At 68.9% G+C, this 45,273-nt stretch carries 33 protein-coding genes and 4 pseudogenes; 21 read left to right on the plus strand and 16 right to left on the minus strand.

Features of this window, described 5'->3' with window-relative positions:
- From A3IC_RS0142840 to xylA, 3 genes are all read right to left on the minus strand, one after another.
- Window positions 1–401 (minus strand): VOC family protein (locus A3IC_RS0142840; protein ID WP_020556229.1); only part of this gene is annotated, 401 nt, incomplete at its 3' end.
- Between the two features lie 654 nt (window positions 402–1,055).
- The gene (gene xylB, locus A3IC_RS0142845) at window positions 1,056–2,492 is read right to left on the minus strand and encodes a xylulokinase (RefSeq protein ID WP_020556230.1); all 1,437 of its coding nucleotides are present in this window, start codon (window positions 2,490–2,492) and stop codon (window positions 1,056–1,058) included.
- Between the two features lies 1 nt (window position 2,493).
- Window positions 2,494–3,651: a xylose isomerase gene (gene xylA, locus A3IC_RS0142850; protein WP_020556231.1), complete on the minus strand. Its 1,158-nt coding sequence runs from the start codon at window positions 3,649–3,651 to the stop codon at window positions 2,494–2,496.
- A 124-nt stretch (window positions 3,652–3,775) separates the two neighbouring features.
- Here xylA and A3IC_RS0142855 point away from each other — a divergent pair, with 124 nt between their 5' ends.
- On the plus strand, window positions 3,776–4,972 hold the full coding sequence (locus A3IC_RS0142855; RefSeq protein ID WP_020556232.1) for an ROK family transcriptional regulator: 1,197 nt from the start codon (window positions 3,776–3,778) through the stop codon (window positions 4,970–4,972).
- 774 nt (window positions 4,973–5,746) lie between these two features.
- Here A3IC_RS0142855 and A3IC_RS66100 read toward each other — a convergent pair.
- A complete protein-coding gene (locus tag A3IC_RS66100; RefSeq protein WP_079027054.1) occupies window positions 5,747–5,956 on the minus strand; it encodes a transposase in 210 nt (69 codons plus the stop codon).
- A gap of 352 nt (window positions 5,957–6,308) precedes the next feature.
- Between A3IC_RS66100 and A3IC_RS0142865 the strand changes: the two genes are divergently transcribed.
- A complete protein-coding gene (locus A3IC_RS0142865) occupies window positions 6,309–8,243 on the plus strand; it encodes a DUF8034 domain-containing protein (protein ID WP_020556234.1) in 1,935 nt (644 codons plus the stop codon).
- Window positions 8,244–10,073: 1,830 nt separating this feature from the next.
- Here A3IC_RS0142865 and A3IC_RS0142880 read toward each other — a convergent pair.
- Window positions 10,074–10,727: a GntR family transcriptional regulator gene (locus A3IC_RS0142880; RefSeq protein WP_245599819.1), complete on the minus strand. Its 654-nt coding sequence runs from the start codon at window positions 10,725–10,727 to the stop codon at window positions 10,074–10,076.
- 155 nt (window positions 10,728–10,882) lie between these two features.
- Between A3IC_RS0142880 and A3IC_RS0142885 the strand changes: the two genes are divergently transcribed.
- The 9 genes and pseudogenes from A3IC_RS0142885 to A3IC_RS73245 form a co-directional block, all read left to right on the plus strand.
- A complete protein-coding gene (locus tag A3IC_RS0142885) occupies window positions 10,883–12,142 on the plus strand; it encodes an ABC transporter substrate-binding protein (RefSeq protein ID WP_026219389.1) in 1,260 nt (419 codons plus the stop codon).
- On the plus strand, window positions 12,139–13,026 hold the full coding sequence (locus A3IC_RS0142890) for a carbohydrate ABC transporter permease (protein WP_052174056.1): 888 nt from the start codon (window positions 12,139–12,141) through the stop codon (window positions 13,024–13,026). The genes A3IC_RS0142885 and A3IC_RS0142890 overlap by 4 nt, the downstream gene beginning before the upstream one ends.
- 19 nt (window positions 13,027–13,045) lie before the next feature.
- On the plus strand, window positions 13,046–13,951 hold the full coding sequence (locus tag A3IC_RS0142895; RefSeq protein ID WP_020556240.1) for a carbohydrate ABC transporter permease: 906 nt from the start codon (window positions 13,046–13,048) through the stop codon (window positions 13,949–13,951).
- 74 nt (window positions 13,952–14,025) lie between these two features.
- Window positions 14,026–14,811, plus strand: a complete 786-nt coding sequence (locus tag A3IC_RS0142900) for an RraA family protein (protein WP_020556241.1) — start codon at window positions 14,026–14,028, stop codon at window positions 14,809–14,811.
- A gap of 40 nt (window positions 14,812–14,851) precedes the next feature.
- On the plus strand, window positions 14,852–15,178 hold the full coding sequence (locus A3IC_RS0142905; RefSeq protein WP_020556242.1) for an L-rhamnose mutarotase: 327 nt from the start codon (window positions 14,852–14,854) through the stop codon (window positions 15,176–15,178).
- Between the two features lie 180 nt (window positions 15,179–15,358).
- Complete coding sequence (locus A3IC_RS0142910) at window positions 15,359–15,553, plus strand: hypothetical protein (RefSeq protein WP_026219391.1); 195 nt, start codon at window positions 15,359–15,361, stop codon at window positions 15,551–15,553.
- Window positions 15,550–16,308 carry an SDR family NAD(P)-dependent oxidoreductase gene (locus A3IC_RS0142915; RefSeq protein ID WP_026219392.1) on the plus strand — a complete coding sequence of 253 codons (759 nt, stop codon included), beginning with the start codon at window positions 15,550–15,552 and terminating at the stop codon, window positions 16,306–16,308. The genes A3IC_RS0142910 and A3IC_RS0142915 overlap by 4 nt, the downstream gene beginning before the upstream one ends.
- Window positions 16,309–16,488: 180 nt before the next feature.
- Window positions 16,489–17,340 carry a fumarylacetoacetate hydrolase family protein gene (locus tag A3IC_RS0142920; RefSeq protein WP_020556245.1) on the plus strand — a complete coding sequence of 284 codons (852 nt, stop codon included), beginning with the start codon at window positions 16,489–16,491 and terminating at the stop codon, window positions 17,338–17,340.
- A 733-nt stretch (window positions 17,341–18,073) separates the two neighbouring features.
- Window positions 18,074–18,376: pseudogene (locus tag A3IC_RS73245) on the plus strand (IS5 family transposase); the annotation flags it as partial.
- Window positions 18,377–18,404: 28 nt separating this feature from the next.
- On the opposite strand, the gene A3IC_RS0142930 reads toward A3IC_RS73245, so the two are convergent.
- Together A3IC_RS0142930 and A3IC_RS59810 are read right to left on the minus strand one after the other, a co-directional pair.
- Window positions 18,405–19,319 (minus strand): amidohydrolase family protein, encoded by a 915-nt coding sequence (locus tag A3IC_RS0142930; RefSeq protein ID WP_079027055.1) that lies wholly within the window; start codon window positions 19,317–19,319, stop codon window positions 18,405–18,407.
- The gene (locus A3IC_RS59810) at window positions 19,316–20,293 is read right to left on the minus strand and encodes an aldo/keto reductase (RefSeq protein ID WP_052174057.1); all 978 of its coding nucleotides are present in this window, start codon (window positions 20,291–20,293) and stop codon (window positions 19,316–19,318) included. Before A3IC_RS59810 ends, A3IC_RS0142930 begins: the two co-directional genes overlap by 4 nt.
- Window positions 20,294–20,435: 142 nt before the next feature.
- Between A3IC_RS59810 and A3IC_RS68000 the strand changes: the two are divergent.
- Together A3IC_RS68000 and A3IC_RS63405 are read left to right on the plus strand one after the other, a co-directional pair.
- Window positions 20,436–20,515, plus strand: a pseudogene (locus tag A3IC_RS68000) (IS5/IS1182 family transposase); the annotation flags it as partial.
- 121 nt (window positions 20,516–20,636) lie between these two features.
- Window positions 20,637–23,498 (plus strand): right-handed parallel beta-helix repeat-containing protein, encoded by a 2,862-nt coding sequence (locus A3IC_RS63405; protein WP_079027056.1) that lies wholly within the window; start codon window positions 20,637–20,639, stop codon window positions 23,496–23,498.
- Between the two features lie 550 nt (window positions 23,499–24,048).
- Here A3IC_RS63405 and A3IC_RS0142945 read toward each other — a convergent pair.
- The 7 genes and pseudogenes from A3IC_RS0142945 to A3IC_RS0142980 all read right to left on the minus strand — a co-directional run.
- A pseudogene (locus A3IC_RS0142945) lies at window positions 24,049–24,323 on the minus strand (transposase); the annotation flags it as partial.
- A 346-nt stretch (window positions 24,324–24,669) separates the two neighbouring features.
- Entirely contained in the window at window positions 24,670–25,053 is a 384-nt protein-coding gene (locus A3IC_RS59820; protein WP_063744964.1) for a hypothetical protein, read from the minus strand.
- 973 nt (window positions 25,054–26,026) lie between these two features.
- Window positions 26,027–27,211, minus strand: coding sequence for a cytochrome P450 (locus tag A3IC_RS0142960; protein WP_020556253.1), 1,185 nt, complete (start codon window positions 27,209–27,211; stop codon window positions 26,027–26,029).
- A 189-nt stretch (window positions 27,212–27,400) separates the two neighbouring features.
- Complete coding sequence (locus A3IC_RS69365) at window positions 27,401–27,571, minus strand: hypothetical protein (protein WP_020556254.1); 171 nt, start codon at window positions 27,569–27,571, stop codon at window positions 27,401–27,403.
- Between the two features lie 247 nt (window positions 27,572–27,818).
- Entirely contained in the window at window positions 27,819–29,228 is a 1,410-nt protein-coding gene (locus A3IC_RS0142970; RefSeq protein WP_106669187.1) for an MFS transporter, read from the minus strand.
- A 229-nt stretch (window positions 29,229–29,457) separates the two neighbouring features.
- Window positions 29,458–31,761, minus strand: a complete 2,304-nt coding sequence (locus tag A3IC_RS59825; protein WP_020556256.1) for a S9 family peptidase — start codon at window positions 31,759–31,761, stop codon at window positions 29,458–29,460.
- Window positions 31,762–31,822: 61 nt separating this feature from the next.
- On the minus strand, window positions 31,823–32,491 hold the full coding sequence (locus A3IC_RS0142980) for a TetR/AcrR family transcriptional regulator (RefSeq protein ID WP_079027057.1): 669 nt from the start codon (window positions 32,489–32,491) through the stop codon (window positions 31,823–31,825).
- Window positions 32,492–32,760: 269 nt separating this feature from the next.
- Between A3IC_RS0142980 and A3IC_RS59830 the strand changes: the two genes are divergently transcribed.
- From A3IC_RS59830 to A3IC_RS0143005, 5 genes are all read left to right on the plus strand, one after another.
- Entirely contained in the window at window positions 32,761–34,755 is a 1,995-nt protein-coding gene (locus A3IC_RS59830) for an alpha/beta hydrolase family protein (RefSeq protein ID WP_052174058.1), read from the plus strand.
- On the plus strand, window positions 34,748–35,977 hold the full coding sequence (locus tag A3IC_RS0142990) for a metal-dependent hydrolase family protein (RefSeq protein ID WP_026219396.1): 1,230 nt from the start codon (window positions 34,748–34,750) through the stop codon (window positions 35,975–35,977). The genes A3IC_RS59830 and A3IC_RS0142990 overlap by 8 nt, the downstream gene beginning before the upstream one ends.
- Window positions 35,977–37,233 (plus strand): alpha/beta hydrolase family protein, encoded by a 1,257-nt coding sequence (locus tag A3IC_RS0142995; protein WP_020556260.1) that lies wholly within the window; start codon window positions 35,977–35,979, stop codon window positions 37,231–37,233. The genes A3IC_RS0142990 and A3IC_RS0142995 overlap by 1 nt, the downstream gene beginning before the upstream one ends.
- Window positions 37,234–37,740: 507 nt before the next feature.
- Window positions 37,741–38,973, plus strand: a complete 1,233-nt coding sequence (locus A3IC_RS0143000) for a PucR family transcriptional regulator (protein WP_020556261.1) — start codon at window positions 37,741–37,743, stop codon at window positions 38,971–38,973.
- 94 nt (window positions 38,974–39,067) lie between these two features.
- The gene (locus tag A3IC_RS0143005) at window positions 39,068–40,090 is read left to right on the plus strand and encodes an ornithine cyclodeaminase family protein (RefSeq protein WP_020556262.1); all 1,023 of its coding nucleotides are present in this window, start codon (window positions 39,068–39,070) and stop codon (window positions 40,088–40,090) included.
- 510 nt (window positions 40,091–40,600) lie between these two features.
- On the opposite strand, the gene A3IC_RS0143015 is transcribed toward A3IC_RS0143005, so the two are convergent.
- On the minus strand, window positions 40,601–40,882 hold the full coding sequence (locus tag A3IC_RS0143015) for a hypothetical protein (protein WP_040878214.1): 282 nt from the start codon (window positions 40,880–40,882) through the stop codon (window positions 40,601–40,603).
- Between the two features lie 264 nt (window positions 40,883–41,146).
- Here A3IC_RS0143015 and A3IC_RS0143020 point away from each other — a divergent pair, with 264 nt between their 5' ends.
- From A3IC_RS0143020 to A3IC_RS71910, 3 genes and pseudogenes are all read left to right on the plus strand, one after another.
- Window positions 41,147–42,445 (plus strand): NAD(P)/FAD-dependent oxidoreductase, encoded by a 1,299-nt coding sequence (locus A3IC_RS0143020; protein ID WP_020556265.1) that lies wholly within the window; start codon window positions 41,147–41,149, stop codon window positions 42,443–42,445.
- Window positions 42,446–42,527: 82 nt separating this feature from the next.
- Window positions 42,528–42,701: a hypothetical protein gene (locus A3IC_RS69370; protein WP_020556266.1), complete on the plus strand. Its 174-nt coding sequence runs from the start codon at window positions 42,528–42,530 to the stop codon at window positions 42,699–42,701.
- Between the two features lie 978 nt (window positions 42,702–43,679).
- Window positions 43,680–43,790, plus strand: a pseudogene (locus A3IC_RS71910) (recombinase family protein); the annotation flags it as partial.
- 127 nt (window positions 43,791–43,917) lie between these two features.
- On the opposite strand, the gene A3IC_RS73250 reads toward A3IC_RS71910, so the two are convergent.
- On the minus strand, window positions 43,918–44,421 hold the full coding sequence (locus A3IC_RS73250) for a hypothetical protein (protein ID WP_020556267.1): 504 nt from the start codon (window positions 44,419–44,421) through the stop codon (window positions 43,918–43,920).
- Window positions 44,422–45,273: the final 852 nt, after the last annotated feature.

Below are 45,273 nucleotides of genomic sequence, written 5' to 3' on the forward strand. Positions count from 1 at the left end.
GCCTGGCCGACCTCAATGAGGTATCCGTCGGGATCGCGGAGATAGCAGCGCAACTCGGCTTTCCGGTCGATGGGCGGGGTGAGGAATTCCGCCCCCTTGGCGCTCCAGTCCCTGTAGCAGGCCTCGATGTCGGCCACACGGATGTTGAGGAAGCTCGATGTGGTGTTGGGGTCATCGGGCGGCTGCAGCATCACATCGGGTTTGTCGGGGGTCGGGCCGCCGCCGGGATTCATGATGATCCAGCCGTTGGCGAGCTTGACGATGCACGGGTTCTCTTCCAGCACCACACTGCCGCCCAGGACGTCCGTGTGGAAGGCGCGCGACCGGGGCACGTCCCGCACGGTCAGGAAGTGCGTGAGGAGCACCCCGGTGACCGGGGCAGGCAGGTCCTCTCGCTGCATTGGCGGGTCCCCTTCACTTGCTGCCCACCGCGGACACCACGCGTGCCGTGGGCACGGCCGACGGTGCAGCCATGGGCGCGGGGCCGGTCGCACCGGCACCGCCGGCTGCGGGGGCACGGCCAGCGGTTCGGGCTCGGCTGTGGCCCAAGGGTCGGTGGATGCGGTGGTGCGGGTGACTGGGTCGGTGGACATCGGGGGGCCTCCCGACCAGGAGCGGATACGTGCCGGAAGGATGGCGAGCACCACCTTGTCCTTCGTCTGTACGAGCCTGCGACCAGCACAAACGCGCGGTCGACGCAACACCGGCCGACTCCGGAGGTGAACGTGCGGACCTCCTTGCGACGTCGCTTGCCCGGGCCGGGAACACGGACGCAGACCTTCACGTCGGCCTTGCCGAAGTCAATCCCGGCGCATCGTTCGTGGACGACGTCCATGCCCCGGCACCCCCCTTGGTGCTTCGCGTGATCGAACGGCGACCGTCCGGCGGGGACCAGGCAGGCAAGAGAGTCTGATTCACGTACTCGAGGCAACAATTCCGGGTGCCTGACGAAGAATCCCCGGCGTCCTACTCAGGATCGGGCTCCGGCAGCGCCAAGATTCCACGGCATCAGCCGGACGGCCGTAGCCCGATTTTCTCCCCTTGGGGTGTCACCGTCAGGCAATCGGATTACTCAGTAGGCCGGGACGTTCGAGATAGTGCGTACGGGCGGTTGCGAACCGGCTGCGGACCGCGGCGTCGAAGCGTTCCCCGGGGAGAACGGTGTGCCTGGTTTGCCAGGTTGGTGGAAAGTCGCCGTTCGGGTTCATGGCCCAGGCTGCTTGCCGGGCGGCACCGATTGCGACGTACTCGGCAGGTTCGGGCAGGGTGACGGGGCGTTCGAACAAGGCCGGGGCGATGGCGGTCACGGCGGGGGAGCGCGCCGCGCCTCCGGTGAGAAGCACGTGTCCGGTGGCGACGCCCGATGCGATGAGTGTGTCGAGGGCTTCTGCAAGGCCGCACAACATGCCTTCCACCGCAGCGCGGGCCAGGTGTGCGGGAGTCGCGTTGCCCCCGGTCAGGCCGTGGATCGCTCCGGTGGCGTCCGGGAGGTTGGGGGTTCGCTCGCCGGCCAGGTAGGGCACCAGCACCAAGCCGCCCGCTCCCGCCGGCGCGCACAGTGCGAGTTCGGCCAGCCGATCGTGGTTCACGTCGAGCATGTGTGCGATGGCGTCCAGCACGCCGGCGGCGTTGAGTGTGCACGCCAACGGGAGAAAGTTGCCCGTGGCGTCGGCGAATCCGGCGATTGTCCCGGTCGCGTCCGCGGTCGGGGAGTCGGTTGTGCCATACACCGTGCCCGACGTGCCCAGCGACACGATCACATCCCCAACCGCCGCACCCAGGCCGAGCGCGGCGGCCATGTTGTCACCCGTGCCCGCTGCCACCAGGATCCCTTCCGGGCTGATGCCGGCGGCCTGGTGCGGATCCAGCACCCGGGGCAGGATCGGGACGCGGCCGAACGCCAGTTGCAGGATCTCGTCGCGGTACGCGCCCTGCTGCGGCGACCAGTACCCGGTGCCCGAGGCATCCCCGCGGTCGGTCGTGAGGTCGGCGAGGTCGCCGGTGCCGCGGAGCCGCCAGGTGAGGTAGTCGTGTGGCAGGCAGACGGCCGCAACCCGCGCCGCGGCGTCGGGCTCGTGTTCGGCGAGCCAGCGCAGCTTGGTGACCGTGAACGACGCGACGGGGACGCTGCCGACAGCGTCTGCCCAGGCCTTCGGTCCGCCCAGTTCGGCGACCAGTTCGGTTGCCGCTCCGGCCGAGCGGGTGTCGTTCCAGAGCAGCGCGTCCCGGACCACTGCGCCGTCCTCATCGAGGCAGACGAGGCCGTGCTGCTGGCCCGCAACGGCCACCCCCTCGACGTCGGCGAGGCCGCCTGCCTCGTGGACCGCGCGTCCGAGCGCCTGCCACCACGCCTCGGGGCCGACCTCGGTCCCCTGCGGGTGCGACGCGCGCCCGGAACGCACGACGATTCCGCTTTCGGCGTCGCAGACCACGACCTTGCACGATTGCGTGGACGAGTCGATCCCCGCGACCAGCGGTGGGTTGCCCGCCATGTCAGCGCGCGCCGAGGATGTGCTCGACGGCCAACTGGTCGAGTCGCTCGTAGCCGAGGCCGCGTGCGGCGACACCGTCGAGGTCGAAGTCGCCGTCGCTGAGATCGGCGTACGTCTCGTCGGAGGCGAGTGTGGGGACGGCCAGTTCGCCGAGACCCGCGGCGGCGGCTGCCTCGCGGACTTCGGGGTCGGCACGGAATGCCTTCGCGCGCTCGCGCAGCAACAGGTACGTGCGCATGTTCGCGGCCGCCGACGCCCATACCCCGGAGGCGTCCTCGGTGCGCAGCGGCTTGTAGTCGAAGTGCCGCGGCCCGTCGTAGCCTGCGTGTTCCAGCAGGTCGACCAGGAAGAAGGCGCTCTTGAGGTCGCCGTGACCGAAGACCAGGTCCTGGTCGTACTTGGGCCCATGCTGGCCGTTGAGGTCGATGTGGAACAGCTTGCCCGCCCACAGTGCCTGGGCGACGCCGTGGACCACGTTCAGGCCGGCCATCTGCTCGTGGCCGACCTCGGGATTGAGCCCGACCATGTCGGGCTGTTCGAGGCTTTCGATGAACGCCAGCGCGTGACCGATCGTGGGCAGGAAGATGTCGCCACGTGGCTCGTTGGGCTTGGGCTCCAATGCGAAGCGCAGGCCGTAGCCCTGGTCGCGGACGTATCCGCACAGGATGTCGAGGGCTTCCTTGTACCGGTCCAGCGCGGCGTGCACGTCGGTCGCCGCATCGGACTCGCTGCCTTCCCGTCCGCCCCAGAACACGTAGGTACGCGCGCCGAGTTCGGCGGCCAAGTCGATGTTGCGGATGACTTTGTGCAGGGCGAATCGGCGTACGGACCGGTCGTTCGCGGTGAATGCGCCGTCCTTGAAAACGGGGTGGCTGAACAGATTCGTCGTCGCCATCGGCACAGCGAGGCCGGTCGCATCGAGCGCGGACCGGAATGCCGCGATCTTCTTGGCGCGTGTCGCTTCGTCCGCGCCGAAAGGGATCAGGTCGTCGTCGTGGAAGGTCACGCCGTGCGCGCCCAACTCCGCAAGCTTGTGCACTGCGGTCACGGGGTCGAGGGGCCCCCGGGTCGCGTCGCCGAACGGGTCGCGGGCCTGCCAGCCAACGGTCCACAGGCCGAAGGTGAACTTGTCGTCGGGCTGCGGAATCAGGTTCGGCACGTCATCTCCCAGAAATAAGTCTAATGTCTAGACTAAACAGTGACAGCTAAGCCGCACGTGCCCGCGATGTCAAGATCCGCTGCCGCAGGCAATCCGGGCTCGGCGCGATGAAAGGATCACTGCCATGACCGCGCCGCCCCGCCCCACCCACATCGACACCATGCGAGAGCGGAACCTTGCGCTCGTCCTCCAAGAGATCGCCCGTCGGCAACCGGTCACTCGCGCTCGGCTCGCAGAACTGACCGGGCTGACGAAGACCACCGTGACCGGTCAGGTGGCCGCCTTGGAAGGGCTGCGCCTGGTCACCAGCGGGGGGCCGGTGCGTGAGGGCGCACGTGGTCGCCCGGGCGCGCCGGTCTCGCTTGCGCCCGGCCCCGTGGCAGGGCTCGGCCTGGAGGTAAACGGGCACTACCTCGCAGCGTGCGTCCTGGACCTGACCGGCGGTGTGCGCCTGAGCGAGACCTACGCGTGCGACAACCGCGGCCGTGACGCTCGCGACACTCTGGCGGCGCTGGCCGCACTGGCGCGGCAGATGATCACGCGGTCCACCGAGGCCGGACTGGCCGTGGTCGGGACCGCGGTTGCGCTGCCCGGCGTCATCGCCGAGGACCGGGTCAACGCCCCGAACCTCGGCTGGGACTCGGTTCCGGCCGCGGCGCTGCTCGATGACGCCCTCCCCGTTCAGACGATCGGTCTCACGGTGGACAACGAGGCGAACCTCGGAGCATTGGGCGAACGTTGGTACGGGGTCGGCCGAGGCGCGGGCAGCTACATCTACCTGTCCGGCGAGATCGGTATCGGCGCCGGCATCGTGGTCGACGGCGAACTCTTCCGCAGTGCCCACGGCTCGGCCGGCGAACTGGGCCACGTCGTTGTCGACCCGGACGGACCCGCGTGCCGCTGCGGCGGCGCCGGTTGCCTGGAACAGGTCGCCGGCCTCGACGCTGTCCTGCGCGCGGCGGGTGTCTCCGACACTTCCGGAACGTCCGAGTCGAGGCTGTCCGAATTGCTGCGCCGTCTCGCCGACGGCGACCACGACGCGCTCCGGGCGGTCGACGCTGCCGGCCGGGGACTGGCGGTGGCGCTCGTCGGGGCGGTGAACCTTCTGGACCCGGACACGATCATCCTCGGCGGGCTGCTCGCGCGCCTCGCGTTTTGGCTCATCCCCCCGATTGAGGGTGCCGTCATCCGAGGCGGCGGCAAGCTGCGCGGCCGCACGCCCGTTCTCCGTGCGTCGACGCTGGAGGCGGGCAGCGCCGTACGAGGTGCGGCGGGGACCGTCCTCGCCGCTGTTCTCGCGGACCCGCTCAGCGTCGCCTGACCGCAACGCCGGGTCGCAACGCGCCGGATGCCGACCTGCCCGACTGATCGGCAAGGCCCTCGCTCCGCCGGATCTGCGCCGCTACGGGATTCCGCTCGGCGGTCGCGGTCCATGCGGCTTCCCCGACGCGCGCCTGAGCGGGTGCGGGCGAACCGACCCGCCGCTGCCGTGATCATGCGGGAGACGGTCGTCAGGGCGGGCGGCAGGGCCCGATGGCGAGGCAACGGAGTTTCCTGGGGACAAGCTGTCCTGGTCGCGCCGGGCCACTGCGAGGTGGGTCATCACCTCGGAAGGGTGCAGGTGGGTTTCGTTGTCGTGGGCGAGATGGCGGCGGTGCATGAGCCGGCCGACGGTCCGCTCGACGTCCCACCGGCTGGGGAGGAGCTTGAATCCCATGACGGTGGGGTCGCGTTGCACGACGTGGACGTCGATCCCGAGGGTCGCGCCGTGATCGACGGGCTTGGTGCGGTAGCCGCTGGGTGGATGCCGACGATGTGGCCGGAGACGCTCGCGGCTGTTACCCGGTCCGCGAACTGCCGGCCCAGCGGGCCCGCCATAGCCGGGCCGGCGCGGTACCGCGCTGCCGGTTGGACGACTTCCCTGCGGGCGACGGCGACCGCATGGGCCGGCCCGCGCGCCTCCCGCGCAAGCTGGAACGGGGTGCGTTGTCAGTATTCGGAATCGCCCACCACCACCGACGGGTCCGGCCGCCAGGTCGCCGGTTCATCGAGGATCCCCAGGGCCGGCCGCCACCTCCCCGGTCCCGGTTGCCGACTACCGGATCCCGACGGCCCGGCACCGGGCAGGGTCGTCGACCCATTCGCCCGGCAGGTACGGCCGCCACTGCAACTGCAACTGCAACTGCAACGGGCACGAGGCCGTGCCGGTGGCCGCATCCACACCGAAGGCGACCCGACGGTTCGCCCGTCTTCCCAGCGCGCCGCAGAAGACCCAACGAAGTGCTACTGGCTGGTGGCTGACCATTGGATCGAGCGCTACGGCGCGCGGGTCGACTCCTGTCGCTTACCCAAAGGCGAGGATGTGCGGCACGAGCGGGCCGAGCAGGCGGGTTGGGGCGGTGATGGAGCGCTCGACCGACCGTTGCCGTGGGCGACGGGTGGTTCGACGACGCGACCGTCTCCGGGAAGTGACAGTCGTCCGCCGTTGACCGGCAAGAGTGCGCTCCGAGGGCCGCGAGGGCCATCGCGCCGGCCCCCGGGGTCGCGTGCCCGGAGGCAGGCGGTCTCGTTGACATGCCGCGCGACGGGTGGGTAGCTTTCAGGCAATCTAATCGATAACCGATAGAGAATGCCTCCGCGAGACAAGGTTGCAGAACATGGGTGCCGCCATCACCAGGATCACTGCCACGACACCCCTCGCGCGGCCGCCGGTCTGGGCGATCCTGGAGCGCGAACTGTTCCGCCGGTTGGATGACGCGTGGCGGCGCTTCCAAGCGCTCTACTGCGCTGATGACGGGTCGCTGCGCTACAGCGGCGGAACTGTCGGTCGCGACGGGGCCGACGACTTCTATGAGCCCTTCTTCAACTGGCCGGTCCTGTACATGCTCGGCGGCGCGGACGACCTGCTCGAAGCCTGCAAGCACCACTGGCGCGGCGTGACCGCCCAGCTCACCGCCCGCGGCATGCTCACGGACGAGTACGAGAACGGCTACGACTGGTTCCACCAGGGCGAGTCTGCGCTCTTCTTCTATGGCATCTGCGCAGCGGACCCTTCGGACGAACATTTCCGCGCACGCGCCTTGCGGTTCGCGAATCTCTTCCTCGGGGACTCCGAGACCGGCAACTACGACCCCGATCTCCGTATGATGCGCGCACCGCACATCGGAGCGGGAGGCCCCCTGCCGGGGCTTGGTGAGAACCAGCCGTACAGCGCCGACCTCGTCGGCATGGAGCCGTACGGTCTGCCGCTTCGCGACCTGCCCGGCATCACCGGCTGGTCGGATCTCGCGGATCCGGCGAACGCGAATCTGATGCGCACAGAGATGGACGCGCGGCTGGGCGCCGGCGACGTCCCGATCAACCTCGCGGCCACCTCGCTCGCGGTCAACGCCTGGCTCTACGACCACGATTGGCGCTTCGCTGCCTTCGTGACCGACTACGTCGGCGCGTGGGCCGAGCGCACCCGCGACAACGGCGGCCTGATCCCCGACAACGTAGGCCCGACCGGACGCGTCGGCGAACTACACGGTGGGCGTTGGTACGGCGGCCACTACGGCTGGACCTGGCCGCACGGCCTGCACAGTGTCGCGGCCGCCGCGCTGATCGGGGCGATCAACGCCACCCTGGTCGGCGGCGGGCCCGCCGGCCTGGATCTGCCCCGCAAGCCGCTCGAGAAGGCGCTGGCCCTGGCTCGACGCGCGGTCATGGATCCCTCCGAAGCCACCTTGTACGACCAGTGGGCCGACCGCCTCGGCGCGGATGCCGCCGGCCCGCTGCTGCTGGTGCCCTATCGCCGTGACGACGACGGCTGGTTCGACCACGAACCCATGCAGCCGGCCTTTCCGGCTTGGCTGTGGTGGACCAGCCGCGACCCGCAAGACGCGGCGACGTTGTCCGACCTGGCTGCGGAGTCGGGATACGACTGGCGAGAGGTCCGTGCCTTCCGCGACAAGGAGGAGGCCGGGCACGAGGCCCCGTGGTGGACCTATCTGCACGGCGACAACCCCGACTATCCGGAATTGGCCCTGACCATGGCGCTGGGCCAGCTCAACCGGCAGCTCGCGCTCATGGAACGGTTCCCCACACCGCCGGTCGGCGACGACATCCACTGGTGGCAACGCCTGAATCCGGTGGTGACCGAGGTCCTGACCCAGTTGGTCGGCGGTGCTCCGCAGATGCTCTACAACGGCGGACTTCCCCTGGCGCAGCTGCGCTGGGCAGACGTGCTGCGCGGCCGTCCGGGGCTGCCGGACCAGGTGTCCGCGCTCGTCGAGGAGATCGGCGAGGCACACACGACTGTCCTGGTGGTCAACCTGGACCCGGTCGCGGACAAGATCATCGAAGTCGTGGGCGGCGCGTACGACGAACATCCGATCGTCGCGGTGTCCTACGACGCCTTCGAAAGTGACTACCCCGACGACTCGCGGCGGTACCTGCCGCCGCCCGGTGAGCCCTCCGAACGCCGCGAGGAGGTTTCGGACCGCCTGCACATCCGCATCCCGGCACAGACGAGCATCCGGCTGCGCCTTGAGCACGACCGCTTCGGCCGCCGGCCACGGCATCAGGACCTGCACCGCAGGCCGTCGGTCTGACCGTTCACGAGCGCCCATGGACGTCGTCAACCTGACGAGACCGTCCGAAGGCCGTGAACTTGACTACGAGGCGCCCACGGCGTCCTGGCGGCTCGACGTCGCACCGGCACGGACAAGCGATGCACACGGCTGACGTGACGTTGCGGCGATGGCGTGTTCCTCGTACCCGCTGTTGCGACGACGGCCGAAGTTCTCCGGCTCGGCATCACCAAACATCGACAGCATCCATTTCGGGGAGCGCCTACGGTCGGTGACGAAGGAGCCTGGGCGCGCGTCGTTGGGAGGGGCGCGGTTGCACACGTGGGAACCCGCGCGGGGAACCGATGCTCCGTCGGCATGTTGTCGAAGGCTCGATCGAGCGGCACGCGGTCCGCACGGTCGATGCATGGAGATGTCGTTGTCGTGGTGGGCCGGGTTGCTGTTCCCGACGGCCGGGGTGCGTGTCGAGAGCGTCGACGTCGATGCCGACGAAGTCCACGTCCGCGCGGCGGGCAACGCTGAAGGCACCGCGGTCCGGACTGTGGTGCTTCGTCGGTGCGGGTGCACGACCGCTGTACTCGGCGCCGGCCCACGGCATGGTCGCGCGGTCACGGTTCACCCGGCCGTGTCCCGCTTCGTCTGCGCCGACCGAGGGTGCCCACGACGGACGTTCGTCGAGCGGGTCGGCTGCGTCATTGCAGACGGAGCCGCGCTCTGCGGACGGTGCCGGAGCGGATCGCGCTCGCCCTGGCGGGCTGCGGTCCGTACCGCCGCCCCCGATACCCCATACCGTGGCCGACCGACGGCACGCGTGGAGGAACCTGCGCGAGGTCGTGGAGAAGTGCCTCCTCGCGCACCGCGACCGCCTCCCCGAACCACGGGACGCCGAAACAGGCGGAGCCCGAGCCCGACGGGACCTCGTGCCGGATGCGCTCGAGGGCGCGCTGTGGGTCCGCAGTCGGGAGCGGTGCGCCGCCGTCCAGGACATGGTCGCCAAGGGCGTGGGTCTCCGCGATCGCCGAGGTGCTCGGCCTGGATCCCATGGACGGTACGGCGGTTCGCGCACGCGCTGACCGTCGAGGAGCCCCTCACCGTGCACGCCGCCCACAGCCGCGGGCCGCTCCGGCCCTACCTCGGCTGCCTCCACCGGTGGTGGAACGAACGCTGCACCGACGGGGCCGTCCTTCATGCGAGGATCCGGCAGCTCGGCCACGGGGGCGCCAAGCGGCGGTGCGGCGCCGACTGCAACCCATGCGGGCATCCGGACAGTCGGCGCCGAAGGCGCTCCACACGCCCACCGTCCGCCTGATCGCTCAGTGGCTCACCCGCCACCCCGACTCCCTCACGGCGGAGGGATACGGTGCGGCTCGAGACCGTCCTGGCGCCCAGCCCGGGGCTTCACCAGGTGTGCGACGCGGTGGGCGCGATCGCCGAGACGATGCGCGACCGTGTGGACGCGAACTCCCCGACTGGATCGACCGCGTCGCAGCCGAGGGCGCTGTCCCCCGCTGCGCGCCGTCGCCGTGATTCTTCGCCGCGACCTCGACGCTGTCACTGCCGGACCTGTCGCCGCTCCGGAACAGTGGCCCGGTCGAAGGTGCTGTTGCACGCGTCGTCTCGCACGGCCCGTGTTCGGGCGGGCCGGCTTCGACCTTCTCCGCCTTCGGATCATCAACGCCAACACCCGATGTCACGGGTGCGTTACCGCGCCCATCAACCCGGAGCCGCCGGCCGTGCGGTGTTCCGGGCCGCTGCCGCTGTCGGGGGCGCGCCATCCGTTCGGCTGATGACGTCGTGCGGATGGGGCGCTGTGCAAACGTCGCCGGTGTGGCGGCGCACAGTCCGCAAGTCTCACTGTTCCGGCGATGCCCTGGCATCGTCGGCTGTACACAGCTCGCCGAGCGCGTGCGCGTGGAACGCCTGAGCGGCCCGATCCGCGTCTCCCGACGCCAGCGTGCCGATGAGTTCGTCGTGCGCCTTGGACATCGCCGTCCAGCTGCCGTCCCACAGGGGATTGGAGACCACGAGTAGTGTGCGCAGGCTCGCCTCCATCATGGTCCACATCCGGCCGACGAACGGGTTCGGCGAGGCATGGCACACGGCGCGGTGGAATGCCAGGTCCGCCTCACGGAAGGCGGCTATGTCCTGCGCCGCCGCAGCTTCTCGCATGCCGTCGACCAGGCCGCGCAGCTCGCTGATCAGGCCGTCCGGGCGTTGCGTCGCCACCCCCCGCGCAGCGAACTCCTCGATCATCGCCCGCACCTCACGCGCGGCGGATGCTTCGGCTTCGGGTACTTCGGCCACATAGTTGCCGCGTCGCGGCACGTGGTTGACCAGGCCCTCGTGGGCGAGGCGTTTGAGTGCCTCGCGTACCGGGGCCTGGCTCACTTGCAGTTGGCGGGCAAGTACCGACTCCACGACCCGCGTGCCGGGGGCGAGTTCACCTTTCACGATGCGGGCCCGGACTCGATCGTAGACGTCGTCCGACAGAAGCCTTCGTGCCACGGGTAGACCGGCGATGTTGTCCAAGACTGCTTTGCTCCTCGGCTGGTCGGTGCACACACGCGTTTCGTCGAAGTTACGAACTACCGTTGACAAGGATACGGGACGTGCCTACCGTATCGCCAATCGATTACCGATTATTCACCGGAGAAGTGATCATGGGCAGAAGAAGAGCTTCAACGGCACTGGCCGGCATCGCCGCCGCGACGATGTTCATGACGGCGTGTGGCAGCGGATCCGGGAAGTCGGATGCCGGGGCATCGGGCGGCGAGGGCACCGTGCGGATGCTGGTGAACATCACTCCGAACCTGACGCAGTCCTTCTGGAAGGACCTGGTGCGTCCCTTCGAGGCGGCGAACCCGGGGATCAAGGTCAAGATCGAGAGCCCGTCCTCGGCGTCGGTGGACACCACACTGACCACCGAGTTGGCCGCCGGTACCGAGCCGGACGTCGTGGAGGGCGCCAACATCCATCCCTTCGCCGAACGTCTGCTCGACCTGAGCGGGCAGCCCTGGGCCACCTCGGCGCCGCTTGCCGACAAGCTGGCCGTCGACGGCAAGACCTACGCCGTCCCGGTGGGTGTCCAGCTCCAGTCGCTGATGTTCTACAACAAGGATCTGTTCGCCAAGGCCGGCATCACCGCGCCGCCCACCACGATGGACGAGCTGACCGCCGACATGGCCAAGCTCAAGGCCACCGGCATCAAGCCGGTGCAGACCGCCGGCGACTGGGTCACCGGCGCGCAGATCTCGATGATCGCCGCGCCGACCCTCCTGGGCAGGCAGCCCACCTGGTACACGGACGTCAATTCCGGCAAGACCAGCCTGACGGCCACCATGAAGCCGGTGCTGGACCTCTACAACAGTTGGCTGGGCGCCGGCTACCTCAACAAGGACGCTCTCGGTGTGAAGTACGCCGATGGTGAGGCCGCGTTCCTCGACGGCAAGGCCGCCATGTACCCGATGGGGAGTTGGTTCGCCGCGGCCGCCACGAACCCCTCGTTCCCGATCGGTGTCTTCCCCATCCCGGCAATCGACGGGACCGGGCAGGCGCCCATGGGCGTCTCGCCCACCGCGAACTACGCGATCTTCAAGTCGAGCAAGCACCAGGACGCCGCGCGGAAGCTGGTCGAGTACCTGACCAACAATAAGGACGCGGTGACCACCCAACTCAAGCAGGACGGCACGTTCCGCACCGGCTTCTCCTACCACGGCAGCGAACTCGGCGACGCGGTGCAAGGCATCCTGCAGCAGGTCGGCACCAACGTCGGCCCGACCGGCGGCGGCTACGGCCCCGACCAACTGCCGGCCGGGTACGACACGCAGTTCAACAAGAACGTGCAGGGGTTGTACATCGGCCAATCGGTGCCGACCGTGCTGTCGTCGCTCGACAAGTGGCTGGCGGCGCAGCCGAAATGACCATGCTACGCCGGACCAGGAGCGCGCTACCGGGCGTGGTGATGAGTGCGCCCGCGATCATCATGTTCGGGCTGCTGATGATCGTCCCGCTTGCTCTGTCCGTCTATCTCAGCTTTACGAACTGGAACGGCTACAGCGCGCATCCGATGGGTGTCGGGCTGGCGAACTACCGACGCCTCTGGCATGACCCTGAGGTCTTGCACGCGGCGTGGGTCACCGGGGTCCTGGCGGTGGTCGGGACCATCGGGTGCAACGCGCTGGGGCTGGGCGCCGCCGTGGCGATCAGCCGACCGGGGAAGGCGAACAGGATCTTCCGGGCCGTCTTCTTCTATCCCTACGTGATCAGTGCGCTGATAATCGGGTTCCTCTGGTCGGCGATTCTGTCCAACGGTGGGGTGATCAACAACTACCTCACCTCGCACGGACACGAAGCACTGCCCTTCCTGTCCGATCCGGACTGGGCCCTGGGCAGCTTGATCTTCGTGGTCCTGTGGTCCGGCTTCGGGCTCACCATGGTGCTGTACATCGCCGCCTTGCAGACGGTACCGGCTTCGCTGATCGAGGCGGCGCGCATCGATGGCGCGAGCCCGTGGGCGATCTTCCGGCAGGTGACGATGCCGTCGATCGCGCCGTTCGTCACCGTCAACCTCGTCCTGGTCCTCGTGTCGATGATGCGCGTCTACGAGCTCGTGCTCGCGCTCACCGGGGGCGGGCCGGCGGGACAGACCCAGACCGCCGCCTATCTGATCCTCGGCCAGTCGTTCCAGAACAACGCGCTCGGTTACGGCTCGGCCCAAGCCGTGATCCTCACCGTGGTGACCGGCGCACTCGCGTTGGGGCTGACCACACTGCTGCGGCGGCGTGAAACCGCCGTCGCGGCATGACCTCACGGGAAGACCCACTATGAGCAATCCGACCTCGCGGCGCTCCGACCGCCGTTCCCCCGCCCCGTCGCGCTCCGGCGCCGCCGGTCTGCTCCACACCTCGCGTGCCGCGACGCGCTGGGCGGGGTTGGTCCTCGGTTCGCTGCTGATGCTGGTGCCGATGTACGTGCTGGTCGTCAACGCTTTCAAGGACCAGGACGACATCCAGAACTCGCCGTTCGGCCTGCCCCTGAGTCGGTTGACACTCGCCCATGTCCAGGACGTTCTGGACAACCCGGACTTCGACCTCGTCAAGGCATACGGCGTAACCCTGCTGTTCGTCGTCGTGGTGAACGTGCTCTCTCTGGCGGTCTGCGGGCCGGTCTCCTACGTGATCGCGCGAGGGAGAGGGCGCCGCCATGTCGCTCTTCTGCTGATGTTCGTCGCCGGCACGTTCATCCCGAACCAGGTGCTGCTGATCCCCGTCGTATTCGTGTTGAAGACCCTCGGCCTGATGGGGACGGTCCCGGGCTTCGTCCTGTTCGAGACGTGCTTGACCATCCCGTTCTCGGTGTTCCTCTATGCCGCGTACATCCGCACGATTCCGCGGGAACTCGACGAGGCGGCGGCGATCGACGGAGCAGGCCGCATCGGCACCTTCTGGAGGATCGTCTTCCCTCTGATGCGACCCGTCGTCGCGACTGCGGTCATCCTGCACAGCCTGAGTATCTGGAACGACTTCGTCACCCCCCAGATCATCCTCGGACCGGGCAGTGGCCTGTACACGGTGACGACCGGCGTCTACGCGGCGATCGGCCAGTACTCCACCAATTACACGGTCGTCTTCCCGAACCTTCTGTTGGCGATCGCCCCGGCACTGGCGTTCTTCATCGTCATGCAGCGGTACATCGTGAACGGCCTGACCAGTGGCGCGACGAAGGGCTGAACAGTGATGGCCGGACATCCCCCATGCCACAAGACATTCCGCCAGTACGGCTTGACAACATCGGAGCAGGACGCATGACGTCGCAACTCACCCACACCGAGAGCGCCGAAGTCCCGTGGGACATTCCGGTACGAGGGACCCGCCGTACCGAAACCGCCCCCGGACTCGTCGCCGAACTCGGCCGCGTCAGCTCCGCGACCGCGTGCGCCAAACTGCACGCCGACGGCATCAGGCGCACCTTCGTGCACGGGCCGACGCCGCTCGTACCCGGGCAGCAGGCCACCGGGGTCGCGCGAACATTGCAGTTCATGCCCCAGCGCGAGGACGTGGCCAGTGGCCTCGGCCAGGAGGACGTGGAGAAGCACACCGCGCTCTGGGAGGTGCTCGAGATCATCGAGCCCGGAGACATCCTGGTCGTACAGGCCTTCGGAAGCCCGTTCGCCGGATGCTTCGGCGACATGCTGGTCCGCTATTTCAAGAAGAAGGGCGGCGCCGGAATCGTGGTCGACGGCTACATCCGCGACGCGCCGCGCGTGAAGCAACTCGGGGTGCCGATCTGGTGCCGCGGTACGACCCCGCACTACGCCTCGCAATCCGACCTGTTCCCCTGGGGATACGACGTGCCGGTCGCCGTCGGCGGCGTGCTGTGCCTACCCGGTGACCTGGTGATCGCCGACGACGACGGTGCGGTGGTGGTACCCGCGGCCAAGGCGCCGGCGGTGGTGGAGACGGCGCGCGACCACGAGCAGTGGGAGGTGTTCAGCCGCCTCAAGATCGACGACGGTGCCCGCCTGGGCGACTACTACCCCCTCACCCAGGCCACCCGCGACGAGTACGAACAGTGGCGGCGAGACGCGTAGCCGAGACGAATCACGCGCCCATCACCGGAAGGTCCCGCCCATGGAACGACGCGTGCGCCGGACTCGGCTGCGCCCCGGCCGGCAGACCCGCTACCGCCTGATCCACGCCCGAGTGCCGGACCGGCTCGCCGACGCACTGCGAGACGCCGGGGTCCAGAGCTGGGAGATCTGGTGCGACGGGTTGTCGCTGATCCACATCATCGACTGCGTCGTCAGCTATGACGCGACGATGGCGCACCTGTCCGCCTACGAGCCGGATCCGACGTGGGACGAACTGATCGCCGAGTGCCTGGACCCGGCTCCGGAGGCCAACACGAGCCTGCAGCAGGTCTGGTACCTCAACTCGGCGACGCAGGGCCCGGGCTGACACCGGATCGCGCGGCGAGCCTCCGTGGAACCGCACAGCAGCCCCGTCGCCGCTGTGCAGAGCGGGAAGGTCGCCGAGCACATTCCACACCTGGGGCGGTGACCCGCACCGAAATCGACAGCCGGAGACGGCGAGGTCACCGCACCTCTTCTTCCGCACCCCGCATGGACAGGAACCCCGTTGCTTTCCGACACCACCGCGCGGGTCGTCGCTGTGGATACCCACGACATCCGCTTCCCGACGTCCCGGGAAATCGATGACCCGAACCCGATGCACCCCGACCCCGACTCCTCGGCCGCACACCTGATTCCGCGTACCGAGACTCCCGACGATCCGGCCGCTGCCGACATACCCACGACGAAGGTGTCCGCATGACCGTCGAACTCACCGGACTCCGTGCTCTCGTCACCGGCGGCGCTTCAGGAATCGGGCTGGCCGTCTCCCGGCTGCTCATCGAGCGGGGGGCCCGAGTGGCCGTCCTAGATCTTGCCCCATCCGACTGTGAGCCGCCCCTGACAGCGCTTCAGGCCGATGTCGGGAACGACGCCTCCGTCAGGAACGCCGTGAGAAGCGCCGCGGCAGCCCTCGGCGGGATCGACATCCTCGTCAACAACGCCGGTATGGGCGCCGTCGGCACCGTGGAGGACAACCCCGACGAGCAGTGGCACCGCGTCCTCGACATCAATGTCCTCGGCATCGTTCGCGTGACCCGTGCCGCGCTGCCCCACCTGCGCCGCTCCCCACACGCCACGATCGTCAACACCTGCTCGATCGCCGCGACGACCGGGCTCCCCCAACGCGCCCTGTACTCCGCGAGCAAGGGAGCCGTCCTCTCACTCACCCTGGCCATGGCTGCCGACCACGTACGAGAAGGCATCCGGGTCAACTGCGTCAACCCCGGAACGGTGGACACACCCTGGGTAGGCAGGCTGCTGGACGCCGCTGCGGACCCTGCGGCGGAACGCGCGGCGCTCGACGCCCGCCAGCCCCACGGGCGTCTGGTCACCGCCAACGAGGTGGCCGCCGCCATCGTGTATCTGGCCGGTCCGGCGGCCGGCTCCGTCACCGGTTGTGCCCTGGCAGTCGACGGTGGAATGGCCACACTGCGACTGAGACCGGTGAGCCCATGAGCCAATACCTGAGGAGAGAGCCGCTGGGCGGCAACTCCCCTCGGCCGCACCGCCCGTGAGCCGACTGCACCTGCCGTAGACGTGCCACACCGTACTCGCCGGACGTGGCCCCCTTCCGCAGGACTCACGGAGCAGTTGAACCACCAGCGCAGATCAGCCTCGGAAAGGTAGGACATTCCCATGAAGTTCGTGCGGCTCGGCCCGGTTGGCGGTGAGCGCCCGGCGGTCCGTTCCGATGACGGCCGGCTGTGGGATCTCGCGCCGCTCACCAAGGACATCGACGGTGCCTTCCTGGCCTCGGGTGGGATCGCGCGCGTCGAGCGGGCCATGGCGGCCGGCGAGTTGTCGCCGCTCGATGGCGACGGACTGCGTGTGGGCGCGCCGATCGCCCGGCCCGGCAAAGTCGTCTGCATCGGACTGAACTACCAAGATCATGCCGAGGAGACGGCGGCCGAGGTGCCGGAGCGCCCGATCGTCTTTATGAAGGCATCCGACACAGTGGTGGGGCCGTACGACCGCGTCCTCGTCCCTCGCGGGTCGAAGAAGACCGACTGGGAGGTGGAGCTGGCACTCGTCATCGGCGCCCGGGCGCGCTACCTTGACAGCCCGGACGCCGCCCGCGACGCGATCGCCGGTTATGCGATCAGCCACGATGTCTCGGAACGAGCATTCCAGCTCGAACTCTCCCCGCAATGGGACCTGGGCAAGTCCTGCGAGACGTTCAATCCACTGGGGCCCTGGCTGGTGACCTCCGACGAGATCAACGATCCGCAGGACCTGGGGCTGCGGCTGCGCGTCAACGGCGTGGAGCGGCAGAACGGCACCACAAGGAACATGATCTTCAGCGTGGACCACATCGTCTGGTACCTCAGCCAGTACATGGTCCTGGAGCCCGGTGACGTGGTGAACACCGGAACTCCCGCAGGCGTAGCGCTGGGTCTGCCCGGCGAGCCGTACCTTCGCGCCGGGGACACGGTGGAACTCCACATCGATGGCCTCGGGTCGCAGCGGCAGACGTTCGGCCAGGCCTGATCAGCGATATCGAGCGTACGACGAGACCGTCTCCATCAGGGGGCGTTCGGGACCGCCGGACGCCTGGAGCGGCCCCGGGTACAGCCGACACCCGGCCAAGCGGCGAAGGTCCCGACAAGCAGCCGATCGTTCGGGACTTCGGGGCGAGGAACTCTCCTGCGGACGCCGGGTGTCGGCCCGCCGCGGTCCGGGCGACTCCACGGTGATCGCGTACTTTCTCGCCGCCGGCCCGACGAGACCCCGCTCGCGGAAATCGTCCGCGTCACGGGCGCGGGGTGGGCGATCGAGGAATCCCCAGGCCGCGAAGCAGGGTACCGGCACATCACCTTGTCGACGCTCGCCCACGCGTTCCTCGCCGCCGTCGCGGCATGCGCGACCGGGTGCCCTCACCCTTGTTCGTCAAGCCGCCGAGGGCACCGAGCCCGGCGGAAGATGTCCTCTCGAAGCACGGCGAAGAGCCCGTCGATGCGTCGTCGGGTGAGAGCGACGCCGCCGGGGACGTGAGGCTTCCCCGGCGGCGTTTCCTGTCGTGGTGGGCATGGGTTTGCGGTTGGGAAAGCGAAACCAACTCTGCGAGGCAAAGCGCCCGTTCGAACTGCGCATTGCCGCGGGGTGAGGAGTGCTCGCTCGTGTAGAGGGGTCGGTGCCGGCGAGTTGTGGGAGTTGTTCGAGCGTGTCGTGCCTCGCTCAGGCCCCGCCGTAACGCAGTGAAACGGACAGGCTCGAATCGTCTGCGGAGCCGAGCGCGTGCGTGTTGGACGCGCAGAGCGTCAACACCTCCGCCAACGTCCCACCGCAGGTCTCGGCGTCGCCACCGTCGGCCTCCTTCTCGCCGCGTGGGTCACCGCGGCGAGCGTCTGCGACAACGTCGGCGGCATCCACCCGCTCCCCACGATGGCCGCCGCCCACCCCCGCATCAGCGAGGTTGTGCGGCAACGGGTCGGGTCGACAACGGCCACCGGACCAAGGCCGTCGAACACGGAGCGACCGTCGACGTCCACGTCGTGCACGCGACCTCACCGTCAAGGGATTCAAGTCCCCCAAACGGCAGGACAAAACGCTCTTCAAATGGCATCGGGACGCGTGATATCCAGGCGATACAGTCTGCTTGCCGTTCCAGTGCCTACGGCGCACCGCTCAGTTTCGGTGAGCTCACTGACCAGTTGTCGGTACGCTCCCATCACGCCGGGGTAGGTGCCTGCAAGCAGGCTGACGGGCCAGTCCGATCCGATCGCGACGCGGCACGGGGAGAACGCCGTGAGGACGACGTCGGCGTACGGGCGCAGGTCGGCGACGGTCCAAAATTCGTGGTCTGCTTGTGTGACCAAGCCAGACAGTTTGCAGTGGACGTTGGCACGGCGAGCCAGCGTGGCGATCCCAGCCGCCCATGGATTGATGGCACCTTCGGCGATCGGCGGGTTGCCGGCGTGGTCGAGCACAAGCCGCGTGTCCGGTGCGGCGTCGGCCAGACGAGCAGCCCAGGCGAGCTTCGGTGCGGTAGTGATGAGGTCGAAGGTGAGGTCGTACCGCGCGAGCGTGCGCAGCCCCCGAGCCAGCTTCGTGTCCGTGAAGTCGTCCTCGTGGGCGTGGATCAGGTTGTAGCGGACACCTCGAAGCCACTGCCCTCCCGGCGCGGTCAGCAGCGACTCGAGATCTCCGGGGAGGTGATCGGACCGCAGGTCCGCGTAGCCGACGACACCGGCGATCAGCGGCCGGGCGGCGGCCTGCTCCAGCAGATAGCGTGTCTCGGCCGGCTCCGACAAAGCCTGTACGGCGACGGCCGCGGTGATGCCTGCTTCGGTGGCCAGCGGAGCGAGATCCGCCGCCGTCCACGCGCGATTCAGCAACTGCGAATGCCGATCGAGCCAATCGTGCCGGTGCTGGGCCGGGTCCCACAGGTGGTGGTGCGCGTCAACCATCGGCAGCCGCGGCCCCGTTTCGGGATCGGTGGTCGCAGGGTGTGGCGTTGCGGCGGTCATCGCCAGCGTCCGGACGCCAGAGCCGGCTGCATCTCCTGTGCCGCCGCGTCCAGTTCGGCCCAGAGTAGGTCCGGGAGCCGCCGCTCGACCAATGTCGTCAGTTCCTTGACTTCCTGTGCGCTGCCCGCTCCGAGAAGCGTGTTCTCGACCAGCGGGTTCCGGCTCGGGAACTGCAGCGCCGCGGTAAGCAGCCGTTCGCCGTGCCGATCGCAGATGTCCGCCAGACGCCGGGCCGCGATGAGCACCTCGGGACGTACCGGCTGGTAATCGAAGACTTCATTGCGGTCGGGATCGGCGAGCAGCCCGCTGTTGAGGACGGCGCCGGCTATCACCTTCACGCCCCGGCTCCGGCACAGCGGCAGCAGCGATTCGGCCGCGACCTGGTCGAGCAACGTGTACCGACCGGCCACGAGGACGTAGTCGATCTCGGTCTCGGCGACCAGCCGTCGCAGGCCGGGCGTCTGGTTCATCCCCACGCCGATCGCCGAGACCAGCCCCTGCGCCCTGAGCTCGGTCAGGGCCGGGATCGCCGTCTCGACGGCTTCGTCGAGGTAGTCGTCGGGATCGTGCAACAAGGCGAGGTCGACGCGGTCGAGCCCCAGCCGTTCCAGACTGTGGGTCAGCGACTGCTCGATGCCGGCCCGGCTATGGTCCCGCACGCGGACCAACCCGGACCCGTCGGGGGCCCGGCCCGGCTCGATCGGGCGTCCACCGGCCTGGTGGGGCGGCAGCAGCAGCCGCCCCACCTTGGTCGAGACCAGGAAATCCTGGCGTGGCTGCGAAGCAAGGAAGGCTCCCAGCCGGCGCTCGGCCGAGCCGACGCCATAGTGCGGTGCCGTGTCGAAGTATCGGATGCCGGCTTCCCACGCGGCGGTCAAGACGTCGCGCGAGCGGTCGGTCTGCGTACCGAGCGATGCGGTACCGAGCCCGCGCGGCGGCAGAGCCAAGCGGTGGGACACCCCTGTATCGGTCATCGACACCTCCGACGAAGTCGCGGCCTGTTGGCACGCAGCCAATACTCCAACTAGCCTATCGCTAATCGATAGCCGATTGCAAAGAGATTCGGTGAGCGCACACCGGTGGCCCCGATCCTGCACTGGTCCACTCGTCCTCGCAGACCTTTGGTGGTCGGGCAAACACCGGCATCACGGCGGGAACGTACAGGTCATCGCCGCCCCAGACGCTGGCCGCTATGGCTCCGCGAGGGATTTCTCCGAGGTGGCAAGGGCGCTGGTTCGTGCCAGATGTCTTGACTTCCACGCGAGAACCGATTATCGATTACCTACCATTCGAGAAGCGCACTGTCAGGAGAGCTTCATGCGCGACTTTCTCAGACCAGGCTGGTTGGTAGGACTGACATCAAGACTCGCCGTGGGAGCACTGCTTGCCGGCGCCGTGGCCGTTGGACCGGGCATCGGTACAGCGGCGGCGGCGCCGATGGCGACGTTCTACGTGTCGCCGTCCGGCAGCGACGCCAACAGCGGTTCCTCGGCGGCAGAGCCGTTCGCGACGATCGCCAAGGCCCGGGACGCGGTCCGCGCGCTGCTCGCGCAGGAGGAACGCCTGACCCGTGACATCGTGGTCAAGGTCCGCGCCGGCGACTACTTCCTGAGCTCACCGATCCAGCTCGACGAACGGGACAGTGGTCGGAACGGCCACCAGGTCATCTACGAGAACTACGACGAGAGAGCGGAGTCGGAGGCGCCGACGATCTACGGAGGCACCCGGATCACGGGCTGGTCGCCGACGTCGTCCAACGCCAACATCTACCAGGCGAAGGTTCCCGGGGGCAGCGCCTTCCACAACCTGACCGAGGGCGACACCATGGCGGCGCCCGCCGCGACGAGCCTGTCCGGCGTCACCGCCCCCGGCCAGTGGTATCTCGACACCTCGGCGAACACCGTCTACTACTGGCCCCACAGCCAGTCGATCGCCACCAGCGTGATCGTTGCGCCGAAGGTCCAGGACATCTTCCGCATCGTCGGCTCGGCCCAGACCACGCCTGCCCACGACATCACCATCACCGGGCTCACCCTGAACACGACCGACTTCGTCGCGTCCTTCAGCACACCGCCGGGCGACAACCTGCAGTACGAGGCGAACAAGCACGGCCTGGTCTACGGCGAGAACGTCAAAAACATAACCGTCTCTCACAGCCGGCTCCTGAACGCCGGGCTCAGCGCGGTGTGGTTCAACAAGTTCGCCCAGAACAACACGGTCTCCGGCAACTGGATCGACCGCACCGGCCTCAACGGCGTCTACCTGACCGGCTGGAACATCGGCACCGGACCGTTCACCGACCCGGCCGCGGCCTACGTCAACAAGTCCAACCTCGTGACCAACAACTTCATCCACGACGTCGGCAGGTTCGAGGGCCTTACCGCGGGCATCCAGATGTACCAGAGCGGTGACAACACCATCTCCCACAACAGGATCATCGGCAGCCCGCGGTACGGGATCTCGCAGAAGGGATCGCGCTACGGCGTGATGGCTTCCAGCTACTACGGCCACGCTGTGACCCGCGCCAACCACAACGACTTCCTGTACACCCGCAACAACCTCCTTGAGGCCAACGACATCTCCGACGTCGTGAAGTCCACCTCCGACGCCGGCGCGATCGAGTCCTGGGGCATCGGCCAAGGCACGGTCATCAAGAACAACCGGATCCACGACATGCGGGCTGACTCCGATTGGAACACCTGGTTCGGCGGGATCTACCTCGACGACGGCAGCGACGACGTCACCGTCACCGGCAACATCATCCACAACGTGGTCGGCGGGATCCGCACGTTTCCGATCTACGAAAAGGGCATCAACAACACGATCTCGAACAACATTCTCGCCGACAACCAGGCGCACTGGGACATGCGCCTGGAGGCGTTCGCCGAGCCCTCCTACGGGCTCACCCTGACGAATAACATCTTTTACCGGAACAAGGCAGCCTTCGCCTACGATCCCATGGACCTGCCCGGCGGGTGGCGCGGGCTCCCGGAATACGGGCCGGTGCTGACCGGAGAGATTCCCAACCGGCTGGCCTCGGTCGACAACAACCTCTTCTACGACCCGACCGGCTCGTTCAACGTCAACGTCGGCTCGGCCTCCCTCTCGTTCGCGGACTATCAGTCCCGTTACGCGAGGGCCTACGACCAGCACAGCGTCACCGGGGTCGATCCGCAGTTCGTGAACCCGGACGGCCACGACTACACGCTTCAGCCCGATTCGCCCGCTCTCGCACTTGGCTTCACCAACATCGACCAGAAGAGCATCGGACTGCGCCCGACCTTCCCCTTCGACGTGAGTGAGCTGACGCTGAGCAGCCCCGCCTCTGCCACTGCCGGACACCCGACGACCGTCACCGAGGTGTTCACCAACCACGGCGGCAGGCCCGTACAGAAGGTGCATCTGAGCCTCACCGCCCCGGATGGCTTCACTGTCCGCGCCACCTCGCCGGCCGTCACCGCGAGCGTCCCGGCAGGCGGCACCGCCCGGACGACCTTCGAGGTGACGCCGCCCGCGTCGACTCACCTGTTCAAGACGGACACCCTCAACGCCACTGCCACATACCAGCGGCGCGGCGCGGCCTCCGAAAAGGTGAGCACCGCAACGTTCACCTTCGGCCAGCCGGTGAAGGACCCTTACCAGACCTTCGCCTCGACCACTGCGAGCATGAGCCAGGCCGGCAGCCGGCTCGGCATCCGCACTCAGGGCAGGGACGTATGGGAGGACACCAACGAGTACGGCGCGATCTACCAACACGGCGCTGAGCACGACGGCTCCACCACCATCGTGAAGGTCGACTCCCAGACGAACACCAGTACTTGGGCCAAGTCCGGGATCATGGTCCGAAACGACATAACGAACGCCAACGCCTCCCCCGGCTACGTGATCCTGGCCGCGACCCCGGGCCAGGGATACGCCCTCCAGTACGACGCCAACGGCGACGGCAAGCTGGAGAGCAACCGCAACCTCGGTACCACGGTCTACCCCGGCTGGCTGAAACTCGTGCGCTCCGGCACCACCTTCACCGGCTACTACTCCACCGACGGCACGCAGTGGACCCAGATCGCCTCGGCGAACGTCCCCTCGGCGGCCGCGACGCAGGACGTCGGTGTCTTCTCCACCAACGGCACCCCGGGCACCACTGGTGAGGCGGACTTCGACTCCTTCACCACCAGCTGACCCACTCCCGACCGCATGACGTGTGCCCCGCCGGATCCCTTCCGGCGGGGCACACGTCGCGTCATCGGTCCGGGCTGTCGTTCCCTCTGACGTTGCCCTCGACCGGCAATGGGAAGACCCTCGCGACGTTCACCATCCCAGTGGCGTTCAGCCGGCCCGCGAACACCGTTACGTGCTCGCGGACATACCGCCGCCTCGTGTTACGAGCTCGTCAGGCGATACAGCCTGCCTGCCGTTCTCGTGCTTACCGCGCACTGGGTGGGCTCCATCCGGTGGCACCGCGTACGCGGTGGAGCCCACCCGGTGGCGTGCCCGACCGCGCCATCGGGTGTCGCCCACCAGCCCGCACCACCCGATGGACGAGGCGTGGTCCATCCACGCGGTGGGCTCCATCCCATCCGGGTGCACCGGTGGTGCCCATCGATAGCGGACGGTGGACGAGGCGGTGGGGTGGTCGCCGGCGGCTGTCCGAGCCGCAGGCGGGATCGCAGTGAAGCGGCGCGTGCCACCCACCCGAGGCAATCGCTGGCACCATCCAGCGATGCCCTCGCCGCCCTCTCCCCTCCCCCTTCTTTGCGGCGTCTGTTCCTTGGCTGGTCACAGGCACGTTTTGGTGGAGGTCTTCACGCTCTGGGTGTCGATGACGGAGCCTGTGGGTTCGGGCTTGCGGCCCTCCTTCACGCGGGCCGGTGCGGTCAGGTCGTGGTTGAGCCGGGCGAAGATTCCTTCGTCACGCCAGGCGGCGTAGTAGGCGTGGACCGTGGCGTGGGTCGGAAAGTCGTGCGGGAGGTATTTCCAGGGAATTCCGGTGCGGTTCACGTAGAGAAAGCATTACGTAGCTACATACTCCGCGCCGGGGGTGGTCTGGACTGCACCGAGCGTGCCGTCGGCCGCCGACCGGAAGGCGTCGTCCCGTCGTCCGAGTGGCCGGCATCGCCCGGTGTCCAGCCCCGGGATCCATACCGCCGGGGTGGGCGCGGCGCGGCGTCCACGTCCAGCGCGGTCATCCCGCAGCACGCGAAACGCATCGGGTCGGGGACCTCGCAGCACAGATACTCCTCCCAGGCCCGCCGGGGTGCACCGTTCGCACCGGTCGGCATCCCGACATCTGCCGCGCGGTCCCGTCATCCGCAGCCCTCGAGCCTGGTGTCTCCGACGGCGGCCGGCGGTGTCAGAACCGGGCTACGGCGACGGATCCGACGAGCTTCCCCGCGCTGTGCCGAGGCAGTTCGTCGGTGGCGTGGAAGAGCGCCATCGTCTCCAGGGTCCCGGTCCAGGGCTGGCACGTCGCCCCGGGCCAGTCGGGTTCCCAGCCCGGGCGCAGGCCGCGGATGCCCCAGCCGTCGGGGTGCCGGGAGGGGAGGGAGCCGGTGCCGTGGTGGTGGATTGCCTGGGTGTAGGCGTGGCGGGCCGCGGCCAGAGCGTCTTCGGCCGTGGCGGCGTTTCCGGTGAGTACGTGGATGCCGCGCGCGTCGGTCCTGGGATCGCGGATGGGGACGTCGACCTCGTAGACGAGGTGTGTTTCGTAACCAGGGCGGTTCATGACGATGTCCATGGCGTCGCTCCTGAAATTTGGCCCGGGCGACCGCTTGGCACCGCAGGCGTACTTGTACCGTATGGATACCGTATAAGTACCGTACAAGTACGGTAGCAGTATCGACGCGAAGCGCACAAGGGGCTGACACGGCGATCCGGAACCGCGTCCGACCGCGGCGGGAGGCACCGCCGTCTCGCGGGCATCGTTGCGTTCGGGGCTCACCGAGGCGCGTGTCGGATCGGGACTCGCGTGGCGCACCGCGTCGGCGATCCCCGGGATCCGCCGTGTCCGGCGCCTCCGGTCGCATCGGCGCGGCACACCCTCGGGGATGATGTCGGCCGGCGCGGCACGTCGACGTCGGGATGCGCCGCTCGGACCAGGAGCGCCTCGTCGCAGCGGGGGCGCAGTCGCCCGGCGGATTTCATGTCCTCTCCCCATCTCGTCGCCCGGTGCTCGCCCAGCCCGGGCGGTGAGGGATGGTCAGGCGATCTCGTCGCCGCAGAAACGCGTGACGCGTCGGCAGCCTGTGGGATGTCGACCTCCCGAATGTCGAGGTCGTCCCGGTTCGGTTCCAGCGGCGGGGTTTCCGGGCGCGAACAGGTCCTCGGTGGTCGCCGAATGGCGGTGTCGAGGGCCCTGCCTCGGCAGGGACCTGTCGCGTTGCGGGGATCGGTTTGTCGGGCTCCTTTGCCGCCAGTGGATGTCCTCGCCTTCGTGGGCGCGCAGGCCCAACGCGTGCAGTTCCCGGTTCGGATACGCCGACGGGGGCCGGCGACCACCCCGGTCCGGTTCAGGGGTGACGCCTCGTTCCGCAGCGGCCCGCGTTTCGGCGCACCACCAGGGCACCTGCTCGTGCACGAGTTCCTTCGCCTCAGACCACCGGCCCCGGGCCGCAACCTTGCCTCGACGAACGTGGTCGGCTGGAAGATCGAGGTCGGGTGTCGGCGTTCGTTGTTGTCGGCGTGACGGCGGCGGTGGTCTGGGCGGCCGGTCAGGCGGTGCGGCGACCGTCGGGGGTCACGTCGAGGGGCAGTCGTTCCCAGCCGCGCAGAACGTTGTTGACCGCTCGCTCAGCGGTGCCGGTCGGGCGTATTCGGGTGCAGCGTCGTGCCAGGGCGGTCAGGACCGCGCGGGCCTGGAGGACGGCCAGGGTGTTGCCGGCGCACAGGTCGGGTCCCGCCCCGAGCGCCAAGTGGCGATCGGAGTCGGGGCGGTGGGCGTCGAACCGGTCGGCGGACTCCCCCCATCGTCGTTCGTCGCGGCCGGCGGAGCCGTAGAGCAGCAACACCCGTTCCCCTGACGGGATCCGCGTGTCGTCGACGGTGACGTCCCGGGTGACACGGCCTTCGAATGCCTGGATGGGCGCGTCGAACCGCAACGCCTCGTGGAAGACCCGGTCCGCGGTCACGCGTCTGTTGCGCAGGCTGGCGAACTGGCCGGGGTGGGCGGCCAGGAGGTGGATGGCGGTGGAGATGCCGTGGATCGTCGTATCCATGCCTGCGGTGATGTACGTGGACATCAGGGGAACGACCTCCTCCCGTGTGATCCCGCTCGCGTCGGCCGCGGTGTAGGTGGTGGCCAACCACGACCCCGGGCGCACCACGTCCGGGGTGACGACGTCGTTGAGGAAGGCGAACATCGCGGCGGCGGCGGGCCTTGCGGCCGCGTACCGGCCGTTGGCCGGACCGAACGTGGCCGCCGCGTTGCCGATCAGCGAGTCGCGGGTCGTGGCCGGTAGTCCCATCAGGTCCAGGACGACATCGGCGACCAGGGTCTGCGCCAAGTCCCGGGCAGCGTCGAACGTTTCGCGTTCGACGAGTTCCCGCACCAACATGTCGGCGCGCCTGTGCACGTCGGCGGTGAGTGCGTCGGTGGCGGGCCGGGCGCGTTGCCGGGACAGGACCCGGCGCAGCCGGGCGTGGTCGGGTCCGTCGCAGGCAAGGACGGTCCCGGCCGGGGTGTCGCGGTCGGCCTCGGGGGCGAGGGCGATGTCGTCGAGCGAGGAGACGACCCTCGGGTCGGTGAGGGCGGCGCGGACGTCGGCGTATCGGGGAAGCGCCCAGGCGTCGTGCTCGGTCAGGTGGATCGCGGAACCTTGGGCCCTGAGTTCCGCGTATCGGGGGTAGGGGTCGGCGAGTGTGGCGTCGCAGAAGAGGTCGATGGAGGAGGTGGTCATCCGCGGGCGCTTCCTGGGGGACGGTGATGGGCGGGGCACGATGAGGTTGTCCGGGAGGGCGAAGAGGAGGTCCGGGAGCGGGGCCTGGGTGGGGCATCGCCCGGCCCGCGCCCCGTCGTGGTGTCCGGCGAGTACGTCGAGATCGGGGCGCACTGGCCACTCGGCGGCATGTGTGCAAGCACAGGCCGCTCAGGACAGGCTGGACGTCTCCGTTGTGTATGCGCGGATGTCGTGCTCACTGTCGCGGCCGTAGGGGGTGACGGTCGGGCTCTGCCGGCCGTTCGCCGATGCCGGGTTCCCGAAGTGCCGGAAGCCCGGCGGGTCGGCGTCGTGGATCTCCTCGCCGGCGGCGATGGTCACGGCCTTGGACGATCCGACCGACGCCGTGCCGCAGGCGAAGCCGACTGCGACCCAGCGGAAGGGGCCGCCCTGGTCAGGGGAAGGCCCGCGTCCTGCGGTAGTGCGGTTGGTCCGGGCCGGGAGTGGCACGTCGCCTCGGGCCGGTCGGGTTCCCAAACCCGGCCGCAGGCTTGCGGTTACCTGAGCCGTCGGGGCGCCGGGAAGGGTGGGAGCGGGTGTCGCCGGGCGTGGGCAACGGATCCCGAGGTCATGCCGGCGCCAGGATGGAGAGTCGTCTGGGCAGTGCGACGCTGAGGGCGAGGGCGATCATGCCGACCGCCGCACTGATCACGAAGGTGGTCGTGTAGGCGTCCCAGGTCGGTATCGGTGTGCCGGGAACGGGGTCGGAGGCGAGCACGCTGGCGCCGATCTGGCCGCCGAGGGTGGCACCGACGCTGCGCAGGACGAACGCGGTGCCGGCCACGCTCGCGGTGCGGTCGGCGGGGACGACGCTGACCACGATGTTCATCGACTGGGTCGTGCTGAAGCCGATGCCGATGCCGCAGACGGCACTGGCGAGGTAGAGGGCCAGGGCATTGCCGTGGGCGAGGAGCAGCAGCAGGCTGGAGCCGACGATGAGCGCGGTGCTCAGCGTCATCACGCCGCGGGTGCCGAGGAAGCGCTCCATGCGAGGGGTGAGCGGAGAGCTCACCAGGGCGAACACCCCCAAGGGCAGAAGCAGGAGACCGACGGCGGCGGTGTCGGCGCCGAGGCCGTATCCGGTGCTCGTGGGCAGACTGGCCAGGCTGGGTACCACGACGTACAGCGCGAACGTGCCGAACCCGACGACGAATGCCACCACGCAGGTCAGGACGACCGGCCGATTTCGGAGTCCGCGCAGGTCGATCAACGGGTGCGTGGTGCGCAGTTCGACGGGCACGAACAGGGCGAGCAGTACGGCCGCAATCGCGACGCGGATGAGGAACGGCGCGGAGGTCCATCCGTGTTCGGGTGCGACCGTCAGGCCCAGCAGCAGGGCGACCAGCCCGGTGCCCAGGAGGACGGCGCCGAGCCAGTCGATCGATCCGCTGCCCACGGGTGGGCATTCGGGCACGATCTGACAGACGGCGACGAGTGCGATGAACATGATGGTCAGCGGAATCCAGAACAGCCAGGTGAACGACAGTTCGCTGATGATCCAGCCGGATGCCAGGAGGCCGAACGCGGCGGCCAGTGCCGTAGCGCCGACTATCAGACCGATGGCGGGCTTGAGCCGGTGCGCGGGTTGGGTGTCGTTGAGCAGGCCGATGGCGAGTGGTTGAAGTCCGGCTCCGACGCCCTGGATCATCTGGCCCGCGATCAATTGCCCCACCGAGTCCGCGGTCGCGGACACGACGACGCCGACGATCACGATGGCGACGACGCCGATGAGGACCCGGCGCTTGTCGGCGATGTCGCAGAGGCGGCCGATGATCGGGGTTGCGACGGCGCCGACGAGCAGCAGGCCGGTGAAGGCCCAGGTGATCGCCTGGGGCGAGGCGTCGAGATCTGCCCGGATTTGCGGCAGTGCCGGGACCAGCATTGCCTCCAGGGCGGTGTAGACGGAGAGCACCACGGTGAGCACGAAGGGCGTCGCGCTCGGTCTTTTCGTGCGGATGGATTGCACTTCAGCGTTCATGACGATTCTCCTGGTCGGGGACCAAGGCAACTGGTCGGTGGTGACGGGGTGTGGGGAATGCCGCTCGTTGGGAGGCGTTCGGCCCTGCCATCGCTCGGGCACGTCCCGGTCTCTCATGGCGTGCCGGGGACCGGCTCGATGATCGGGCCGGGGATGGGGGTCGAGGCGATGGTCTGGGCGAACTCCCGCGCCGGGAGGGCGGCTCTCGGCTTTGCCGATTCGCGGGGGTTTATCCGAGCAGTTCGGCGAGGTGTTCGGCACCGGCAGGGAAGGGCTGCATCGTGTATCCCACCGGTGGTTGCGTCCCGAGCAGGTGTCGGACGAGGTGGTCCCACGTCCGGCGCGTGACGTAGTGGTCGCGGCCCATGAAGTTGTGTTCGACGCCGGGGACGATGAGCAGGTCGAAGTCCTTGTCGGCGTCGATGAGGGCGTCGACGAGGTTGAGGGTCTGGTAGGGCAGGACGTTGTCGTCGAGCTCGCCGTGGACGAGCAGCAGCTTCCCGGTCAGGCCGGCGGCGAGGTTCGGATTGGCGACGTCGGCCCATTGCTCAGCGGTGCCTTCGCCGAGGTAGGTGTCGGCCCACAGCGCCAGGTAGTGACGGATGTCGTGGTTGCCGCACAGGGCGACGCCGACCTTGTAGAGGTCGGGGTGGGTGAGCATCGCCCTGACGGTGGCGAAGCCACCGCCGGACGCTCCGGCGATGCCGACCCGGTCGAGGTCGATCCAGGCGTGGCGGTGGGCCAGTTGGTGGATCGCGGCGACGTGGTCCTCGATGAAGCCGGCGTTGCCGAGATTGCCGTAGGAGGCATCGTGGAAGGCCTTGCTGCGGCCGGGGGTGCCACGTCCGTCCACGGTGACGACGGCGAATCCCAGAGCGGCGAGCGTTTCCGGCGAGACGAGGTGGGGGTTGGAGAAGCCCGCGGTGGCGCGCATGATCTGAGGGCCGGGGTAGGCCGAATCGACCAGCGGATAGCGCCGCGACGGATCGAAACCGTGTGGGCGCCAGAGCGTGCCGTGGATGTCGGTGACCCCGTCGGCGGCCTTGACGCTGAACCGCTCCGGGGGCGTCCAGCCCGCGGCGACGAGCAACGCGGTGTCGGGCCGCTCGAGTTCGACCACGGCCGCGCCGGCGGCATCGCGCACGACGGTCCTCGGCGGTGTATCCACGGCGGAGGCCGTGTCGAGGAGGTAGGCGCCGGATGGGGCGACGACGACCTCGTGATCGAACGCGTCGTCGCTGTGATTGGTGAATCCGCTGCCGTCGAGTCCGACGGTGCACAACTGCCGGGCGTAGGGCTCGCCGGGTACCAGCCCGGACGCGAGGAGCAGGACGGTGCGGTTCTCCTCGTCGACGTGGAGGATGCTGCGGACCGCCCACGCTCCCGTGGTGACCCGAGTCGACGCTCGCTCGTCGGTCGACGCGGGGCCCGGCGGCCGCTGGGGTGCGGGGTAGAGGTACAGATGTCCCCAGCCGTCACGCTGGGAGTACCACAGGACCTCACCGGTGCTCAGCACTCGGACCATCGGTCGGTCGAAGATGAGTTGTGCCGGTTCCACTCGGGTGGTGCCGTGCTCGTCCACGAGGAGGTCGACGGCGCCGGTGTCCGGATCGAGGCGGTACAGCCCGAGCGACCGGGCATAGCGGGGCTGTCGCAGGAAATACAGGGATGTGCCGTCGTGGGACCACCAGGCCCAGCCGCGCGCGAACGGGGACAGGTGGCCGATGTGCGACGGGCCGGTCGCCTCCCACACCGCCGAACGGCGCGTCACGTCCAGCACGACGAATCGGGCGCCGGCGTGCTGCTCGTCCTGGGGCATGGCGTAGCGGAACGAGTGCGCCACCGGCGGCCCGCCGTCGCGGGGGGTCGACTCGACCAACACCTGTTCGCGCAGGTGCCGTTGGTCGATCCGGTGGGTGACCAATCGGCGCGAGTCGGGTGACCAGGCCAGCATCGGGGGCGCGGTGACGCCCGCGTTGCGGAGCATGATCCGCGACAGCGCCACGTCGAGGTTCGTTCCGTAGTCGAAGTACTTCTCGCCGTCGTCGGTGAGGGCGAACTCCTCGGTGTGGTCGGAGGAGCGCACCCGGATGTCATGGTCGCGCACGAACGCGACCCATTTGCCGTCGGGTGAGGGCCGCTCGTGGATGGCGGCCGGGCCGGGCGCGTCGATCCGGGTGCACCGGTCGTCGTCGGGTACGTACCGCCATCGGGCGTCGAACGCGGTGAACTCGAGGGTGTCGCCGGTGCGGCTGATCGAGGTGAACGGAAGATGTGCGCCTTCCACCGCGGTGCCGGACGCCGACGACAGGGCGGCGGCCAGCCGGTCGTGATCGAATGCTGCCCTGCGATCGCCGGCGGCGGGGTCGACCAGTACGAATCGTCGGCCCTGTGCGGTGTCGACGCGGTACCAGAACCTGTCGGTGCCGTCCTCCCAGTTCGGTCGGATCTTCGCGCCCGGAACGAGGCGCGCCGCGTTGTGCGGCAGCAGTTGTTCGGCGCGGCGGTAGTCGGCGGTCGTGAGTGCGGTCACGATGCACCCCTTTCAGGCAGTTCGTTGTGATGAAAGCCCAGGGAGACTTCGCCGGATCCGCCTACCGGGGCGGAATCTGCCGAAGGATGAGATCGAGCCCGTGCTCGAAGAGTTCCTCCTGGGTGAAGGCGGGAAGTCCCAGCCCCAAGGCGTGCAGCGTCGGATACTCCTCGGCGGGGAGGGCTTGCATGCTCCGCTGTGCCTTCGACCACGCGTCCGGGTCCTCGTCCGACGGCTTGCGCGTCGGATACAAGGTGGCGGCGCCGATCGTGAAACGGATCAGGGTCGCGACCATTCCCACCGCGTCGCGTACGCCCATGCCGTGGGCCAGCAGGACGGCGTAGAGCGTCTCGCTGATCCGTAGATCGCTGGGGCCGGAGGCGTCGACGGCGAGATGGATACGGGCGACTTCGGCGTGCTTGACCATCAGTCGGAAGTACGACCGCAGCAGCGTATGGATGCCCTCGAGACCCTCCTCCACCGCCGGGACCTGCACTGCGGCGATCGCGTTGTCGTACACCGCGGCGAGGACCTCGTCCTTGCTGCGGAAGTGGGTGTACAGCGACATCGGGCGCACATGGAGTTCGTCGGCGATGCGCCGCATCGTGATCGCCTCGATGCCATCCGAGTCCATGATCGCCGTCGCGGCGGCGACCACCCGCGCCCGATCGAGGCTTCCGCGTGGTGCGCGTTTGCGCGGGGCGGTGGGTTTCGAAGGGCTGTCGTCCATGGTGTTGCTCCTGAGGTTTGCCCCGCCGACCCCTTGAGGCCGCTAGCCGTACGAGTACCGTACATGTACGGTAGCAAATGTCAACGCGAAACGCCGAGAGGCCGAGACGACGATCGTCGGACCTCTGTTCGGGCCGCGGGCGACAACGAACGCCCCGTGTCGCGCGCCGCCGCGGCTACCCGCCCCTTTCTCGACGAGGTGGCAGGGAGACGGGCTGCGTGGACATCACGTGAAGGGAAAAGTCATTGTTGGAAGAGCGGAGCGCCTCCATGCAGTACGAGAGGGTTCTGGAGCACCTGCGTGCCCTGCACAGGCCCGGATTCGGCCGGCCCTCGAGCCTTCGGGAGCCGCACGTGACGCGCGACGGCACCCGCACCGTGGTGACCGCGGACGTCCTGCACAAACTCGCGGGAGCGCCGCGAACCGCCCTCTTCACCGCGGAGGACGGCCGATTCAGGCAGGTGTCGGCGCCCGGTGCCTCGGCGCGGTCGGGGCGGTTCTCCCCCGACGGGTGCACGCTGGCGTTCCTGTCGGACCGCGCGGACAAGGGCGTGTACCAGTTGCACCTGTGGGCGGACGATCGGCTGGGCGAGGCTCAGGCGACGCCCGCGGTACCGGGAACGGTGGAATACCTCCACTGGTCGCCGGACGGTCGACGCATCCTGCTGGGCGTCGCCGGTCTCGGCGCCGAACTCTCCGGCGGACAGGGATCGGGCACCAACCGCAGGGGCATCGACGACGCGCCGCCGTGGTTCCCGCACGTCGACGCCGACGTCGCCGACGAGGCCTGGCGCAGCCTGTGGCTGTACACGCCCGCCACCGGCGTGCTCGAACGTCTCTCTCCCGAGGGCCTGAACTGCTGGGAAGCCGGGTGGTGCGGGCCCGGTCGCGTCGCGGCCATCACGTCCGAAGCTCCGTGGGAGGACGCCTGGTACGGCGCGGTCCTGAGCCTGATCGACCTGGACGGCGCGGTGCGCGAGGTGTTGGGCAGCGAGGTTCAGCTCGGGCTGCCGACCGGCTCGCCGGACGGCAGCCGGCTGGCCGTGGCGCGGGCGGTGTGCAGCGACCGCTGGCTGGTCGCCGGCGATCTGCTCCTGATCGACCCCGCCTCCGGTGTGGTGCGGCGGATCGACACCCTCGGCACCGACGTGACCCGGCTCGAGTGGATCGACAACGAGCGGCTCGGCTACCTCGGGCAGCGCCGACTGGATTCCGTCGCCGGCATCGTCGCGGTCGGCGACGGGAGCGTGTCCGAGGTTCTCGCCACCGCGAACGCCTGCGGTGGCAGCACGTTCCACACCGACGGTGCGTTCACCGACGACGGCCGCGTGTGCACGATCCAGGAGTCCTATCGGCTTCCGCAGCAACTGGTGCTGTCCGGAAGGGACGGTGACCGGGTGCTCGCGTCCACCGCCCACCCGGGCACCGACTACCTGCGGTCGGTGGCCGGCACCGCGGAAGCGGTGACCTGGAGCGCCCCCGACGGCACGGAGATCGACGGCATCCTGTGCAAGCCCGCGGGCGATGGGCCCTTCCCCCTGGTCGTGAACATCCACGGCGGCCCGATCTGGCAGTTCCGCGACATGTGGTCGATGAAGTACCAGTGGGTACCTCTGTTGGTGTCCCGGGGGTACGCGGTACTCAACCCCAACCCCCGCGGCAGCAGCGGTCGCGGACAGGCCTTCGCGGGCCTGGTGGTGGGCGACATGGGCGGCGCCGACACCCGGGACTACCTGTCCGGTATCGACGCGCTCGTCGAACGCGGCGTCGTCGACGGGGCCAGGGTCGGCCTGATCGGCGCGAGTTACGGGGGCTACATGTCGTCGTGGCTCGTCACCCAGGACACGCGGTTCGCGGCGGCCGTGCCGATCTCCCCGGTGACCAATTGGTACAGCCAGGGCTTCACGAGCAACATCGCCGCGTGGGGCAATCGGTTCCTCGACGCCGATCCGGCGCAGCCCGGGTCCCGCGTGCACACGCGCAGCCCGGTGATGCACGCAGGCAAGGCCCGCACGCCGTGTCTGAACGTCGCCGGCGCCCTGGACAACTGCACGCCACCGACACAGGCGCAGGAGTTCCACCACGCTCTTCGTGCGCACGGCGTGCCGTCGACGCTGGTGATCTATCCGCAAGAGGGGCACGGGGTTCGGGCCTACCCCGCGCAGATCGACTTCATGACCCGCATGCTGGACTGGTTCGAGCGCTACATGCCCGGCGAAGACGCTCTCGCGACGCACCGGGAAGAGGAGCGGTCGAGTGTCTGACTACTGGATCGTGGGGGCGCGGATCGTCGACGGCACGGGTAAGGATCCGGTCCACGGGCCGGCGATTCACGTCGAAGGCGACCGCATAGCGGCGGTGGGCAGTCCGCCTTCCGGTGCGCAAACGCTCGACGCCCGGGGGCTGACGATCACGCCGGGACTGATCGACGCGCACGTCCATTTGGGCCTGTCCAGTGACATCAATCCGAGCCTGCGGCGGGAGCTGTCGGTTGCCGAGCTGGCGGCGGACATGTTCGACAACTGCGGCCGGACCCTGGACGCCGGCTTCACCACGGTGCGAGACACCGGGGGCATCGACGCCGGGTTGGCACGGGCGGTGTCGAGCGGAAAGGTACGCGGGCCGCGGATTCTGCAGTGCGGGCCGGTCCAGTGCCAGACCGGCGGTCACGGACACTTCGCCGCCGAATGGGAACCGACAGCGGACTGGTACGACCACGACATCCCCGGGTTGCGGTCGATATCGCTCCTGTCCGACGGGCCCGAGCAGATGCGCAAGAACGTCCGTGAGACGTTTCGCCGCGGCGCCGACTTCCTCAAACTGTGCGTGACCGGCGGGGTCATGTCGACACACGACAAGATCGGCGACACCCAATTCACCACCGAGGAGATCGCGGTCGCGGTGACCGAGGCGAACGCTCGCGGCAGCTACGTCACCGTCCACGCGCACAACAACGCCGGCATCCGCAACGCGGTCCACGCCGGTGTCGCCTGCGTGGAACACGGTTCCGAGATCGACGAGGAGACCGCCGGCCTGATGGCGGCGAAGGGAGTGGCTCTGGTGCCGACACTGGCGACGATGCACGCACTTCTCGAGGACCCGACACAGGCCGGCCTGCCGGCAGGGATCACCGACCGGGTCGGCACCGTTTTGCAGGGTCAAGTCGACGGGCTGTTGGCCTCCCGGGCCGCCGGCGTCAAGGTCGGCCTGGGCTCCGACCTCATCGGCGCCAACCAGCGCGGCCGCGGCCGCGAGTTGTCCCTGCGGTCGGGCATCGAGAGCCCGATGCTCGCGCTGCAGGCGGCGACCCGCATCAACGCCGAGATCCTGCGCATCTCCGACAAGGTGGGAAGCATCGAGGTCGGCAAGCTCGCCGATCTCACCGCGTGGGCGAGCGACCCGCTGCACAACCCCGAGGTGTTCGGCGAGCCCGACAAGGTGGCACTGGTGATCCAGGGCGGCCGCGTCGTCAAGGACGGTCGCTGATGGCCGCGATCACCTACGCCGCGCCGTCGGGCCCGTATCCCGTGGGAGTCCGGGACGGCGAGGTGCTGGACACGACATATCCCACGCTGCGACCCGAGGACGCGAACGGCCGCCGCCTCATGGTTCGCGTCTGGTACCCCGCACAGACCGACGGCAGGACCTGCCGCCCCTACCTCGTGGACGACGAGGCGCAGTCGCTGCGGTGGCTCACCGAGGCGACGGGCGCGCCCGAAGAATGGGTGGACCGGCTGGCCGACGTGAGGACCCACAGCGTCGCCGACGCGAAGGCGGCCGGCCGCGGGTTCCCGACACTCGTGTACTCGCACGGCGCCGTCGGTTGGGTGTCCCAGAACACGCCGCTGATGGAACACCTCGCGAGCCACGGGTACATCGTGTGGAGCGTCGCGCACCCGGGAGAGGCGTGCTGTGTGCGCTATCCCAACGGCGACACGGTCAGGTACGACAAAGTGTTCAACGAAACGTTCCTCGGCACGGTCGCGGACCCCCACTACCTGGACAAGATCACCGGTGACGTCGCGACGCGCTTCGAGCTGACGCCGGCGTTCCTGGACGACCACACCATGGGGCCGTGGTCGCAGCGCTGGGTCGACGACATGCGCGCGGTGATCGACGCGATCGAGGCGGGTTCGGTCGGCGGTGTCCCCGCCGACCTTGCCGGTGCCGGCGACACCGCCCGAGTGGGCGTGTTCGGCATGTCCTTCGGCGCTGCGGCGGCCGCCTCGACCGCGCAGCAGGACCACCGGGTGAAGGCGGTGGTCAACCTCGACGGCGGGCAATTCCTGTCCGACCTGCTCGACACCGACATCCGCGTCCCCTTGCTCCACCTCGCGACCGACATCCGCGTCCAACTGGAGGCCGTGGGATTCCCGCCCGTCACCGCGATCGACGCCAACGAGTTCTTCTTCGAACCCCTTCGCACCGCCGGCACGAGACAGGACGTACACCGACTGCGTATGACCGATGTGACCCACCTTGAACTGACAGACCTCGTGCTGATCCCGGCCCAAGACCGCGCGGCCGTACTGCCCGGCGGCGGTAAGGTCGAGCCGCAACACACGATCGACCTCGTGAACGCCTTCATCCGCGCCTACTTCGACGCGGTACTGCTCGGCATCGACAACCGCTTCCCGCAACCGCAGCTCGCCGAGTTCCCCGAGGTCACGCCGATCGACCTCGCCCCCGTCCGGGCATGGGCACTCGCGCACACGAACCCCCCGACACGGCCGGGGACCTAGCCCACCGAGCCCTGTCCACTGCAGCCCTGCGAGCCGGGCCGGGTAACCCCGGCCGGGCGCCGGCCCGGTCAAGGTTCAGGACGGTCGACCACTCGCCGCGCCCCGGGCGTCGCCGCACGGCCGAACCGTGCCGCCGCCCGCCGTCGATGACGGAGCACAGCAGAGTTCAGGCCGAGGTCGAACACGTCGGGGGCGGCGGACGGTCCGGTCTCACAGAGGGAAGTGCTCGACGTCGAGTTCCCGTCATCGACGCCGCGGACAGACACGACCCACCAGCGGGCCGTCTTGTCCCCGAACCGGCCTACGCCTGTGCCTGCTTCACGAAGCACCGCGCATCGCATCCGCCGGCAGCAACCATCGGTAGCGGTGGCTACCAAAACGAAACCTCGGCGTCACTGGCTTCCGCGCTGTTGAAACTGTCGAACTCAGCTGAATGGAGGGTGACTTCGTGGGTGTCCGCGATTGGTTGGTGAGATCGCGCCGCGACGTTGTACCGGCGGTGTCGCGATGATCCCTCCGTACACCGATGCGATCCAGCAACTGGTCGACTCGCTCGCCGCGCGGATCCACCATTCGGTCGCCGTGGACGACCAGCGCGGCGGCCTCATCGTGTCCAGCCGTCACTACGGTGACGAGGATAGGCTCCGTATCGACGTGGTGCTGTCCCGACACCTGCCGGCCCGCGTCGCCGAATACCTCAACAGCTTCGGCATCTCCACCTCCGACAAGCCCCTGTCGATTCCCGGCAGTCCGGCTCTCGGGCTCAAGGCCCGACGGTGCTATCCGATCCGTGGTCACGAACGGCTGCTCGGCTATCTGTGGCTGATCGACGAAGGCGCGGAGCGCTTCGACGAGGTGGTCGGCGCCTGCGTGGTCCGGCTGTCGGCGCGGATGCGGGAGCGGATGCTCCAAGTTGCCGAGGAGGAGCAGCGGCGCCGGGCCTTGGTGGTCGCCCTCCTGCGCGGGGGCAAGGACTCCGCTCGCGCCGCGAAAGACCTGATCAACCAGGGGCTCGTCGATGCCACAGACGAGATCGTGGTCATCGCCACCGATGCGACCACGGACCCCGAGACGGTTGCGGCCGTGATCATGGAGTCCACCGGTCGGGCCGGCCACGACGGGCCGGCCATCCGCCCGCTCATGGCCGCGCTGGGCAATCGCGGTGCGGTCCTGGTCACCGGCCGAAACGAGGTGGAACGCACAGCGGCACGGCTGGCCGAGGTGATCCGGAAGGGTGTGCGGCGGCTGGACGCCAGAGGTGATGGCCTCTTCGTCGGTCTGAGCAACACCGGCTCGCTCGATCAGGCTCCGGACCTCTTGCGTCAAGCCGTGCTGGCGGCGTTCGCCGCCGCCGAGTTGCCGGAGTTGGCACCGGTTTCGTCCTGGCGGGATACCGGTGTGTACGGTCCGCTCATGCTCGCCGCGGTGGCATCTCCCGAGCCGGTCGTGCCGCCCTGGATTGCCGACCTCGGTGCCGGTGGACGCGCCGACTCGCTGGCCCACACCGCCGAGGTGTTCCTGGATGCCGCCGGGGACACCGCGACGGCGTCGGAGCGGCTGATGATCCACCGGACGACGCTGTACTACCGGCTGGCCCAGATCGAGAACAAAACCGGGTGGAACTTGAAGAACGGCCGCGACCGGTTGACCTTGCACCTGGGACTGAAGATGCAGCGCCTCCTCGACAGCGGCATCCCGGCTTTGCTACGGGGAGAGGAACAACGCTGGGGAGGTTCCTGATCCGTGCCGATGCCGGTGAGGGCCCAGTGGCTGGAGGCTGTACGGACCCCGGCCGGTGGCCGCCGGGTGAGAATCGAAAGCGAGAAACCCACACATGACCCTCCCCACGGACCGAGAGCGTGTCGCAAGCCGGTTGCGGATCGGCTCGGAGCTGCTCTACCTGTCCCGGCAGGACGTCGAACACCTGCAACTGACGCGGGACGCCATCCTGGAGCTGACCCGCCAAGCCCTGGTCGAGCACGGTCACCGCCGCTACGAGATGCCGGCCAAGATCGGCGTCCACCCGTACGACAACGTCTTCTACCACGCCATGCCGGCCTACCTGCCGGAGCCGGGGATCGTGGGCATGAAGTGGATCGAGTGCTACCCGGACAACCCGCGCACGTTCGATCTCCCGCAGACCACCGGACTGCTCGTCCTCAATGACGTGGACAGCGGTGTGCCACTGGCCGTCATGGACTCGGCGTGGCTGACCGCGATGCGCACCCCGGCGGTGACGGTTCTGGCCGCCGCGACGCTGCACCCCGACGTCACCACGTTCGCAATGTTCGGCTGCGGCGTGCAGGGCATCGAGCACGTCCGCTACGCGGCCCTGGCGATGCCCCGGTTGGAGACCATCTACGTCTACGACACCAACGAGGCGGCCGCGGACGCGCTGATCGCAAAGCTGCAGCCCGAACTGGGCCTGCGGATCGTCAAGGGTGAATCACCTGAAGCGGTCACCAAGAGCGCGCAGGTGCTGAGCTCGGCGACGGTCATCCTGCGTCAGCCGCTCGCGGTGGTGCAGGACGAGTGGGTAACCGCCGGCCAGACGATCCTGCCGTGTGACCTGAACACCTTCTGGGACCCGCGCACCACCCACCGCGCCGACAAGTACATCGTCGACAGCATCGAAGAACACGAACTGTTCGCGTCGATGGGGTACTTCCCCGACGGCCTGCCCGAGGTCGTTGCCGAGACCGGCGAGGTGCTGGCCGGTGTGCAGCCCGGTCGGGAGAACGCCGACGAGATCATCGTCAACAGCAACATCGGCATGGCCGTCTGCGACATCGCGGTGGGTCACGCGATCATGCACCATGCGCTCGAACACGGCGTCGGCGTGCGGCTGTCCCTGTGATCCCCAGTCCCGGCAGACAGGCAAGGACGGCGCCTTCCGGTAGCCGGATCTCCCAGTCCGGACGCGACCGACAAAAGCCGCCGGAGACGCCACCGAACGAGCAGCCCCTGCACACCACTACGCCCGATCCGGCAGTGGACGCCCTCGGTCGCGGGCCGGCGAAGGGAGTTGCCGCCATCGCCCGGGAACTCGATATTGCTCACCGTGCAACGCCGACCACAAGATTGCGAAGCGGTTCAGCTTTCCATCATCCGAGCCCTGGTCCCGGGTGAGGATCCGGCGAGCACGATTCGGGAGTGCGCCGAGTGCGGCGACGAGGGCGTCGCGGAGATGGTCGGTGGAGTGTCTCTCGGGCCGTGTCACCAGGCGGAAGTGGCGGGTTCGGCGGTCGACGAGGGTGGCCACCGCGGATTGGCTGCGGGGACCGACGATCAGGTCACCCTCCCGATCGCCCAGGCGTGACCGCAGCTCGACGACCTGTGGGCCTGTTCGGCGGGTGGGCCGTGACCGCTACGCCACCGCAGCGGATGGGCACACACCGGTGGGACCGACCCCCGGACGTGGACGAGCACCCGGCCTGGGCCGGTCCAGGCGGCGGCCCTGGGCCGGCACCCGTTCGGTGAGGTCGGCCGGCACGGCCCGGTGGAGCACCGAGGTCACCGGGACCGTGTCCTCATCGCAGAACTGCCAACTGGCCGCGAGCGGGCGGATACCCACGTTGTCGATCGCCACCGAGCAGCCCGGTCGCTCGGACAACTCGTCGACCAGGGACTGCGGAACGTCGTCACCCACCGGGCCGGGTCCCTCCACCTTCGGGCACGTGGACGGGCGCCGGCGAATGCGACGACTGTCGTACTGATGCTGAAGGACGTACGACGGTCGTCGGATGTACCCGGGCGGGTGGCCGGTCAGACTGAGGGGTGTCGCGAGGTCGGAGTCGGTCGGCGCCAGTGTCCGGCCGTTGGGCGGACAAGGTGCTTCCAGACCGGGAGCCCACCACGACGGTTCGATCGGTGTCCGTCGAGGCGCCGTCGTAAGGTCAGGGAGGAAACACGGATGAGTACAGACGTCGTGGTGATCGGCGCGGGAGTGATGGGTTCCTCGATCGCCCTCGAACTCGCCCGAGCGGGGCGGCGGGTCACCGTGGTGGACAAGGCCGGCGGCGTCGGCCTGGGCTCCACCAGCGCTTCCAGTGCCATCGTGCGGTTCAACTTCTCCACGCACGCCGGAGTGGCCGCGTCGTGGGAGGCGCACTTCTGCTGGCGGGCGTGGGAGGAGCATCTGGGCTGCGTGGTCCCCAACCCGGTACGTTTCGAGCGCTGCGGGATGGCCGTGCTGGACGTGGACGCCGCGCCGCGCGCCGCCTACCTGCCGCTGTTCGACGCGGTCGGGGTGCCCTACGAGGAGTGGGACGCGGCGACCCTGGCGGCCAGGATCCCGGGTCTGGACGCCGGGCGGTACTGGCCGCCCAAACGACTGGACGACGACGCTTTCTGGGCGGCGGCCGACGGCACGCTCGGCGCGGTCCACACCCCCGACGCGGGGTATGTCGGCGATCCGCAGTTGGCGGCGCTGAACCTGGCTTCCGCCGCAGAGCGGCACGGTACCGAATTCCGGTTCCGGCGCACGGTGACCGCAGTGGAGTCGGCCGGCGGGCGGGTCACCGCCGTGGTGCTCGACGACGGGTCCCGGTTGGGCTGTGCGACGGTGGTCAACGCGGCCGGCCCCTGGTCCGGGCGGATCAACGAACTGGCCGGGGTGGGCTCGGACTTCACCATCGGAGTCCGACCCTTGCGACAGGAGGTCAGCCACCTCCGGGAGCCCGGCGGCCTCGACCCGGAGGGATCGGCCGGGATTGCCGTGGCTGACATGGACCTGGGGGTGTACATCCGCGGCGAGGTCGGCGGCGGGCTCCTGATCGGTGGGACCGAGCCTGAGTGTGACCCGCTCGAGTGGGTCGACGACCCGGACTCGGTGAACCCCAACCCGACGTCGGCCGTGTTCGAGGCGCAGGTGACCCGGGCGGCGCGGCGGTTGAGCGGGCTGACCGTGCCGAATCGGGCACGCGGCGTGGTCGGGGTGTACGACGTCGCCGAGGACTGGACGCCCATCTACGATCGGACCGACCTGGACGGCTTCTACGTGGTGATGGGCACCAGTGGCAACCAGTTCAAGAACGCCCCGCTGGTGGGGCAATTGATGGCCACCCTGATCGACCGGGTGGACAACGGCGCGGACCACGACGCGGATCCGGTGTGCTTCGTCGGCCCGCACACCGGCGAGACGATCGACCTGGGCGCGTTCTCCCGACGACGCAGCATCAACACCGCGAACTCCGGGACCGTGTTCGGCTGAGCCGGGACGGGTCGCCGCACCCCGCCTCTTCGCCCCTCGCACCCGGCACCTCGCGTCGGCCGCGAGCGATAGGAAGATCCCTTTGACACCCGAGTACTTCGACGCTGTCGATCCCGAATCCCACGGCGACGTCTATGCCGCCCGCGAGGAGACGGTCTTCCACTTCGAAGCCGCTGCCGACGCGGACGAGAACGAGCAGTTGTTGCTGCGCGTTACCGGCCCCGATGATCCGCCGGACGACGGTGGTACTGCGTGAAACACTGCCGGCCGAGCCAACCGCTGCCCGATTGCACCTGCCCGAACCTGCGGGCGAACCTGGTCCCGTCGTCCAGGGGCGTCGCCTGTTTGCCCTCCCCCGCTGCGACCCCGGGACCCGCCTCCGCGTCTACTTCGCGTACTGCGCCAGGCGCGACGCCCGATATCTTCGGACCTGCGGCGGCTCGGCCCGACCGAATCCCGTAGCCCCTCGGATCCCACTTCCCGCAACTTCGTCTCGGTCCGCGATCCGACGAGTCATGCCAACGGCGACGTTCCGCTGCCGCGCATGCGCCTGCCGCACGCACGTCCTCCGGGAAGCCAGCGGATGGATGACTCCCGTTCCGTCCGCAGCCGCATCGCAGCACACTCGACCTCAGTTTTGCAGCGCCCGCCCGCTGATCAAGCCAACTCCCTACCGTGAAACGGAGTCGAGCACTCTGTGGCGTCCGACGCCGCCAGCGCTCTCCCGGGCTGCGAGGCTTCTTCCTCGCCGCTCATCGGGACACCCCCGACCGCCGGCGGGCTCCGGTTTCGACCCGGGGCCTCGTGATCACGCCGTCGAGGCCGGGAAGAGCGATACGCGGCGCAGGGAAGGACGGGTTCGATGTCATCACGCGGAGTGTAGGGATCCCTACCGACAGGCACGGTGTGATGTCGTCCAAGACGGCGGCATCGTGCGAACGGGCGACACGCGGCGGCTCACAGTTGCCTGCGGAGCGCGATTTCGGCTCTGTTCACGGCTGCGGTCAGGGCTTGCGCGTGGGCTGCGGAGAGATGTCCGGCGTCGAGCCCCGATGCGGTCAGGACGGCACGGAGTTTCCGTGTCTGCCCACTGGTCAGGCGGGAGCGTACCGGGTGGTGGTTCAGGAAGTCGCGGACGTGACCCGGGTGTTCTCGGAGAAGATCTCCACCCGCGCCAAAGCGGCCCGAACTGGACAAGGCCGTCGGCCTTGCCCACGAACTGCGCGCCTCCGGGATTCGGGTGTCCCTCGTGGTCCACGAGCACAAACGACTCGGCCGCGGCATCGACCTGGCGACCCTGGCCGAGGAGTTGAAGGCGAGCGACGTCGGCCTTGAGTTCCTGACCGGCGAACTCCAGGGATCGCACGACCCGTCCGGTGTTGTGTTCACCGTGTTGGCGGCCCTCCGCGGCCGCGTGGAGGACACGTCCCTCCCGGAACGCCTTCTGACGCCGAACAGGCTGCTGGACTTGGTCATGCGCCGGAGCCCGGACAATCCGCGAGGCGTGTACGCGGTGGGGCGGGATCACCGAGCCGATCGTGGAGGTCGGGGCCGAGAGCGGGCTCTCGAACGAGGTCCGGAACATCATCGAGGCGGCGGATGTCCCGGCTGCGGTCAACGTGGACGTCGAGGCCGGGCTGGCCGCGTCGGTCGCTCGGCTGGTGGGGCTTCCTCTGGTTCCGATCGCCGGTATCGACTAGGCCCAGCGACGCGGCAACCTCCGCTGCGTAGGCGGATGCCTCCTCGGCCCTGCTCCAGCTCATCGGCCCCGCCGACCAAGGCGAGTCCTCGTCGTCGTTCTCCGTGGGATCCGGCCACCGTTCCAACAGCGCGGCGACGAACGCCGTGATGCGATCCACCGGGGGAACGGCGGGCTCCGTGTCCATGTACCGGTCGTACAGATCGGCAAAGCACTTGGCCGCAGCGGCGTTGTCCGCCGGCCGCTCGCCCTCCCACACGGCAAGGTCGTAGCTCATTGACGCAACCTGCCACCCCCTACCGACAGCAGCGCGACCGACCGGATCTTCGGAAACAACGAGCGAATCGGACCGGGTCACCCGAGACGGGACATCGCCGGAACAGCCAGGTACGTGAGAACCGGCCATCTTGGCGCCTTGCACGTGCTCGAAAGTGCGCTGACGGCCTCATGGAACAGATCCCCGAGAGCATTGACCGCGACATCCTGGAGCGCCGGATCATCCCCGCGCTCAAGGCGATCCGAGAAGCGTCGGGCTGCACGCTTCACGAGGCACTCGACATCTTCGTTCGGAGGTACGAGGANCTTCGCCGTGACCGTCCGGACGACTTCCNCCTCAGCCGGGAGGACTNCGGTCAAGGTTTCCACTCCTGATCCCATGGCACCGCAGCGTNGGCCGACGCCCGGAAGGCGCGGCGGCGTTCGCCGCGACCCGCCGGTGTCCGGGATCCGGCACCGGTCGAAGTGCGATGTCGGTGTGTGGGTGTCNNCTTCACCCGGTCGGGATCGGCGCGGGTGCGGGAAGGGGCCANCGGGNGCCGGTGTCGGGGTCGCCCGCCCAGACGAACTGCTCGTCGTCGGCCGTGACGGTCATGCCGTGCTCGTACAGGCTCACGGCGCCGCCCGCGATCCACGCGTCCCACGCGGTCTCCAGTTCGTCGACGAGCCGGCGCGGACCTCCCTGGGAGGCGATCGCGCACCCGTTCGGCGGCGTGGAGATCGTCGCCCAGGACCGGCGCCGTCGTGGAGGCGGGCATGGACGCCGCCGGTGTCGACGGTGGTGTCGAACAGGACGTCGGGCAGGCGCAGGCGCAGCGCCCACATCAGGTGGGCGTTGTCGTGCAAGGGGCGT

This window comes from Embleya scabrispora DSM 41855, assembly GCF_000372745.1.
GTDB classification, from domain to species: domain Bacteria; phylum Actinomycetota; class Actinomycetes; order Streptomycetales; family Streptomycetaceae; genus Embleya; species Embleya scabrispora.

Bases quoted from the DNA above. Each gene is read 5' to 3' on its own strand.
- A3IC_RS0142865 (WP_020556234.1), top strand. From the start codon at position 6,309: ATGGGTGCCGCCATCACCAGGATCACTGCCACGACACCCCTCGCGCGG.
- A3IC_RS59820 (WP_063744964.1), bottom strand. From the start codon at position 25,053: ATGGACATCGTCATGAACCGCCCTGGTTACGAAACACACCTCGTCTAC.
- A3IC_RS0142970 (WP_106669187.1), bottom strand. From the start codon at position 29,228: ATGAACGCTGAAGTGCAATCCATCCGCACGAAAAGACCGAGCGCGACG.
- A3IC_RS59810 (WP_052174057.1), bottom strand. From the start codon at position 20,293: ATGACCGATACAGGGGTGTCCCACCGCTTGGCTCTGCCGCCGCGCGGG.
- A3IC_RS0142905 (WP_020556242.1), top strand. From the start codon at position 14,852: ATGGAACGACGCGTGCGCCGGACTCGGCTGCGCCCCGGCCGGCAGACC.
- A3IC_RS0142920 (WP_020556245.1), top strand. From the start codon at position 16,489: ATGAAGTTCGTGCGGCTCGGCCCGGTTGGCGGTGAGCGCCCGGCGGTC.
- A3IC_RS0142895 (WP_020556240.1), top strand. From the start codon at position 13,046: ATGAGCAATCCGACCTCGCGGCGCTCCGACCGCCGTTCCCCCGCCCCG.
- A3IC_RS73250 (WP_020556267.1), bottom strand. From the start codon at position 44,421: ATGAGCTACGACCTTGCCGTGTGGGAGGGCGAGCGGCCGGCGGACAAC.
- A3IC_RS0142855 (WP_020556232.1), top strand. From the start codon at position 3,776: ATGACCGCGCCGCCCCGCCCCACCCACATCGACACCATGCGAGAGCGG.
- A3IC_RS0143020 (WP_020556265.1), top strand. From the start codon at position 41,147: ATGAGTACAGACGTCGTGGTGATCGGCGCGGGAGTGATGGGTTCCTCG.
- A3IC_RS0142915 (WP_026219392.1), top strand. From the start codon at position 15,550: ATGACCGTCGAACTCACCGGACTCCGTGCTCTCGTCACCGGCGGCGCT.
- A3IC_RS0142900 (WP_020556241.1), top strand. From the start codon at position 14,026: ATGACGTCGCAACTCACCCACACCGAGAGCGCCGAAGTCCCGTGGGAC.
- A3IC_RS63405 (WP_079027056.1), top strand. From the start codon at position 20,637: ATGCGCGACTTTCTCAGACCAGGCTGGTTGGTAGGACTGACATCAAGA.
- A3IC_RS0142930 (WP_079027055.1), bottom strand. From the start codon at position 19,319: ATGACCGCCGCAACGCCACACCCTGCGACCACCGATCCCGAAACGGGG.
- A3IC_RS0142885 (WP_026219389.1), top strand. From the start codon at position 10,883: ATGGGCAGAAGAAGAGCTTCAACGGCACTGGCCGGCATCGCCGCCGCG.
- A3IC_RS0143005 (WP_020556262.1), top strand. From the start codon at position 39,068: ATGACCCTCCCCACGGACCGAGAGCGTGTCGCAAGCCGGTTGCGGATC.
- A3IC_RS0142890 (WP_052174056.1), top strand. From the start codon at position 12,139: ATGACCATGCTACGCCGGACCAGGAGCGCGCTACCGGGCGTGGTGATG.
- A3IC_RS0142980 (WP_079027057.1), bottom strand. From the start codon at position 32,491: ATGGACGACAGCCCTTCGAAACCCACCGCCCCGCGCAAACGCGCACCA.
- A3IC_RS0142960 (WP_020556253.1), bottom strand. From the start codon at position 27,211: ATGACCACCTCCTCCATCGACCTCTTCTGCGACGCCACACTCGCCGAC.
- A3IC_RS0142995 (WP_020556260.1), top strand. From the start codon at position 35,977: ATGGCCGCGATCACCTACGCCGCGCCGTCGGGCCCGTATCCCGTGGGA.
- A3IC_RS0143000 (WP_020556261.1), top strand. From the start codon at position 37,741: ATGATCCCTCCGTACACCGATGCGATCCAGCAACTGGTCGACTCGCTC.
- A3IC_RS59830 (WP_052174058.1), top strand. From the start codon at position 32,761: ATGCAGTACGAGAGGGTTCTGGAGCACCTGCGTGCCCTGCACAGGCCC.
- A3IC_RS66100 (WP_079027054.1), bottom strand. From the start codon at position 5,956: ATGGTCAGCCACCAGCCAGTAGCACTTCGTTGGGTCTTCTGCGGCGCG.
- xylB (WP_020556230.1), bottom strand. From the start codon at position 2,492: ATGGCGGGCAACCCACCGCTGGTCGCGGGGATCGACTCGTCCACGCAA.